General features: G+C 67.7%; 52 protein-coding genes (2 of these 52 only partly in view). 21 read left to right on the top strand and 31 right to left on the bottom strand.

The genetic code is table 11. The features are described from left to right. The 11 genes from ACSFA7_RS17450 to ACSFA7_RS17400 form a co-directional block, all read right to left on the bottom strand. A protein-coding gene (locus ACSFA7_RS17450; protein ID WP_093436872.1) for a type II secretion system F family protein crosses the window boundary here: on the bottom strand, positions 1-767 show its 5' portion. Its footprint begins 91 nt before the window's first position; only the first 767 of its 858 coding nucleotides appear in the window; the start codon lies at positions 765-767; the stop codon falls past the left edge of the window. Next, positions 764-2,407, bottom strand: coding sequence for a TadA family conjugal transfer-associated ATPase (locus ACSFA7_RS17445; RefSeq protein ID WP_435500542.1), 1,644 nt, complete (start codon positions 2,405-2,407; stop codon positions 764-766). The genes ACSFA7_RS17450 and ACSFA7_RS17445 overlap by 4 nt, the downstream gene beginning before the upstream one ends. Before the next feature lie 12 nt (positions 2,408-2,419). Next, on the bottom strand, positions 2,420-4,018 hold the full coding sequence (locus tag ACSFA7_RS17440) for a type II and III secretion system protein family protein (RefSeq protein WP_435500541.1): 1,599 nt from the start codon (positions 4,016-4,018) through the stop codon (positions 2,420-2,422). 54 nt (positions 4,019-4,072) lie between these two features. Beyond that, the gene (gene cpaB, locus ACSFA7_RS17435; protein WP_435500540.1) at positions 4,073-5,032 is read right to left on the bottom strand and encodes a Flp pilus assembly protein CpaB; all 960 of its coding nucleotides are present in this window, start codon (positions 5,030-5,032) and stop codon (positions 4,073-4,075) included. Between the two features lie 6 nt (positions 5,033-5,038). Further along, positions 5,039-5,242, bottom strand: coding sequence for a hypothetical protein (locus ACSFA7_RS17430; protein WP_435500539.1), 204 nt, complete (start codon positions 5,240-5,242; stop codon positions 5,039-5,041). An 11-nt stretch (positions 5,243-5,253) separates the two neighbouring features. After that, on the bottom strand, positions 5,254-5,976 hold the full coding sequence (locus ACSFA7_RS17425; protein WP_435500538.1) for a hypothetical protein: 723 nt from the start codon (positions 5,974-5,976) through the stop codon (positions 5,254-5,256). Next, positions 5,976-6,965, bottom strand: a complete 990-nt coding sequence (locus tag ACSFA7_RS17420; RefSeq protein WP_435500537.1) for a hypothetical protein — start codon at positions 6,963-6,965, stop codon at positions 5,976-5,978. Before ACSFA7_RS17420 ends, ACSFA7_RS17425 begins: the two co-directional genes overlap by 1 nt. Positions 6,966-6,981: 16 nt before the next feature. Next, on the bottom strand, positions 6,982-8,892 hold the full coding sequence (locus tag ACSFA7_RS17415) for a pilus assembly protein TadG-related protein (RefSeq protein WP_435500536.1): 1,911 nt from the start codon (positions 8,890-8,892) through the stop codon (positions 6,982-6,984). Positions 8,893-8,933: 41 nt separating this feature from the next. Continuing rightward, entirely contained in the window at positions 8,934-9,239 is a 306-nt protein-coding gene (locus ACSFA7_RS17410) for a Flp family type IVb pilin (protein WP_435500535.1), read from the bottom strand. A 134-nt stretch (positions 9,240-9,373) separates the two neighbouring features. After that, positions 9,374-10,312 (bottom strand): AraC family transcriptional regulator, encoded by a 939-nt coding sequence (locus ACSFA7_RS17405; RefSeq protein WP_435500534.1) that lies wholly within the window; start codon positions 10,310-10,312, stop codon positions 9,374-9,376. 340 nt (positions 10,313-10,652) lie between these two features. Further along, positions 10,653-11,084: a putative toxin-antitoxin system toxin component, PIN family gene (locus ACSFA7_RS17400; protein WP_435500533.1), complete on the bottom strand. Its 432-nt coding sequence runs from the start codon at positions 11,082-11,084 to the stop codon at positions 10,653-10,655. 127 nt (positions 11,085-11,211) lie between these two features. Here ACSFA7_RS17400 and ACSFA7_RS17395 point away from each other — a divergent pair, with 127 nt between their 5' ends. After that, a complete protein-coding gene (locus tag ACSFA7_RS17395; RefSeq protein ID WP_435500532.1) occupies positions 11,212-11,637 on the top strand; it encodes a surface-adhesin E family protein in 426 nt (141 codons plus the stop codon). Here ACSFA7_RS17395 and ACSFA7_RS17390 read toward each other — a convergent pair whose 3' ends face one another. Both ACSFA7_RS17390 and ACSFA7_RS17385 read right to left on the bottom strand, forming a co-directional pair. Then, positions 11,638-14,550, bottom strand: coding sequence for a C1 family peptidase (locus ACSFA7_RS17390; protein WP_435500531.1), 2,913 nt, complete (start codon positions 14,548-14,550; stop codon positions 11,638-11,640). A gap of 135 nt (positions 14,551-14,685) precedes the next feature. Continuing rightward, positions 14,686-15,915 carry a THUMP domain-containing class I SAM-dependent RNA methyltransferase gene (locus tag ACSFA7_RS17385; protein WP_435500530.1) on the bottom strand — a complete coding sequence of 410 codons (1,230 nt, stop codon included), beginning with the start codon at positions 15,913-15,915 and terminating at the stop codon, positions 14,686-14,688. An 82-nt stretch (positions 15,916-15,997) separates the two neighbouring features. On the opposite strand from ACSFA7_RS17385, the gene ACSFA7_RS17380 reads away from it, so the two are divergent. From ACSFA7_RS17380 to ACSFA7_RS17355, 6 genes are all read left to right on the top strand, one after another. Continuing rightward, positions 15,998-17,788 (top strand): sensor histidine kinase, encoded by a 1,791-nt coding sequence (locus tag ACSFA7_RS17380; protein WP_435500529.1) that lies wholly within the window; start codon positions 15,998-16,000, stop codon positions 17,786-17,788. A 93-nt stretch (positions 17,789-17,881) separates the two neighbouring features. Further along, positions 17,882-18,466 carry a cytochrome b gene (locus ACSFA7_RS17375; RefSeq protein WP_435500528.1) on the top strand — a complete coding sequence of 195 codons (585 nt, stop codon included), beginning with the start codon at positions 17,882-17,884 and terminating at the stop codon, positions 18,464-18,466. 13 nt (positions 18,467-18,479) lie between these two features. Then, a complete protein-coding gene (locus tag ACSFA7_RS17370; protein ID WP_435500527.1) occupies positions 18,480-19,049 on the top strand; it encodes a YceI family protein in 570 nt (189 codons plus the stop codon). Between the two features lie 50 nt (positions 19,050-19,099). Then, on the top strand, positions 19,100-19,735 hold the full coding sequence (locus ACSFA7_RS17365) for a YceI family protein (protein ID WP_435500526.1): 636 nt from the start codon (positions 19,100-19,102) through the stop codon (positions 19,733-19,735). Between the two features lie 31 nt (positions 19,736-19,766). Then, positions 19,767-20,324 (top strand): DNA-3-methyladenine glycosylase I, encoded by a 558-nt coding sequence (locus ACSFA7_RS17360; RefSeq protein ID WP_435500525.1) that lies wholly within the window; start codon positions 19,767-19,769, stop codon positions 20,322-20,324. A 35-nt stretch (positions 20,325-20,359) separates the two neighbouring features. Then, positions 20,360-21,004, top strand: coding sequence for a LysE family translocator (locus ACSFA7_RS17355; protein WP_435500524.1), 645 nt, complete (start codon positions 20,360-20,362; stop codon positions 21,002-21,004). Between the two features lie 10 nt (positions 21,005-21,014). Here ACSFA7_RS17355 and ACSFA7_RS17350 read toward each other — a convergent pair whose 3' ends face one another. The 7 genes from ACSFA7_RS17350 to argS all read right to left on the bottom strand — a co-directional run bounded on the left by ACSFA7_RS17350 (position 21,015) and on the right by argS (position 29,202). Continuing rightward, complete coding sequence (locus ACSFA7_RS17350; RefSeq protein WP_435500523.1) at positions 21,015-22,616, bottom strand: phospholipase D family protein; 1,602 nt, start codon at positions 22,614-22,616, stop codon at positions 21,015-21,017. A gap of 10 nt (positions 22,617-22,626) precedes the next feature. Next, a complete protein-coding gene (gene rpoN, locus ACSFA7_RS17345) occupies positions 22,627-24,216 on the bottom strand; it encodes an RNA polymerase factor sigma-54 (protein ID WP_435500522.1) in 1,590 nt (529 codons plus the stop codon). A gap of 18 nt (positions 24,217-24,234) precedes the next feature. Then, the gene (gene lptB, locus ACSFA7_RS17340; protein WP_093436822.1) at positions 24,235-25,029 is read right to left on the bottom strand and encodes an LPS export ABC transporter ATP-binding protein; all 795 of its coding nucleotides are present in this window, start codon (positions 25,027-25,029) and stop codon (positions 24,235-24,237) included. Then, positions 25,026-25,742: a lipopolysaccharide transport periplasmic protein LptA gene (lptA, locus tag ACSFA7_RS17335; protein WP_435500521.1), complete on the bottom strand. Its 717-nt coding sequence runs from the start codon at positions 25,740-25,742 to the stop codon at positions 25,026-25,028. Before lptA ends, lptB begins: the two co-directional genes overlap by 4 nt. 195 nt (positions 25,743-25,937) lie before the next feature. Then, positions 25,938-26,585, bottom strand: coding sequence for a thiol:disulfide interchange protein DsbA/DsbL (locus ACSFA7_RS17330; RefSeq protein WP_435500520.1), 648 nt, complete (start codon positions 26,583-26,585; stop codon positions 25,938-25,940). Between the two features lie 149 nt (positions 26,586-26,734). Beyond that, complete coding sequence (locus ACSFA7_RS17325; protein ID WP_435500519.1) at positions 26,735-27,505, bottom strand: SPOR domain-containing protein; 771 nt, start codon at positions 27,503-27,505, stop codon at positions 26,735-26,737. Between the two features lie 11 nt (positions 27,506-27,516). Further along, positions 27,517-29,202: an arginine--tRNA ligase gene (gene argS / locus ACSFA7_RS17320; RefSeq protein ID WP_435500518.1), complete on the bottom strand. Its 1,686-nt coding sequence runs from the start codon at positions 29,200-29,202 to the stop codon at positions 27,517-27,519. A gap of 131 nt (positions 29,203-29,333) precedes the next feature. Between argS and ACSFA7_RS17315 the strand changes: the two genes are divergently transcribed. After that, positions 29,334-29,675 carry a hypothetical protein gene (locus ACSFA7_RS17315; protein WP_435500517.1) on the top strand — a complete coding sequence of 114 codons (342 nt, stop codon included), beginning with the start codon at positions 29,334-29,336 and terminating at the stop codon, positions 29,673-29,675. A gap of 88 nt (positions 29,676-29,763) precedes the next feature. Here the strand turns inward: ACSFA7_RS17315 and ACSFA7_RS17310 are convergent, their stop codons facing one another. The 5 genes from ACSFA7_RS17310 to ACSFA7_RS17290 all read right to left on the bottom strand — a co-directional run bounded on the left by ACSFA7_RS17310 (position 29,764) and on the right by ACSFA7_RS17290 (position 35,404). Further along, the gene (locus ACSFA7_RS17310) at positions 29,764-31,800 is read right to left on the bottom strand and encodes a spermidine synthase (protein ID WP_435500516.1); all 2,037 of its coding nucleotides are present in this window, start codon (positions 31,798-31,800) and stop codon (positions 29,764-29,766) included. A gap of 6 nt (positions 31,801-31,806) precedes the next feature. Next, complete coding sequence (locus tag ACSFA7_RS17305; RefSeq protein ID WP_435500515.1) at positions 31,807-32,259, bottom strand: DUF2214 family protein; 453 nt, start codon at positions 32,257-32,259, stop codon at positions 31,807-31,809. A 62-nt stretch (positions 32,260-32,321) separates the two neighbouring features. Further along, entirely contained in the window at positions 32,322-33,248 is a 927-nt protein-coding gene (locus tag ACSFA7_RS17300; RefSeq protein WP_435500514.1) for a LysR family transcriptional regulator, read from the bottom strand. Between the two features lie 37 nt (positions 33,249-33,285). After that, positions 33,286-34,476: a CaiB/BaiF CoA transferase family protein gene (locus ACSFA7_RS17295; protein ID WP_435500513.1), complete on the bottom strand. Its 1,191-nt coding sequence runs from the start codon at positions 34,474-34,476 to the stop codon at positions 33,286-33,288. Beyond that, complete coding sequence (locus ACSFA7_RS17290) at positions 34,469-35,404, bottom strand: hydroxymethylglutaryl-CoA lyase (protein WP_435500512.1); 936 nt, start codon at positions 35,402-35,404, stop codon at positions 34,469-34,471. Before ACSFA7_RS17290 ends, ACSFA7_RS17295 begins: the two co-directional genes overlap by 8 nt. Positions 35,405-35,523: 119 nt before the next feature. On the opposite strand from ACSFA7_RS17290, the gene ACSFA7_RS17285 reads away from it, so the two are divergent. Then, the gene (locus ACSFA7_RS17285; RefSeq protein WP_435500511.1) at positions 35,524-36,264 is read left to right on the top strand and encodes an IclR family transcriptional regulator; all 741 of its coding nucleotides are present in this window, start codon (positions 35,524-35,526) and stop codon (positions 36,262-36,264) included. 3 nt (positions 36,265-36,267) lie between these two features. Here ACSFA7_RS17285 and ACSFA7_RS17280 read toward each other — a convergent pair whose 3' ends face one another. Then, positions 36,268-37,236: a Bug family tripartite tricarboxylate transporter substrate binding protein gene (locus ACSFA7_RS17280; protein ID WP_435500510.1), complete on the bottom strand. Its 969-nt coding sequence runs from the start codon at positions 37,234-37,236 to the stop codon at positions 36,268-36,270. A gap of 39 nt (positions 37,237-37,275) precedes the next feature. Then, a complete protein-coding gene (gene hisC / locus ACSFA7_RS17275) occupies positions 37,276-38,253 on the bottom strand; it encodes a histidinol-phosphate transaminase (RefSeq protein WP_435500509.1) in 978 nt (325 codons plus the stop codon). A 245-nt stretch (positions 38,254-38,498) separates the two neighbouring features. Between hisC and ACSFA7_RS17270 the strand changes: the two genes are divergently transcribed. Continuing rightward, a complete protein-coding gene (locus ACSFA7_RS17270) occupies positions 38,499-40,673 on the top strand; it encodes a malate synthase G (RefSeq protein WP_435500508.1) in 2,175 nt (724 codons plus the stop codon). A gap of 128 nt (positions 40,674-40,801) precedes the next feature. Beyond that, positions 40,802-42,067, top strand: coding sequence for an MFS transporter (locus ACSFA7_RS17265; protein WP_435500507.1), 1,266 nt, complete (start codon positions 40,802-40,804; stop codon positions 42,065-42,067). A 27-nt stretch (positions 42,068-42,094) separates the two neighbouring features. Here ACSFA7_RS17265 and ACSFA7_RS17260 read toward each other — a convergent pair whose 3' ends face one another. Together ACSFA7_RS17260 and ACSFA7_RS17255 are read right to left on the bottom strand one after the other, a co-directional pair. Beyond that, positions 42,095-42,874 (bottom strand): hypothetical protein, encoded by a 780-nt coding sequence (locus ACSFA7_RS17260; RefSeq protein WP_435500506.1) that lies wholly within the window; start codon positions 42,872-42,874, stop codon positions 42,095-42,097. A gap of 4 nt (positions 42,875-42,878) precedes the next feature. Beyond that, the gene (locus tag ACSFA7_RS17255) at positions 42,879-43,106 is read right to left on the bottom strand and encodes a hypothetical protein (protein ID WP_206176883.1); all 228 of its coding nucleotides are present in this window, start codon (positions 43,104-43,106) and stop codon (positions 42,879-42,881) included. 413 nt (positions 43,107-43,519) lie between these two features. Here ACSFA7_RS17255 and ACSFA7_RS17250 point away from each other — a divergent pair, with 413 nt between their 5' ends. Beyond that, entirely contained in the window at positions 43,520-44,086 is a 567-nt protein-coding gene (locus ACSFA7_RS17250) for a fasciclin domain-containing protein (protein WP_435500505.1), read from the top strand. 25 nt (positions 44,087-44,111) lie between these two features. Here ACSFA7_RS17250 and ACSFA7_RS17245 read toward each other — a convergent pair whose 3' ends face one another. Next, positions 44,112-45,047 carry a LysR substrate-binding domain-containing protein gene (locus ACSFA7_RS17245; RefSeq protein WP_435500504.1) on the bottom strand — a complete coding sequence of 312 codons (936 nt, stop codon included), beginning with the start codon at positions 45,045-45,047 and terminating at the stop codon, positions 44,112-44,114. Between the two features lie 82 nt (positions 45,048-45,129). Between ACSFA7_RS17245 and ACSFA7_RS17240 the strand changes: the two genes are divergently transcribed. From ACSFA7_RS17240 to ACSFA7_RS17225, 4 genes are read left to right on the top strand one after another with little or no spacing between them, the layout of a single operon-like run. Next, complete coding sequence (locus ACSFA7_RS17240; protein ID WP_435500503.1) at positions 45,130-45,453, top strand: DUF2917 domain-containing protein; 324 nt, start codon at positions 45,130-45,132, stop codon at positions 45,451-45,453. Between the two features lie 32 nt (positions 45,454-45,485). Continuing rightward, positions 45,486-46,289: an enoyl-CoA hydratase-related protein gene (locus ACSFA7_RS17235; RefSeq protein WP_435500502.1), complete on the top strand. Its 804-nt coding sequence runs from the start codon at positions 45,486-45,488 to the stop codon at positions 46,287-46,289. Between the two features lie 54 nt (positions 46,290-46,343). Further along, a complete protein-coding gene (locus ACSFA7_RS17230) occupies positions 46,344-47,600 on the top strand; it encodes a 6-phosphofructokinase (RefSeq protein WP_435500501.1) in 1,257 nt (418 codons plus the stop codon). After that, complete coding sequence (locus ACSFA7_RS17225; RefSeq protein WP_435500500.1) at positions 47,597-47,824, top strand: cysteine-rich CWC family protein; 228 nt, start codon at positions 47,597-47,599, stop codon at positions 47,822-47,824. Before ACSFA7_RS17230 ends, ACSFA7_RS17225 begins: the two co-directional genes overlap by 4 nt. Here ACSFA7_RS17225 and ACSFA7_RS17220 read toward each other — a convergent pair. Then, positions 47,815-49,149, bottom strand: a complete 1,335-nt coding sequence (locus ACSFA7_RS17220; protein ID WP_435500499.1) for a zinc-binding metallopeptidase family protein — start codon at positions 49,147-49,149, stop codon at positions 47,815-47,817. The two genes, ACSFA7_RS17225 and ACSFA7_RS17220, sit on opposite strands and share 10 nt — an antisense overlap. A gap of 128 nt (positions 49,150-49,277) precedes the next feature. Between ACSFA7_RS17220 and ACSFA7_RS17215 the strand changes: the two genes are divergently transcribed. The 5 genes from ACSFA7_RS17215 to ACSFA7_RS17195 form a co-directional block, all read left to right on the top strand. Beyond that, positions 49,278-50,789, top strand: coding sequence for a DHA2 family efflux MFS transporter permease subunit (locus ACSFA7_RS17215; protein ID WP_435500498.1), 1,512 nt, complete (start codon positions 49,278-49,280; stop codon positions 50,787-50,789). 69 nt (positions 50,790-50,858) lie between these two features. Next, positions 50,859-52,001: an ABC transporter substrate-binding protein gene (locus ACSFA7_RS17210; protein ID WP_435500497.1), complete on the top strand. Its 1,143-nt coding sequence runs from the start codon at positions 50,859-50,861 to the stop codon at positions 51,999-52,001. A 70-nt stretch (positions 52,002-52,071) separates the two neighbouring features. Next, entirely contained in the window at positions 52,072-52,839 is a 768-nt protein-coding gene (locus ACSFA7_RS17205) for a class II glutamine amidotransferase (protein ID WP_435500496.1), read from the top strand. A gap of 114 nt (positions 52,840-52,953) precedes the next feature. Then, positions 52,954-55,173, top strand: coding sequence for a TonB-dependent receptor (locus ACSFA7_RS17200; protein ID WP_435500495.1), 2,220 nt, complete (start codon positions 52,954-52,956; stop codon positions 55,171-55,173). Next, a protein-coding gene (locus tag ACSFA7_RS17195) for a PepSY-associated TM helix domain-containing protein (RefSeq protein ID WP_435500494.1) crosses the window boundary here: on the top strand, positions 55,173-55,458 show its 5' end (the start). 1,016 nt of this gene lie beyond the right edge of the window; 286 of the gene's 1,302 nt are visible here — the first part of the coding sequence; it begins with the start codon at positions 55,173-55,175; its stop codon lies off the right edge, out of view. Before ACSFA7_RS17200 ends, ACSFA7_RS17195 begins: the two co-directional genes overlap by 1 nt.

Genomic DNA, 55,458 nt, shown 5'->3' with positions numbered 1-55,458 from the left:
GTGGAGAACAAGAGGCCCATCGTCGGCTGCATCAGGTAGAGCACGCCCATCAAGAGCAGCGGAAAGAGCGTCATCACCAGCCCCTGGATGCGCCCCTGCGCGGTGAGCGCTTTGATGCGCCCTTCGAGAATCGCCTTCCGGCGCAGCGTCTCGGCCAGCACCTGCAGCGGCTCCGACAGATTGCCGCCCACTTCCTTGGAAACGCGCAGCGCCACCACCACCAGCACGAAGTCGGGAATGCCCAGGCGCTGCGACATCTTCTGGATGGCATCGTCGAAGCTCACGCCCAGGCGCTGCTCCTTGAGCACCAGGCCGAACTCCTGGCCCAACGGCCCCACCTGGTCGCGCACCAGCACCTGGATGGCGACCGAGAGCGCGCTGCCGGCGCGCAGCGCGCTGGCAATGAAGAGCAGCGCATCGGGCAGCTCCGATTCGATCTGCTGGCGGCGCTTCTTGCGCTGCCATGCGAACCAGCGCGCGGGCAAGAGGTACAGCACCACCGCCGCCACCACGCCGCCGATCAGGTTGCCCGAGATGAGCCAGCCGATCGCGCCGCACAGTGCCACCAGAAAGGCGTGGCCCGAGGCGAACGCCACCGCGTGCTGCGCCTGGAATTCGGAAAGATTCAGCGTGCGGCGGCCGCTTGCCTGCAGCTTGCTCATCATCTTGCCGACCAGCTCCGGCGAGCGCTGCAGCAGCAGATAGCCGCACAGCGTGATGAAGCCCATGCCGCAGAGCACGGAGGCCAGGAGGATCATTCCCTTCATGGCACGGTCTCCCCGAAGAGGTATTCGAGATCGAGCTTCAGGCCGTGCTCCTGCAGGCGCGTGAAGAACTCGGGCACGGTGCCCGCGGCGGCGAAGTGGCCGACGGTCTTGAACGTCTCGTCCACGCCGGTCTTTCGGAAGGCGTACACGTCCTGCATCTGGATCGTGCCGTCGGCAAAGCCCGTGATCTCGGTGATCTGCGTGACCTTGCGGCTGCCGCACGGAAAGCGCGTGAGCTGCACGATCAAGTCGACCGCCGAGGCGATCTGCTCGCGGATCGCCGCCACCGGAATGTTCATGCCCGCCATGGTCACCAGCACTTCGAGCCGCGACATCGCATCGCGCGGCGAGTTGCTGTGCAGCGTGGTGAGCGAACCGTCGTGGCCGGTGTTCATGGCCTGCAGCATGTCGAGCGCCTCGCCGCCGCGGCACTCGCCCACCACGATGCGGTCCGGCCGCATCCGCAGCGAGTTGCGCACCAGGTCGCGAATCGCGATGGCGCCCTTGCCTTCGATGTTGGCCGGCCGCGATTCGAGCGACACCAGGTTGGGCTGGCCCAGCGAGAGCTCGGCCGCATCCTCGATGGTCACGATGCGCTCGTTGGGCGGAATGAAGTTCGACACCATGTTCAAGAGCGTCGTCTTGCCGGTGCCCGTACCGCCCGAGACGATGATGTTGAGCTTCTCCTCCACCGCGATGCGCATGAAGTCCACCATCTGCGCGGTGATGGAGCCGGTGCGGATCATCCCCTCGTGGCCCATGCGGTTCTTCGGGAACTTCCGGATCGTGACGCTCGGCCCGCGCAGCGCGAGCGGCGGAATGATCGCGTTCACGCGCGAGCCGTCCTTCAGGCGCGCGTCCACCATCGGCGAGCTCTCGTCGATGCGCCGGCCCAGCGGCGTCACGATGCGCTCGATGGCGCCGAGCACCGCGATGTTGCTGGTGAAGGCGACGTTGGTGCGCTCCAGCCGCCCCGCGCGCTCGATCCAGATCTCGTCGAAGCGGTTGACCATCACTTCGGTCACGCTCTCGTCCTTGAGCAGCACCTCGAGCGGGCCGAGGCCGATGGCTTCGTCCAGCAGTTGCTGGCTCAGCAATGCGCGGTCGAGTTCGGGCGGCATGTCGCGCGTGTCGCGGATGATCTCGGCGATCAGCGCGCGAATGTTGGAGCGCAGCTCCTCGTCCTTCATCTGCGCGGTGTCGATGCGGCGGTTGTCCAGCTGCTGCAACAGCGTGCGGTGCAGCGAACGGCGCCATTGCAGGAGCGGGTCCTCGATGGCGAGTGCCGCCTCGGCGTACTGCGCCGCCTCGGCCGCCTCCTGCGGATCGACGCCCGCGGGCTGGAGCGCCGTGTCCAGCGACACCACCAGCGTGTGGCCGCCGATGATGATTTCCTCGCCGCCCTTCATCGGGCCGAAGCGCGTCACGCGGTTGCCGTCGACCCAGGTGCCGAAGAGGCTGCCCAGGTCCTGCACGAACACCTCCTCGTCGTGCAGCACGAACTGCGCGTGCAGCTTGGCGACGTTCCAGCCCGACAGCACGATGTGGTTTCCCGCATCCTTGCCGACCTGGAGTTCAGTGACGTCGATCGGGACCTCGCGCACGACCTGCTGCGGGGAATTGACGAAGACCTTGTGCATGGTGGCTGTGTCTCAGGGAGCGACGGGCTGGCCGGGCGTGCCAGCCGGAATGCCGCCGATGTCTGCGGCGGCGGCCGGCGGGCGCGTGCCGTCCGGGTCCGACTTGTCCTCGGTCAGCCGGCCGAAGTTGCTGCCCACGTCCTGCTCGAGCTGGCGCGAGCGCTCGATGCGCTGCCGGCTGTCCGCCGGGCCGACCACGCGCGGCGTGATGAACACCACCACTTCCTGTTCCTTGTCGGTGTCGTTGTCGGCACGGAAGGCGCGCCCGATGATCGGCGTCTTGCGCAGGCCCGGCACGCCATCGCTGGAGCGCGTGGATTCGCGGCTCAACAAGCCCGACAGCACGATGGTCTCGCCGGCCTTCACGTTGAACTCGGTGTCGGTGCGCCGGATCAAGAGGCCCGGGATGCCCTGCACCGCCACGCTGCGGTCGATGCTGCTCACCTCGGTGAGGATGCTGCCCGACACATTGCCCTCGCCATCGGCGATGGGCTTGATGTTGAGGCGCACGCCATAGGGCTTGAACTCCACCGAGCCCGCGCCCTGCGTGCTGAGCGCGGGCAGCGGGATCTCGCCGCCGGCCAGGAACTTGGCCTCGCCGCCGCTGCGCGTGGAGAGGTTGGGCGAGGCGAGCAGGAAGGCGTTGCCGCGCTGAACCAGGAGGTTGATGCGCGAGGTGAGGCTCAGGCCGATGCCGAAGTAGGCCTCGGGCATGCGCCGGTTCTGCGAGAGCAGCGCCGTGCCCTGCGCCGTGGAGGTGTTGAAGGCCGAGCCGTCGGGCAGGATGCGGTAGCTGCCGCTGGAGGCGATGTCCGAGAACAGGCCGAAGTTGAAGCCGTCGCCCGAGCTCTGCCAGCGCACGCCCAGGTCGTCGAGCGCGGTCTTGCTGAACTCGACGATGCGCACCTGGATGTCGACCATGCGGTCCACGCGGATGCGGTCGGCCGTGGCCAGCGACACCACCGCGGGTGCATAGAGCTGCGCCACGGTGTTCAGGCGCTCCACCGCGGCCGGGTCGAGGCTGTTGCCATCCATGATGATGCGTTCGCCGATGCGGCGGATGTTCACGCCCGAGATGCCGTGCGTGATCTCCCGCAGCTCGTCGGCGATGCGCTCCAGGTCCACCACGTTCACGCGCACCTTGAGCTTGCGCACGGTGCCGTTCTTGTCCCAGACATGCAGCGTGCTGTCGCCCGCGTCCTGCGCGGTGATGAGCATGTTGGCGCCGTCCAGTACGCGGGCCTCCATCACCTTGCCGTTGCCGATGGCCACGCGCGACACGCCCGGCATCTTGACCAGCGCCATCTGCCCGACATAGAGCGTGAGCAGATCGGGCAGCCGCTGCAGCACGGTGGCGCGCGCGGCAATGCGCTGCAGCTCGGCCTCGGTGATGGAGGCCTGCGTGGGCGGCGGCGCGGGCGGGCGGATGCCCGGCGAACTTTCGGCACGGGCCGCCGCCGGCGCGCCCGGCGCCGAGAACGACGGCGCAGGCGCCACCGTGCCCAGAGGCACGGGCGATGCCGTCGGCATGCCGGGGTACGGACCCTGCGCCTCGGCCTGGAAAACAAGACACAGCGCCGTCGCTGCCAGGGTGCATCGCTTGAGGTTCATCGAACTTTTCTGGAGATCAGTAAATCGGGCACGCCCGCGCGGGGCGGCGGGTCTTCAGCGCGGCAATGCGGCGCCGGTCGGCAGCGCGGCACCCAGGCCGGGCGGGGGAGGAGCACCACGGCCGCCGGTGCCGCCGACGATGTATTCGACGCTGGGGCCCGAGGGCCCGCTGGCCACGGCCATCGAATGCCCGCGCTGCGGCCGGAAGCCGGCCACGATGGCGTCCAGGTCGACCGCGTCGACGCCGCTGGTCATGGTGGCCCGGTCCTCGGGGTTGCGCAGCGTGGCGATGATCTTTCCGAGGCGCTGCGCCAGGATGAGCTTCTGCGCATCCTGCGGCTGGATAGCCACGGTCACGGTGGAGTAGCGCTGCTGCGCATAGGGGTCGGTGTCGGCCGACACGTCGGAGCGCTTCCTCATCGCGGCGAACTGCTCCGAGGTGATCTGGCCGGTGGCGCGCACCTCCACGTCCTGCAGGAGCGGGATCACCACCGAGGGATCGTTGGCCGCGGACTTCTCGACCATGTACATGAAGTCGATGCGGTCGCCGGCGCGCAGCATGCCCGAGATGGAGCTGATCTCGTCCACCGGAATGGTGATGGCGCGCACGCCCTGCTCGATCTCCTGCGCGAACACCTTGCGCGGCGCCGAGAAGAACGACGCGAGCAGCGGCTTGCCGGCGGCCACCGGCACCGAGAGCTGGCGGCCCGCGAACTGCGAGAAGGTCTCGGGCGTGATCGCGTCGTTGTGCACGTACTCGTTGGGCACCGAGCGCTTGGCCACCATGGTGGGCAGCACGGTGGTGCCGTCGCCCAGCGCGCGGTTGGCCACCACCACGTCACGGCGCTGGCTGTCGGCGTCCTTCTCGAGGCTGGCGGCGATTTCGCGCTCGCTGGCCCGAAGGTAGTACCAGCCCAGGCCCGCGGCCAGCAAGCCCAGCATCAGGGCACCGATCAGGGGGGACAGCCGTTTGACGCTTTGCTTGAACTTGAGGAGTCCCGGAGATGATTTCATGCCTGGCTACAAAGGATAGGAAAGGGTGTACGAGTAGGTCGACCAGGCATCGCGGAAGGCCTTGATGAGCAGCGCCACCACCGAGCGGTCGGCGCCCGGGAAGGTGGCGAACAGCATCACGGCCAGGATGCCAGCGACGATCACGTATTCGGTGATGACCTGGCCGCGCTGGGCGCGGCGGGAAGAAGAACGATGGCTGCGTGGGCGCATGGCGGTCGCTCTCATTCCGGAGAGGTCTGGCTGGCGACGATGAAGTAGCCGTCGTCGCGCCTGGAGATGGCTACGGTCATCTCCTCGCTGTTGCGGCGGAACACCAGCGACGAGCGCGTGCCGCCTTCCAGGGTGCGGTCCTGTATCAGCGTCCAGCCCAGGCGGATCATCTGTTCGCGCAGGTAGAGCGCGTTGGTCTCCACGCTCACGTTGTTGGTGACGACGATGGTGCGGTTGCGCTGGCCCTCGTCGAAGGAGAGCGTGTCCGAGACCACCTGCGAGCCGGCCGGGCGCGGAAAGCCCTTGCCGATGCGCTCGGCGCGCTCGCGCAGCGCCTGCTCGCTCTTGACCTCGTCGTAGACCACCGCCGCCACCAGCCGGCCCGCCGTGCCCGAGGGAACCGCGCGCAGCTGCACCGTGACTTGGTACAGGCCGAACCGCGCGCCGAGCACGCGCATGGGGCCGAGGGTGCTCACGCCGTAGCCGGTCTTGTCGGCCAGCCACTTTTCGTAGAAGCGCGAGACGACCTCCATCGAATCGGTGGACTCGATGCCGCGGATCTGCATGGGGATGGTGTTCTGCTCGATGTACTCGGCGATCCAGAAGGTCTTGGCGCCCTCGGGCGACGGGATCGCGGGCCAGTCGCGCTGCGGCGGCGCCGCGGCAGTCGCACCGCACAGGCAAAGCCATGCGGCGGCGAGCATCCATCGCAGGAACGGCGCGGGCAGGCTCATCAGGGCAGCGTGTTGACCACGGGGGTCGGCGGGAAGGCGCGGTAGTAGCGGAAATGGTCCTTGACGCTGCCGCCGTTCGCCTCGCCGTCGCCGCCGGTCTCGCCGGTCGCTCCGGGCGGGATGCGCTCGAAGCGGTCCAGCGGCGTCTTCTCGAGCGCATCGCCCGGCGTGAAACCCATGGTGAGGTTGTTCATGTCGAAGGCCGGAAAGACCTGCTTGATCTGGTAGGCCGTCTGGTGCATGCCGCCACGCAGCTGCTGGTAGAAGGCGCCGTCCAGCAGCTTCATCGGCACCAGGCCCTGGATCTTGGTTTCCTCACGGTTCGTGCCGCCGGCGTTCCAGGCTTCGGTGAGCATGGTGACCTGCTCGCTCATGTCCAGCGCGGGAACGTCCTTGAACTTGGTGTAGGTCTGGCTCACCTTCACCTCGTGGCGCAGGTACCCGCTGCTCACGATCTGGAACTTGCCCAGCGGCCCTGTGATCGCGTTGGCCCCGAGCGCCGCCTGTGCCACGCGGATGCCGTCGAACACCACGTCGCTCGCGTTGAGCAGCGACGGCAAGGGCGCGGCCGTGCTCGATGCGGTGACCGCCGTGGTGCGCTGGTCGATGGCCGGCAGCATCGGCTCGAACTCGGCGATGTCGGCGGCGTGGATGGAGATGCCGGGCGCCGAGCGGTTGCGAAAGATGTGGCGGCGCAGGTCGCGCGTGACCTCCGCATCGGTCTTCTTGATCGCACCCGACGCGCCCTTGGCTTCGGTGTCGGAGATGCCCTGGTTCTCCGGCATCCACACGGTGCGCTGCCAGGCCACCAGCTTGGCGGCGGCCACGGTCTGCATGCGCTTGGTGCCGTACTCGGCAATGGCCGGGATCGCAGCCAGCGTGAGGGCGGCGAAGCTCACGATGAGCAGCGTCTCGACCATCGCGTGGCCGGCGACGGCGGCGCTCGCGCGCGCCAGGTGTCCGGATGGGCGTCGATGCGAGCGGGTCATGCGCGGGCTTCCTTCATCAGTTGCCGTTGTCTTCGTCGGCCGAGCCGCCGACGGCCGCGCCGCCCATGGCGATGGCACGCGCCCACAGCGAGGGCTCCACGTTGTGCACGTGCCAGTAAGGGCTGAACAGGCTGCGGTGCTCGATGTAGCCGCCAGCGAAGCCCACGTTGTACTTGCCGATCGTCGAAGGATCGGCCACCGCGTTGTCGCGGCGCGCCCAGCGGTCCTGCGGCCGGCGGAAGTAGACCTGCGAGGTCGACAGCGCCTTGATCTCGCGGCCCTGGAAGTTGTCGCGCAGGCCCGCCTTGCCGTCGGCCGCGGAGTTGCCGAAGCCGGCGACCTCGCCCGTGCGCAGCTTGTCGCCGCCCTTTTGCACCACGAGCGTGAAGGCCGGGCCCTTGTCGGTGTTCTTGCCCCACTTGAGCGGGTTGGCGCCCTTGAAACCGTTTTCCGCGAGCCAGTTGTCCGACTCGTTGGCAATCATCGGCGGGTGGTCCTTGATCTCGGTGAAGCGCGGCATCGCCCAGCTCTTGGTGACGGTGCCGATGTCGGTGCGCGGGCTGTAGTGCAGCTTGGCGTTGAACACCAGCACCGCCATCGGGGCCAGCAGGAGCTCGCCGTTGCGGTCGCGGGCGGCCCTCTCGAAGGATTCGCGCTCCATGAACGCGGTGTCGCCGACCTCGCCGTTCAGGCCGCCGTAGGTGCGCCCTTCGCGGGCGTAGCTGCGCAGCGTGAGGCGCTGGCCTTCCCAGCTCTTCATGTAGTTGGGCCCGCCCGCAGCCGCCGCGCCGGCGCCAAGCCCGAAGCGGCCGCGCACGATGTCGTCCCAACCGCCGATGAGGTCGGTGTAGAGCACCCCGATGGGCAGCTTGATCTCGATCGAATCGGCCGACTGCCAGCGGATGCGCCCGGTCTCGTCGCCCACGATGCCTTCGGTCGCGACCAGTTCGGTGCCGCCCTTCCACTCGAGGAGTCCGCCCATCATGTCGCCGGTGATGCCGCCGAAGCCCGGTGGCGAGTTCGGGCTGCTGGAAATCATGCCCTGCAGGGCACCGGACATGCCCGAGGCGACCCAGCCGAGCACGTTGGGCAGGAAGCGGCGGTTCTTGGTCCAGTCGTCGCGCGTGGCCTGGGCGGCGTGCGCGAAGCGCAGCACCTCGTTGAACTCTTCGTCGTCGAACCCGAGGCTGCCCGACTGGTGGTAGCTCTTGAGATAGGTCCCCACGTCGGCCACGAACTTGATGACGAAGATCGCGGTCTCGGCCGGCGGGACCGAGGCGTCGGGGTCGTTCGAGTTGACGACATCCTTCACCAGCTGCGGCAACTGCGCCGTCGTGCCCAACAGCATCACGGCCTGGCTGGCCGAGATGCCCTGGTTGAACGCGCGAAGGATGTCGGCCCCGATCTGCAGCGGCTTGGCCGAAGGCTCGACGAAGCCGGCAATGCGGTCGGCCGTGCGCTGCAGGCGGTGTGCGCGAGGCACGTTGATGAGCGCCCATTGCAGCAAGAAGAGCGGGCCCACGACCGGGATGCGGCTGCGCTCCAGGTTGCGTATGCCCTTCATGGCCTCCGCGACCACCAGGCCCTCCTGGATGTTGGCCGCGCTCGTGATGAGCATGGCCATCGAGGTCTGCACGCTCGCCAGCGTCGCGACACTCGCCTCGTTGGCGGCCATCGCGCGGTTGGTGTAGGCCAGGTAGTTGAGGGTGCGTGCCGTGAGCACGTTGGCGCTGTAGGTGGCCGCGTCGGCCGTGTTCTGCAGCTTCATCTTCTCGCGCGCCGTGATGGCGGTGTTGTAGACCACCAGCACGCTCAGGAAGATGATCGGCAGCATCGCCACCAGGTACACGATCGCCTGGCCCGACTGGCGCCGGCGCGCAGGTGCGCCGGCACTGGCCAGTGGGAGCGAGGCGGCGGCTGGAGGCATCGCGCGATGTCGGTCAGGCCGTCAAGACGTCGGAAGGCGACTTACTTCGTGGCTTCCGCACCGCCCTTGGTGTAGGTGCTCATGTTCATGTTGACCTGGGCGTTGGTGGACGCCTTGCCGGCGGCGGTCTGCGCGTTCGTGACTTCGGTGGCGCCCGACTGGCCGCCGACTTCCTTGGCCATGCCGGCCACCTGGTTGCGCATGGTCTGGCCGAAGAAGCTGAATACGGCGATCGCGGCGATGGCGATCAGGCCCAGGATCACGAGGTACTCGGTCATGCCTTGCCCGCGGATCTTGATCTTCGAGGCAATTTGACGGCTCAGTTGGGTCAGGCGATGGATTTGCATGAGAGAAGTTCCTGAAAGGTGGCTGAAAGAACAGGCGGATCGTAGGGACGCATCCGTCGCGTGTTCGATACAGTTTTTGCGAATCCCGATACAAATTAACATTCGTAAAAAGATCGCAAAACAGTCGGAGTTCTTTAGTTCTCCAAACTGCCCGCACCTTCGAAACGCAGCTGGCTTTGCCTGCGAAATTCGGTCGGCGTCACACCCTTGATCTCGAGAAACCGGCGGTTGAAATTCGAGACGTTATTGAAACCAACTTCGTAACAGATCGAGGTGACGTAGCGCTCGCTCTGCATCAGCAGGAGGCACGCCTTGTTGATCCGCACTTCGTTCACATAGCCCAGGAAACTGTGGCCGGTGGCGCGCCGGAAAAGCCGGCTGAAGCGCCCCGCGTTCATGCCGAGCTCGGCCGCGATGTCGGCCGCGCTGATGTCCTTGGCGGGTTCGTTGGTGATGCGTGTCACCACGTCGTTGATGGCCTCGATGCCGTGATCGCCATCGGTCTGCATGCCTGACAAGAGGCGGTAGTCGGTACAGAGCGCCAGGTCGGCCAGGAAATCGCAGAACAGGCTGAAGCGCTTCAAGCCCCGCGCGTCCTTCACGCGATGCCAGTGCGCCTCGGCACTGGCCGCCATGCCGAAGAACTCGATGCCGTAGCGCGCGCGCTCCAGCATTCGCACCGCCTCCTGCAGCTCGGGAATGCGCTCGGCCGCCTCGAAGATCGGGTCGTGCAGGAACTGGATCACCAAGTCGCGCTGCGGTACGCCTTGGGGCGGCATGTCGAGCGATATCCAGTTGTGCGGCAGCTTCGGGCCGCACAGCACGAGATGCCCCGGCTCGAAGGCGCCGATCCAGTCGCCCACGAAGGCCTGGCCCGAAGTGGCGACGATCAGGTGCAGCTCGTACTCCTCATGGCAATGCCAACGCGCGAGCGGCGTGGGAAAGCCGTGCTCGAGGCAGCGCACCAGCCCCACCTCGGTCGATGGCTCGTAGCCGAGCTCGGTCGAGCGGCTGCGCTCGACCTCCAGTTCGGGGAGCAATTGGCGCGGTGATCGTTGGCTGGAACTCGTCATGGCTTTTTGTTGGGCTGACAGGAGACAACACGCCTGCGATCCTGGGGTTCGCGGGCGACGCGGCGATGAAGTGGCATCTTCGGGGGCAAACAGGTCTGCGGCGCGCTGGCACGGAAGGCGAGCGCAGGGACCGGGTTCGCGGGGCGCGAAGATATTGGTTGGGCCTTGCAATTGCCAGACCCTATGCGGACTACGAAGATTCGTATGCGCGCACGGCAAGCGCCGGATTCGCACCGCCAGCGTTGTCTAGACAAGCGCTTGCCGCACGGGCGCGCCAGTGCGGCCATCCCCCCGGGCGGTTGAGGGGGATGCTTGTCTAGGCAGACGGCCTGCAGGCCCCTCAGGCCGCGGCCAGCACCGTCGCCACGACCACGCCTTGCGCGGCCAAACGTTTGCGCATCGTCAGCACCGCCTGGTCCTTGCTGAAGAGGCGCGCCCGCTGCGCCACCGCGAGGTCGATGAAGACCTGGTCGTCGGGGTCCTTGCACACGCAGGGCGCGCGCGGCGGCTTGTCAGTCAAAAGGCTCACGCGTGCGTCGAAGGCCTCGAGCACGCTGGCCGCTTCCATCTCCCGCTGGGCCAGCCGCCGCGCGATCAGCGGGTAGCCGAGCACCCGCGCGAGTTCGGTGCGCATCGGCGCGGTGGCGATCCAGCGCAGTTCGCCGGACGCGAGCGCGGCGGCCAGCGGCAGGCAGTCGGGGTTGTCGAACACGAGCAGGTCGAGTGCGATGTTGGTGTCGATGACGACGAGGCCGGATTCTGGAAGGGTCATGGCGGCGAAGAAATGAGCGCCGATGTTGCACCATAGGCGACCCTGGTCAGCCGCGGGACGGGCGCGACGCCCCACAATGCTGCGGCGCGCACCGCGCCCGCTTCCAGACACCCTGCCCTCCTCCCTCATGAAACGACTCCCGCTGCTCTGCCTCGCCCTGCTCGCCTGCGCGGTCGCGCGCGCCGAATGGCTGACCCTGAGCGGCACGCCCGGCGATGCGGCCGGCAGCTACGTGCAGGTCGACCCGACCCGCATCGAGATCGACGGCGCGCGCCGCGGCGTGACCCTGCGCATGAGCCTGGCGCAAGACGTCGTCGGCAAGGATGGATTCAAGCTGCGCTCGTTCGAGGCCCGGGCCACCGTCGACTGCGAAGCGCGCACCGCGCGCTATGTGAGCGCCACTTATTTCGGCCTGCCGAACTTCGTCGGCGAGCCGGTGGCGGTGAAGCAGTTCGAGGACGACGACATCCGCCCCGTGACGCTGCCCGGCGCCCCGCCCGAGCTGGCCGCGCGCACCGTCAACGCGGCCTGCAGCGTCGGCAGCAGGAAATAGTCAGAAGCCGCGCAGGTCGTCCACCGGCAGCGCGAGGCTCGTGCCCGTGATGCGTTCCAGCGTGCGGCCGACGACGCCGATGTCGTTGTCGAAACCGCCGTGCCCCGCCACGTCCATGACCGGCTTGCCGCTGGCGTCGAGCGCGACCTGGATGCGGTCGTCCTTGATCCGCTGGGTGCGCCTGTCGAGCTTCGAGGCCTTGGCCGAATTGCGCCAGACGGAGAGCGCCTCGCCGGTGTCCGACGAACCATCCCACCCCGAATAGGCCTCGTCGTTCACCCGGTCCAGGCCGAGGATCGGCGTGTGCAGGTCGGCCTCCAGCGCGTTCGACACGAGGTACAGCAGCGACTTGCGATAGACCTTGCCGACGTTGTCGTCGGATTCGATCTTTTCCGAGAGCACGTCCAGGTGCAGCCGCTCCATCACCGCCGCGTTGCTCGCGTAGTGGCGGTTCGCGAAGGCGACGGTGCAGGCGGGCGCGTACAGGTTGACCGAAGCGAGCCGTTCGCTCAACCCGCCGTCACGGCCGGCACGCTTGCGCGCACTCAATGCGCTCAGCAGATGGCCGATGGCGATCGAGCCCGCCGAATGGCCGACCAGGTGCAGCTCGAACTGGTCCTTCCAGTTGGAGGCCAGCGCCTGGACCGCATCGAGCAGCAGGTCGCCGCCGCGGCGGTCGGCGAACGCGAGCTCGGCGTTCTCCTTCATCTCGCTCCAGATCGGGCGCGCGAGCGGGCGGCCGATGCCTTTCTCGATCAGGAGGTCGGTCTTGTCGGTGATGCGCTCTCCGATGCCGCCGCCGGCGGGGAGCGACGGCAGCTTGCCCTCGATGATCCCGCCGATCGATTCGAAGAGCCCCGTCTTCCACACCAGGAACAGCGGGTAGCAGCCATTGCCGACGAAGTAGCGCCCCATGGCGCAGGCGCGCTCGATGGCCTTGTCTTCGCTGTTGAGGCCGCCATGCACATAGAGCACGAGGCGCTTGCGCTGCGATGAAGGCTGGCGCCGGAACCAATCGTCGGGCAGCACGCAGGCCTGCTGCTGGAGCTTGCGCGGCTGCTCGTCCTCGGTGAGGTAGCGGCTCACCCGGCCGTCGTTGCCGAGCACCACGCTGTGCTGGTAGGCCAGGCCCGTGTCCCACCACTTGTTGCGGTCCGCGGCCGATGCGCTGCCGCGCGCCTCGGTGGCGGCGGTGCCGCTCACCGCCAGCCGGCCGGCCACCACGCCGGGCACGCCGAGCGAGACCACCCAGGCGTCCATCGCATGCGCGAGCCAGTCGAGGTAGCCGATCACCGCGAAGCCGCCCGCGCCCCAGCGGTTGCCCCAGGAGTTCTGCAGGATGAAGCCCTGTGCATTGAAGCCGATCAGCGCGAACGCATGGCCGCCTTCTTCCGAGCGCCGGCCGTCGAACGGAATGAGCGGAAGGTCGGCGTGCGTCTTGGGCGTTTTCGAGAGCTTCACCGCGCTCCAGCCCGCATGCGTGAAGGCCGAGACGAACACCGCGCGGTGCTGCGCGATCGCCGCCTGCATGTCGGTGATCGAGGAGGTCTCGATGCGGTAGTACACGCCGAGGGTGACGTTCGCCGCACGCGCGGCGAAGCCGTAGGTCGCGGCGCTCGACTTCTCGCTCGAATAGGGCCAGTCGGCCTCGAGGCACACGCCGTTGTTGAACCAGCCCTTGAGCGCGCCGCGGCAGCTCGAGCCTTCGTAGTTCTCGCCCTCGTACTCGTCGTGCCGGCGCGCCAGCGTGTAGAGCATGCGCGGGCTCACCGAGTCCATCTTCGCGGGCAGGCCCGACTTCACCCAGCGCAGGTAGTTGACGACGCAGCTGAGGCCAAAGCCGGTGCACGCGCCTTCCTGGCCCTGGTCGAGGATGAGCCCGGCCTTGTCGTAGGCCGGCAGGTACTTGCGCATCTCCTCCACCGGCGGGTATTCGTCGGGCAGGCTGGTCGCGGCGGGCAGGTAAAGGCGGTCGCGCAGGTCGGCGGCATCCTTGCGGGTGCGCAGGTCGGACGTACGGCGCGCGGGGGTTTTCGGTTTGGCTGCCGCTGCAGCGCTGCCTGCGCGCGCAACCGTGGGGGCATCGCTCCACACCGTCTTCGCGCGCTCGAAGACGTCGCGGAACCGGTCGAGGCCGTGCGCGCCGCCATTGACCAGCCGGCGTGCTTCGCGCAGGCCATCGCGCCCGCCGACACCGTCGTTGCGGATCGCATCGCGGAACTTGACCGCCTTGTCGGCGAGGAACAGCGCGAGCAGCACCGCCGCGATTTCGGGCGCATTCGCGCGGTCGGGCGTCGCCTCGAGCGGCAGGCCGACGCGCTGGCCGTAGCGCCGGTAGTTGTCCTTGCCGGTCAGCTGCACGAAGCCCCGGCCGCGGTAGCGCTCGCCGTCACCGGGCTGGCCGTTGCCCAGGTCGGTGCGCGTGTCGTAGAGGCTGAAGGGCGCGCCGCCGGGTGGCGTGTTGAATTTGGAGATGCCTTCGGCAATCGGCACGAAGCCCTCGGTCTCGGACCGGATGGTGCCGAGCGCCCCGAGAATCATCGGCCGGTCGGTGAGCTTGGCGACGCCGAGCGCGGCCTCGATGTACGGCAGGTAGCGCGCGATGTTCGCGGCCTTGGTGGCGGGGAACAGCTTGCTCACGTGGGCCACATCGAGCGCCAGTTCGAACTCGCGCTTGTCCAGTGCGATGAGGTTGAGCAGCACCTGGCAGCGCGGCCCGATGACGCCATCGCCGATGAGGCCGACGCCGGCCTGCCATCGGCGAATGGCGGCATCGAAATCGTCGTCGATCGGTGTGCCGGATCGGGCGAGCGATGCGAACAGCTCCGCGTCGCTGCCCAAGGCTTTTGCGAGGGCCTTGCGCAGGCGTTCGACGTCTTCGCCGACGCTGCCTTTGCTCATCAGGATGTCCATGCCTTCCCCTTCATGCGGGCCGTGACGGGCCGCGGGAACGCATGGTGAAACTCGCGCGGGGGCGCGTCTATCCGTCGGATTGGCTAGGCCAAGCGTTGCGCTCCGTTCGGGGCGTGAGCACCGCCCTGAATGGGCCTACTTACGTGCGGAGCCGGCCACCATGTCGAAGCGGAACAAGCGGCATTCGATAGGACCGTTCCACATCGGCACGCGGCGCGACTCCTTCAGGCGCATCTGTTTCGGCAGCTTCAGGTCAGGGGTCAGGACCCAGGCCGTCCACCCGGCATAGTTCTTCTTCCAGTGGGTGGCCAATTGAGGGAAGAACTCGCTGCCATCTCCCTCTTCGGTCTGCGCGGATTCGCGCGCGCCGGAACGTCCCGTGCCCGCCACGCCGCCGACTTCGATCCGTTCGCCATAGGGCGGATTGAGCATGATCACCCCGCCTTCGGCCGGCGGCATGCGCTGCAGCGCATCACCGCCGCGGAACTCGATGGCATCGGCCACGGCGGCGCGCTCCGCGTTGCGCTCGGCAAAGTCGACCATGCGGTGCGACACGTCCGAGCCGAAGATCGCGACGCTGCCCGGCTTCACGGCCGATTGCGCTTCTTTCTTGATCGCGTCCCACACGTGCGCCTGGAACGGCAGCAGCTTCTCGAAGCCAAAGCGCCTGAGCGACCCGGCCGCGATGCCGCGCGCGATCTGCGCCGCCTCGATGGGAATGGTGCCGCTGCCACAGCAGGGGTCGTACAGCGGCTGCCCCGACACGGTGCCCGTCTCGGGGTTCCACCAGCCGCTGGCGGCCAGCATGGCGGCGGCCAGGGTTTCCTTCAGCGGGGCATCGCCCTTGTCCTGGCGCCAGCCGCGCTTGAAGAGCGGCTCGCCCGAGGTGTCGATGTAGAGCGTGCAGCTGTCGGTGGTCAGGTGGGCGAACACGCGGGTGTCGGGCCACTGGGTCTCGATGCTGGGGCGCACGCCGTTGGCCTTGGCGCGGAAGCGGTCGGCAATCGCGTCCTTGATACGCAGGGTGGCGAAATTCAGGCTCTGCAGCGGGCTGTGCTGGGCGGTGGTCTCGATCTTGAAGGTCTGCTTGGGCGTGAACCAGATCTCCCAGGCCACGCCGCTCGCGATGGCGTACAGGTCGTTCTCGTTGCGGTAAGGCGCATGGGCCAGCTCGACCAGCACCCGCTGCGCGAGCCGGCTGTGCAGATTGAGCTTCAGGGCGTCGCGCCAGTCGGCGCGCACCCGCACGCCGCCGCGCAGCGTGAGCAGGTCTTGCCCGACGCGACCCGTGAGGGCGTGCACCTCTTGGGCGAGGAATTCCTCGACGCCGGCGGCGCAAGGCAGGAAAAAGGAGAGATCGTTCACGGGAAATTGGCCATCGGGAAGCCCGACTAGGGGACTCCATTGTCGCCGCGTCACAGTCCTTCTCTATATAGTCGATTTGCCGATGAATCCCACCCCCGCACCTTCGGTCGCTCCGGCCGCCGCCAGCAGCGACCGCTTCGCGATCCAGTGCGAGGTGCTGCGGCTCTCGATCCGGCCCATCGGACCAGTGCTGCTGGTGCAATACCTGCTCAATTGCGGCGTGGCGGCGCTCTTCGCCTGGCAGTACTCGCTCACGCGCGCGCTGGTGTGGATCGCGCTCATCACCGGGGTGACGGTGATGCGCGGCTTCTTCCCCCAGCGCCTGCCCGATCCCTTCACGCCCGAAAGCCTGCGCCATGCCCAGCGGGTGCACACGCTGCGCACCGCCGTCTGGGAACTGGCGCACGGCCTGGCCGGCGTTCTGCTCTTCAACCCCGAGCGGCCCGACCAGCAACTGCTGCTCGGCCTGATGCTGATGGGCATGACGCTGTCGTCGGCGTTCTCGGTGTCGTTCTACACGCCGGCCACGCAGTTGGCGATCACGCTACTGCTGGCGCCGGTGATCGTGACCGGCCTCACGCTGGGCGCGCCGACGATGATGGCCGTCTCGGTGATCGGCATCGGCCTCACCGCCATGATGTGGAAGCTGGTGGCCGAGCGCTCGCGCCAGCTTGAGGAGAACATCGGCCTGCGCCTGAACGAGCGCACGCTGCGCGAACAGGCGCTCGCGGGCCTGCGCGCCTCGGAGCATGCGCAGGCCGAGCGGCTGCGCTTCTTCTCGGCCGCCAACCACGACCTGCGCCAGCCGGTGATGGCCATCGGCCTGCAGGCCGAGGTGCTGCGCCAGCAGCTGGACACGGGTGCGGACACCGCTGCGGTCCAGCACACCGTGGTCTCGCTCGCGCGGGCGCAGCAGGCGCTCGAAGGGCTCACCAACCAGTTGCTCGAAATCGGCCGCATCGAGGCCGCCGTCGACCCGCTGCGGCCCGTGGCGGTGGCGCTGGCGCCTCTGCTGCAGGACCTGGCGCGCCAGGCTGGCGATGGCCGCGTGGCGGTGCGCTGCCCGGCCGGGGCCGTGGCGTGGACCGATGCGGTGTCGCTGCGCCGGGTGCTGGCCAACCTGGTCGACAACGCCGTCAAGTTCACGCCGCGCGGCCGCGTGCTCCTGGCGGTGCGGGCGCGGCACCGGGGCGCCGAGCGGGCCTGGCGTGTCGAGGTGCGCGACAGCGGCATCGGCATCGCGCTGGACGCGCAGGCGCGCGTGTTCAACGACTTCGAGCAGATCGGCAATGTCGAGCGCAACCTGCAGCACGGGCACGGCCTGGGCCTCGCGATCGTGCGGCGGCTGGCCGCGCAGCTGGGCATCGAGGTCTGGCTGCGCTCGGCGCCGGGCCGGGGCTCGGTGTTCAGCTTCGAGCTGCCCGCGGCGCTGGGCTATGGGGCAGCGGCCACGCAGGTTGCTCCCGCGCCTCAGGCCAGCCCTGAAGCCGCACCCACGCTGCTGCGCCCCGGCCTCGCCGTGCTGGTGGTGGAAGACAACGCCGTGGTGGCCGACAGCCTGTATGCGCTGCTGCGGCAGTGGGCGGTGGAGCCGCGCGTCTACGCCAGCGCCGCCGAAGCGCTGGCGCTGGCCGACCTGCGCGCGCTCAGCGTGGCGCTGTGCGACATCCGCCTGCCGGGCGCGCTCGACGGCATCGCATTGGCGGAACGGCTGCAGGCGCAGAACCCGGCGCTCACCATCGCGCTGATCTCGGCCGACATCAACGAGGCCACCCAGCGGCTGGCCACCGAGCGCGGCTGGCATGCGCTGCGCAAGCCCGTGCAGCCGGACGAGCTGCGCGGCGTGCTGCTGCGGGCCCAGCAGCGTTCCTGAGCGACGAAGCCGGCCGCCTGGCACGACCGTGCACCACCGGAGGCCACGCCTTCCGGGATATGCTCCGCGCACAGGCCGCCCGCCCTGCCCCCGATGTCCGCCGACACCCCTCTTCACCCCCCAGCCGCCGGCCAGCGCTATGGCGGCGTGGCCATCGTGCTGCACTGGCTGCTCGCGGCCATGATCGTCGGCTCGCTCGGTGTGGGGCTCTACATGACGGGGCTGCCCTTCTCGCCGCAGCGCATCAAGCTCTACAACTGGCACAAGTGGGCTGGCGTCACGATCCTGCTGCTGTCGGCGGTGCGGCTCCTGTGGCGGCTCGCGCACCGCCCGCCAGCGGTGCCGGCGCAGGTGCTGGCCGCCATGCCGCGCTGGCAGATTGCGGGCATGCGGGCGAGCCACGCGGCGATGTACCTGCTGTTCTTCGCGGTGCCGCTGTTCGGCTGGGCCTACACCTCAGCGCTGGGCATTCCGGTCGTGTGGTTCGGGGTGCTGCCGCTGCCCGACTTCGTGCCGTTCGACAAGGACCTTGCCGAGGCCATACTCAAGCCGCTGCACAAGGCGAGCGCCTTCACGCTGGCCGCAGTGGCGCTGCTGCACACCGCGGCGGCGCTCAAGCACCACTGGATCGACCGCGATGGTCTTCTGAAACGCATGTGGCCCGGACCGCGCCACTGAAGGAACCTGCTGGATGACGCGCCTCTTTCTCCCGATCCTGCTGACCCTGGCGGCGGCCATGCCCGCCGCCGCCGAACCGGGCGCGAAGCTGATTGCCGACAAGAGCCATATCGCCTTCGTCAGCAAGCAGATGGGCGTGCCGATGGAAGGCGCCTTCAAGAAGTTCGACGCGCAAATCGCCTTCGATCCGAAGAAGCCCGAGGGCGGCAGCGTCGCGCTGCAGATCGATACCGCCAGCGCCGGCTTCGGCGTGCCGATGAGCGATGCCGAGCTCCCCAAGGCGCCGTGGTTCGACGCCGCCAAATTCCCGCAGGCGAGCTTCCAGTCGAGCGCCATCAAGGCCCTGGGCGACGGCAAGTTCGAGATGGCGGGCAAGCTCACCATCAAGGGCACGTCGAAGCATGTGACGGTGCCCTTCACGATCGCACCGGCCGGCGGCAACTACGCGGTGGCCACCGGCTACTTCACCATCCAGCGGCTCGACTACAAGGTGGGCGACGGCGAATGGACCGACACCTCGGTGGTCGGCAACGACGTGCAGGTGCGCTTCAAGCTCACGCTCGCGGGCCTCGGGCCGCTCTGAGCATCGATCTTTCTTCCGATTTCATTCCCATGTCCCACACCCCCACCGCCATGAAGAAACTCCTCCTCGCCTCGGTGCTGTCGGCCACGGCCCTCCCGTTCACCGCCATCGCGCAGGAATACACGGCTCCCGCCGTGGCCGCCAAGCCCGCGGGCGGCCCCGTGAAGAACGGCAACTACGTGATCGACCCCACCCACACCTTCGTGATGTACGAGATGGGCCACTACGGCACCACCACCAACCGCGGCCGCTTCAGCACCAAGGACGGCTCGGTGCAGATCGACGGCACGGGCACAAGCGGCAAGGTCGACATCACGATGGACATCGGCACCATCAACACCGGCGTCGACCTGCTCAACCGCCATGTGCAGAGCAAGGACTTCTTCAACGTCGCCGAATTCCCGACCGGCCGCTTCGTGGCCGACCGCATCGACTTCAGCGGCGACAAGGTCGTCGACGTGCCGGGCACCCTCACGCTCATGGGCCAGACCAGGCCGGTGACGCTGAAGGCCGTGCGCTTCAACTGCTACCTGAACCCGCTGATCAACCGCCAGGTGTGCGGCGGCGACTTCGAGACCACCGTGCAGCGCAGCGACTGGGGCATCAACTGGGGGCTGAACTTCGGCTTCGAGAACAAGGTGAAGCTGCTGGTGCAGGTCGAGGCGGTGAACGTGTCGGCGCAGTGATCTCCCCCACCGACACCAAAGAAATCCATCCATGACAGAACACGCACGCTGCCGCTGGGCCCAGGGCGATCCGTTGATGCAGGCCTATCACGACGAGGAATGGGGCGTGCCGCAGCACGATTCGCGCATGCTGTGGGAGATGCTGATGCTCGAGGGCTTCCAGGCCGGGCTCGCGTGGATCACCGTGCTGCGCAAGCGCGAGGCCTTCCGCGAGGCCTTCGCGAACTTCGATCCGAAGAAGGTCGCGCGCTTCGGCGAGGACGACATCGCGCGCCTGATGGCCAATGCCGGCATCATCCGCGCGCGCGCCAAGATCGTGGCGACCATCGAAGGCGCACGCATCTACAACGAGATGGCGGCGCGCGGCGAGAGCTTCGACGACTTCTGCTGGTCGTTCACCGACGGGAAGGTCGTGAAGGGCGACGGCAAGAGCTTCCCGACCCAGACGCCGCTGTCGGAGCAGGTCTCCAAGGAAATGAAGCGCCGGGGCTTCAAGTTCGTCGGGCCGACGATCGTCTATGCGTGGCTGCAGGCGGTGGGCATCGTCAACGATCATTCGCTGGGCTGCTTCCGGCGCACGGCGCGTTGAACGAGTATTGAACGGATCTCTGTCAGGTCACCACCATGAGCAACATCACCATTCCATTGCTGGGCATCGCGGGCGCGATGACCGTCGGGGCCATGAGCCCGGGTCCGAGTTTCGTCATGGTCGCGCGCACGGCCGTGACTTCGCGCAGCGACGGGCTCGCGGCAGCGCTCGGCATGGGCGCGGGCGGACTCGTGTTCTCGATTGCCGCGCTGGCCGGGCTGCAGGCGGCGTTTCTCGCGGTGCCGGGGCTCTACCTTGCGATCAAGGGCCTCGGCGGCGCGTACCTGATCTACCTGGGCTTTCGCATCTGGCGCGGCGCGCGGCAGCCGCTCGCGATGACGCAGGACACGGACGCTTCGCCTCGGCAACAGGGCCGCGGCGGACGCACCTTCCTGCTCGGGCTCGCCACGCAGGTCAGCAACCCGAAGACGGCGGTGGTCTACGCGAGCATCTTCGCGGCCTTCCTGCCACGCGAGGTGCCGCTGGTGCTGGCGCTCGCGGTGCCGGCGGTCATCTTCTGCATCGAGACGGGGTGGTACGCGATCGTTGCGCTCGCCCTCTCTTCGGCGGCGCCGCGCTCGGCCTACCTGCGCTACAAGACCTGGATCGACCGCGCGGCCGGCGGCGTGATGGGGTTGCTGGGCCTGCGACTCGTGTGGTCGGCCGTGCGCGGCAACTGATCCAGCGAAGCTAGAGCAAGCTCTCCGGCGTCAGCGGCGCCAGCAGCTCGAGCATCGTGCGGTCCCAGAAGCCGGAGTCGGGCTCCTCGTTCAGCACGGTGGTCTTGCCCGCGTCCTCGCTGACCCACTCGATGTGCGACTCGCCGCTGCCTTCGACGAAGCGCAGCCGGTAGGCGCCCTGCTGCTTGAGCACATCGATGAGCTTGAGCGCCTGCTGCGCCATCTCGGCGCTGCGGATGAAAAGGCCGATCTCGGTGTTGTAGGTCTCCGAGCGCGGATCGAAATTCATCGAGCCGACGAAGAGGATGCTGCGGTCGATCACCGCCGACTTGGCATGCAACCGGCCCACCGAGGTGCCGAACAATCCCAACCGCACGCTGCGCCGCGTGCGGTTGGTGCTCAGCTCATAGAGGTCGGCGCCGAGCTTGAGCATCTCGGGCCGGTAGCGGCGGTAGGCGGTGTGCACCAGTGGCTCGTCGGTGGCGGCCAGCGAGTTGGTGACCACGCTGATCTTCACGTTGCGCCGACGGATCTCCTTCATCACCTCGAGCCCCGCGGCGCCCGGGATCAGGTAGGGCGAGACGATGGTCACCTCGCTGCGCGCGCGGCGCATCTGCTCGACCACGTTGTAGCGCACGCTGTCGACATCGAGCAGCGGCACGCCGCCGTACGACGCTGTCTTGCCGATCACGCGATCGGGTGAATCGGCGTACGCCTCGGCCAGGGTCCAGATCAGGCCGAGCTTGCCGGCGTTCAGGTCGTCGGCCATCGGGCTGTAGCCGAGCAGGTCGTTGGGCGCGGGCTTCGGCGGCGGGGGCGTGGTGTCGGGGCCGGTGGCGATGTCGAAGCGCTTCTGCAGCTCCTCGCGCGAAAGATCGCTTGTGATGAGCGACTGGACCGGCCGCACGTAGACGCTGTTCCAGTACTGGTCGAACAGCACGCCCAGGCGCGGGATCAGCGCACCGGTCACGAAGGTGTCGAGGTCGATGAAGTTCTCGCCCGAGGTCCGCGTGAAGTACTGGTTGCCGATGTTGCGCCCGCCCGCCACCGCCATCGCGCCATCAGCGATGAAGAGCTTGTTGTGCATGCGGCGGTTGACGCGGCTGAAGTCGAAGAGCGACGCGGCAAAGCGCTTGAGCAGGCTGCCGCGCCCGGCCGGGAACGGATTGAAGAGGCGCACCTCGACGTTCGGCGTGGCGGCCAGGCCGAGCAGCAGCTCGTCTTCGCCAGAGGTGTACAGGTCGTCCATCAAGAGGCGCACGCGCACGCCGCGCTGGGCGGCATCGCGCAGGGTGCGCAGCAGGTAGCGGCCGGTCTCGTCGTTCTCGATCTGGTAGTACTGCACGTCGAGCGTGCGCTGGGCACGGCGTGCGAGCTGGATGCGGGTGTCGAAGGCGAAGTCGCCGCCGGGCATCAGGCGAAAGCCGCTGAGGTCCGGATCGGGCTGCGAGGCCAGCGCGATGCGGCCGAGCGCGGTGTCGGTCGAGACGGCGATGGTCTTGGTGGGCGGGCGCGGTGCCTCGTCGGGCAGGGTGGCGCAACCCGCGAACAGCGATGCAGCCACGATGGCGAAGACCCAATGCCCACAGCGCGACAGCAGGCGACGGGTCATCGGTGGCTTTCTACAGGGCCTTGCGCAGATTCGCGGGCGCGATGCGCAGCGCCTCGCGGTACTTGGCCACGGTGCGGCGCGCGCACTCGATGCCCTGCTCCTTCAGCATCTCGGAAATCTGGCTGTCCGACAGCGGCTTCTTGATGCTCTCGGAACTCACGAACTGCTTGATGAGCGCGCGTACCGCGGTGCTCGACGCATTGCCGCCGGTCTCGGTGCCCAGCGCCGAACCGAAGAAGTACTTGAGCTCGACCGTGCCGAACGGCGTGGACATGTACTTGGCGGTGGTCACGCGCGAGATGGTCGACTCGTGCAGGCCCAGCTCGTCGGCGATCTCGCGCAGCACCAGCGGGCGCATCGCGAGTTCGCCGTGCACGAAGTAGCTCTTCTGCCGCTCCACGATGGCGTTGCTCACACGCAGGATGGTGTCGAAACGCTGCTGGATGTTCTTGATGAACCAGCGCGCCTCCTGCAGCCGCTGCGACAGCGCCTGGCTGCCCTCGCCCTTGTGCGACTTGAGCGCGCCCGCGTAGATGTCGTGCACGCGCAGGCGCGGCATCACCTCGGGGTTGAGCATGACGCGGAACTTGATGTTGGTGCCGCGGCCGGTCTTGGTGACGATCACGTCGGGAATGACGATGTTGCGCTCGACGTCGACAAAACGGCGACCCGGCTTGGGCTCCAGGCGCGCAATGATCTGCAGCGCCGAGCGCACCAGCTCTTCGTTGGTGCGGGTGAGCGTGGCCAGGCGCTTGAAGTCGCGCCGTGCGAGCAGTTCCATCGGCTGCTTGCAGATCGCGATGGCGGTCTTGCGGATGAGTTCTTCGTCCTCGGTCTCGTCTTCGCTGGCGAGCGCACGCAGCTGGATGCCCAGGCACTCGCCCAGGTCGCGCGCGCCGACGCCGGCGGGCTCCAGGCTCTGCAGCAGGCCGAGCGCCACCTGGAAGTGGTGCACGAGTTCGTCGAACTGGTCGTTGTCGTCGCCCGCCAGGCCCGAGGCCAGCGCGGGCAGCGAGTCTTCGAGGTAGCCGTCGTCGTTGAGCGATTCGATCAAAAAGCGCAGCGCGGCACAGTCGTTTTCATTGAGGCGCAGGCTCAGCGCCTGGCGGTGCAGGAACGACTGCAGCGATTCCTGGCTGCGCGCGAGCTCGGTGGCATCGGCGCGTTCGTCGTCGCCCAGGTTGTTCTGGCGCGCGGGCGCGTCGCTGCCCCACTCGCTGTCGTCGGGCGCCATGTCGACGGTACCGTCGCCTTCCCAGTCGGGCTCGCGCTCGGTGATCTCGGCGGCGGGGCCGTCGGTGTCGGGTGTCGAGGTGGTTTCGGTCGCGGTCGTCGCGCTGCTGGTCGGGACCGGGGCGAAATCGCCTTCACCGGTTTCGCCACCGTCGTCGCGGGGCACCGGCGTGTCGACGGCATCGAGCCCGAATTCCTCGCGCGCCGCTTCTTCCGCGGTGCGCTCGAGGAACGGGTTCTCGTCCAGCATCTGCTCGACCTCCTGGCTCAACTCGAGCGTGGAGAGCTGCAGCAGCCGGATCGACTGCTGCAGCTGTGGCGTGAGCGCCAGATGCTGCGAGACGCGAAGGGACAGCCCTTGCTTCATGAAGAACCCGACCTTCCCTTACATGCGGAAGTGTTCGCCCAAGTACACCCTGCGTACTTCGGCGTTGTCGACGATCTCCGAGGGTGTGCCTTGTGCCAGCACGTGCCCGTCGCTGATGATGAAAGCGTGATCGCAGATGCCCAGCGTTTCGCGCACGTTGTGGTCGGTGATGAGCACGCCGATGCCACGTTCCTTCAGGAAACTGATGATCCGCTGGATCTCGATCACCGCGATCGGGTCGATGCCGGCAAAGGGCTCGTCCAGCAGGATGAAGCGCGGCTGCGTCGCCAGCGCGCGTGCGATCTCGACGCGGCGGCGCTCGCCGCCCGAAAGCGCGAGCGCGGGCGAATCGCGCAGGTGATCGACGCGCAGGTCGGTCAGCAGCTCGGACAGGCGCTCCTCGATGTGCTTCTTGGAGAGCGCCACCACCTTGCCGCTCTCGTCGGGCTCGCGCTGCAACTCGAGCACGGCACGCACGTTTTCCTCGACGGTGAGCTTGCGGAAGATCGACGCTTCCTGCGGCAGGTAGCTCAGGCCCATGCGCGCACGGCGGTGGATCGGCATGTGGGCGATCGGCTCGCCGTCGATGGTGATCTCGCCTGCGTCGGCACGCACCAGCCCGACGATCATGTAGAACGACGTGGTCTTGCCGGCGCCGTTGGGGCCGAGCAGGCCGACGACTTCGCCCTTCTGCACGTCGAGCGAGACGTCCTTCACGACGGTGCGGCTGCCATAGCTTTTCTGCAGGCCGCGCGCGACCAGGCGGCTGCCCGGGACGTTGTTGGCTTCCTGGATTCCGGCGGTTTCGATCACTTGCGCCCTTCTCCCTCTCCACTCAGCGTGGTGGTCGAGCGCAAGCCGGTGCCTGGCGCGGGGGTGGGAGCCGGTGCCGCGGGCTTCGCGCCGGCCGGGGTCGAGGCGCCGGGCTTCGGCGCGGTGGCGGCCTTGGGCGTGAGGATGGTCTTGACGCGGCCGGTAGGGGTCGATGCGTTCACTGCCGTGTTCGGCGGCACGGTCGAGCCGTTGACGGTGTAGGTGTCGTTGCTCTGGTCGTAGACGATCAGCGCGCCCTGGCTTTCGTCGTTCGGCGTGGCGCCGAGCAGGCGGCGCATGGTGGCGTTGCGGATGAACTTGACGTTGTCGGCGCGGCTGTCGTACTCGATGACTTCGGATTCGCCTTCGATCCACTCGTCGGGCGCATTGCGCTTCTGCTTGTAGTAGGCCCGCTTGCCGGGTGCCGCAGTGACCACGCCGTACTGGTAGCCCTCGGCATCCTGGCGCACATCGAGGCGCGCGCCGCGGATGATGATCGTGCCCTTCGTGACGAGCACGTTGCCGGTGAACACGCTGGTCTGTTTCAGGTCGTCGTAACGCATGGCGTCCGACTCGATGTTCATCGGCTTGCTGCGATCGGCGGTCTCGGCCAGGACGCCCGAGACGAGGCCGGCCAGCAACAGCACGCCGATGGCCAGGCGGCCGATGCGACGGATGAGGGGGGTGTTGTGTGGGTAGGAGGGCAATGTCATAGAGGCACGAAACTTGCTCTGAACCATTGTATGCGGCGGAGTAACACTAGTTCACAGCGCCGATGAAAAAGGCCCGCCAAAGCGGGCCAGTTGTCCCTCTCGGGAAACACCGCGGAACCGGCTCCGCCGGGCCGCAGGTGTCGCCCCTGCAAGGGGGTGGGCGCAGCGGACATGAAGTGCCGCGCACCCTGGGGGTCAGCCCTTCTTTGCTTCGCCGACCAGGAAGTTGACGACCTGCAGCACGTTGGTCATGTTGCCGGCGGTCTCGCCATCCACATACCAGCGGCCGGCCACGGCCATTGCCGGCACGCCGGCCACCTTGTAGGCGTCGGTCATCTGCGAGGCGCGCTTGGCCTTGCTGGCCACGCCGAACGAGGTGAAGACTTCCTTGAACTTGGTGCCGTCGATGCCGTTGGCCGCGACCCAGGCAATGATGTTGGCGTCGCCATTCACGTTCTGGCGCTGCTTGTGGATCGCGTTGAAGACCTTCGGCTGGAATTCATCGACCTTGCCCAGCGCCTCGAGTGCGTAGTACAGGCGCTGCTTGGCTTCGACGTCGTTGCCCACGAAGGGCACCGGGATGCGGCGCAGGACCACGTCCTTCGGCGCCGTCTTGGCCCAGGCTTCGAGCGACGGCTCGAAGTCGTTGCAATGGGGGCAGTTGTACGAGAAGAACTCGACCACTTCGACCTTGCCGGCCGGGGCATCGACCGGCACGCGCTTGTCGAGCACGAGGTACTGGGAGCCGGCCTTGGGCACCTTGGCCTGGGCGTGGGCCGGGTTGGCGGCCAGCGAAAGCAGCCCGAGCGAAGTGGCGGCCAGCGAAAAGTCACGACGTTTCATTGAAAGGGTTCTCCTGTTGGTACGGCAGACTGAGCCGGGGCGCGGCGAGGAGTTCCTCGCAAGCGGTCACACGGCGCACCCGGGGCGCTGAATGGTGGCGGCAAATGCCGCGCGGCGAAGCTTAAGGGCTATTCGTGGCAGCCGCTTGATCAGCGCTGCACGCGGACCAGGGCCGATTCGAGGCCGCCGCCGTCGAGCCTCTCCTTGAGGCGGTCGGCGTCGTCCTTCTTGTTGAACGGACCCGCGCGCACGCGGTAGACCGTGCGGCCGGCCTGCTCGCGCTCGGTGACACGGGCCTCGACGCCCATCAGCGAGAGCTTCGCGCGCTGGGCCTCGGCGTCGTCGGTGGTGCGGAAGGCGCCGGCCTGCACGAAATACATGAACGGGTCGGCGCCCGAGGACGATGCCGCGGCACCGTTGTTGGCGTTGCTGCTCGGCGCGGCGGACGCCACGGTCGTGCTGCCCGACCCGGTGCCCGCGCGCGCGCGGGCGAGGTCGCCCAGCGGATCGTTGGACGCCGGCAGCGCGTTGGCCTCGGCCGGCACCGGCGCGGCACGCGTCGGCTTGGGCGCGACCACCACCGGCACCGGTGCGGCGGCCGGGGGCGGCGTGCCGGGCGCGACGGCGGTGGTGCTGGTGGCCGGTTCGCCGGTGACCGGGTTGACCGGACCGGTGGCGGCCGGCGGCGTCGGCCTGGCGGCACCGGCCTTGCCGGCCAGCGGTGCATTGGGGTCCCAATCGCGGTTCTTGCGGGCTTCGGCTTCGTCCTGCTCGGCGCCGCCCTTCTGCGTCTTGGTCACGAACGGGATCGGCACTTTGGTCACATAGACCGCGATGCCCAGCGCCACGCCCAGGCCGATCACCAGCCCGATGATCAGGCCGATGACGATGTTGCCGCGTTGTCTGGTTGTCTTCTTCATGGGAGTGAGGTTCACATCTTGTTCGGCGCACTGACGCCGAGAATCGCGAGGCCATTGTGCAGCACCTGCGCGGTGGCGGCGACAAGCGCCAGGCGGGCCAGCTTGACCTGTTCGTCGTCCACCAGGATGCGCTCGGTGTCGTAGTAGCTGTGGTAGCTGGCGGCCAGTTCGCGCAGGTAGAAAGTGACGTCGTGCGGGGCGAAATCCTTCGACGCCGCGGTGAGCATGGCCGGGTACTTGGCCAGCAGCAGCATCAGCGCCTGCGCTGGAGGGCTCTCGAGCGGCGACAGGTCCACATCCTTCAGCGTGGCGGCATCGCCACCCCAGCCGGCCAGCACCGAGCAGATGCGCGCATGCGCGTACTGCACGTAATAAACCGGGTTGTCGTTGTTTTTCGTCACCGCGAGGTCGACGTCGAAGGTGTACTCGGTGTCCGGCTTGCGGCTCAGGAGGAAGAAGCGCACGGCATCGGTGCTGGTCCACTCGATCAGGTCGCGCAGCGTGACGTAGCTGCCGGCGCGCTTGCTGATCTTGACCTCTTCGCCGCCCTTCATCACGCGCACCATCGTGTGCAGCACGTAGTCAGGATAGCCCTCGGGAATGCCTTCGCCCGCGGCCTGCAGCCCGGCGCGCACCCGCGCGATCGTGCCGTGGTGGTCGGTGCCCTGGATGTTCACGACCTTGTGGAAGCCGCGCTCCCACTTGGCGATGTGATACGCGACGTCGGGCACGAAATAGGTGTACGTGCCGTCCTTCTTCTTCATCACCCGGTCTTTGTCGTCGCCGTAGTCGGTCGACTTGAGCCAGAGCGCGCCGTCTTCCTCGTAGGTCTTGCCGGCGGCCACGAGCTTGCCCACCGCGGCCTCGACGCGGCCGCTCGTATAGAGACTGGACTCGAGGTAATAGTTGTCGAAGCGCACGCGGAAGGCCTGCAGGTCCAGGTCCTGCTCGCGGCGCAGGTACGCCACGGCGAATTCGCGGATGGAATCGATGTCGTCGATGTCGCCGCTCGCGGTGTATTCGCGGTCGTCCGACTTGACGGTCTTCTTCGCCTTGAAGTCCTCGGCGATGTCGGCGATGTAGTCGCCGTTGTAGGCCGGTGCCTTTTCGCCGCTCGGCCATTCCGCGTCGCCGGGCTTGAAGCCGCGGGCGCGCAACTGGGTGCTGTTGGCCAGCGTCTGGATCTGCACGCCGGCGTCGTTGTAATAGAACTCGCGCCAGACGCTGTCGCCCTGCGAGACGCGCAGGTTGCAGATGGCGTCGCCCAGTGCCGCCTGGCGGCCGTGGCCCACATGCAGCGGGCCGGTCGGGTTGGCCGAGACGAACTCGACCAGCACCTTTTCGCCAGTGGCAGGCTGCTGGCCGAAAGTGTTACCTGCGGACAGCACCTCGCGCACGATCTGCTGCTTGGCGGTGGTCTTCAGGCGGATGTTGAGGAAGCCGGGCCCGGCGATCTCGATGGCCTCGACCCATTGGCCGAAAGCGGGGGTGGCGAGCAGCGCAGCGCTCAGTTGCTCGGCCAGTTCGCGGGGCTTCTTCGCGAGCGGTTTGGCCAGCTGCATGGCGGCGGTGCTGGCGAAATCGCCGTGCGCCGCCACCTTGGGCGATTCGAACGCGGCTTTGGCGCCAGCGCCGGGGGAGAGGGATTCGAGCGTGTTCGCGAGCGCCGCGAGCAGCTCCTGTTTGACCAATAGCATCTGTGAATTTTACCGGGGGCAAACCCGGGCGCTGTTGACGATCGTCATCCGATCGTTGCCTTGGGCCGTTAGGATGGGCGGCCCCGGGGCGGGGCACCTGTCACAACTCAACCTTGCAAGGACATATCACCATGAAGAAGTTCCTTTCCCTGGTCGCCCTGGGCGCCTGCCTTTCCTTCGGCGCCGCACAGGCACAAGACAAGGCCCCCGCGCCCGCTGTCGCCCCGGCCGCCGCTCCCGCTGCAGCAGCACCCGCCGCCGGCGCCACCTGCGACGCCAAGGCGATCGACAAGAACGGCAAGCCCCTGGCCGGCGCCGCCAAGGCCAGCTCCATCAAGAAGTGCGAGAAAGAAGCCAAGGCCGCCGCTGCGCCCGCTTGCGCCGCCAAGGCCATCGACAAGAACGGCAAGCCGCTGGCCGGCGCCGCCAAGAACAGCTTCATCAAGAAGTGCGAGAAGGACGCCAAGGCCTGATGAGCCCGGCGTCACGCTGATAAAGAACAGCGCAAGAAAAACAAGAGCCCGCCCCGTGCGGGCTTTTTTCATGGCGAGGCCGCCACGGTTACTTCAGTATGCCCAGCAGGTTGTTGAAGTCGTCGGTCCAGGGCCGGGCGCCGGCCACCGGCGCAATGGCGGAGGCGGCAGCGCCTACCGGTTCGCGCGCCAGGGCATCCGCCTCGCGCGCGACCAGCACCCAGTCGGTGTCCAGGAGCCACGCGGTGTCGGCCGTGTCGTCGTGCACCAGCACCGCGTGCAGTCCCCTGGATTCGGCGATCTTCGCGACCACCGGGGCCAGCGCCAGGAAGCGGTTGGTCACGTGGAAGGCGACGATGCCGCCGGGGCGCAGATGGCGCAGATAGACCTCCATCGCCTCGACGGTGACCAGGTGGATCGGCACCGAGTCGCCCGAGAACGCGTCGACCGCCAGCACGTCGAAGCCCTGCGCGGGCTCGCGCTCCAGTGCGAGGCGCGCGTCGCCCAGCACGCGCTCGATGCGGGCCGGGCTGTCGCGCAGGAAGCTGAATTCGGTGTCGGCCAGATCGAACACCTGCGGATTGATCTCGTAGACCCGGTAGACGTCGCCGGCCCGCCCGTAACCTGCCAGCGTTCCCGCGCCCAGCCCGATCAGCCCGACGCGGCGCGGCCCCGCGGGCGCGGCGGCGATCGCGCGGCCGATGCCCGAGGTGCGGCCGTAGTACGACGTGGGCTCGCTGCGGCGCGCCGGCAAGAGGAACTGCTCGCCGTGCTTCACCGAGCCGTGGAACATGCGCCGCACGCTGTCGGCCGGGTCGTCTTTCTGCCTGTCGAGCGTGACCAGGGTGCCGTAGAAGTTGCGCTGCAGGGTCCGCGCATCGACCGTGTCGTCGCGCACCTGCAGCAGCAGGAACCACGCGCAGCAACCCGCGACCGCCACGCTGGCCACCGACAGCCAGCGCCGCCCGCGCAGCACGACCGCGGCCACCAGCGCCGTCAGCACCAGGCCGATGCCCAGCTCGTAGTAGGCGGGCAGCACATGCGGCGCGACCAGCCCCACCGCGACGCCGCCCAGCGCGCCGCCCAACGACAGCATCAGGTAGAAGCGCGTGAGGTAGCGCGGCCCGGGCCTCAGCCGGGCCATCTCGCCGTGCAGGAACATGCACAGGGCGAAGAGCCCAATCACATAGATCGGCAACGCGGTCTTGACGTAGACGCCGATGCGGTCCTGCAGCCCGAAGGCGCACAGCAGCAGCATCGCGGCCGCGAGCGGCAGGAACACGCCGCGGCGGTACCAGCGGTCGCTCTCGAAGCACAGCACGAAGGTCAGCAGGTAGAGCGTGAGCGGCAGCACCCAGAGAAAGGGAACGGCCGCCACGTTCTGGGTGATGTGGTTGGTCACCGCCAGCAGGAGCCAGGAGCCCAGCGCGGGCAGCGCGAGCCACAGCAGGTAGTCGGCGGTGCGCGGTGGTTTCTCAGGGGTCGTGGCCGTATCGCCGGAAGCTTGAGGCAGCGGCACGTCGGCCCAGCGGCGCGTCACATACAGCGTGGTGCCGGTGCACAGCGCCACGAACGCCCCGTAACCCCACGACCATCCGTGCGCCTGCTGCAGCAGCGAGCTGCGCGGCTCGATCAGCACCGGATAGCTCAACAGCGACAGCAGCGACGCCAGGTTCGACAGCGAGAAATACCGGTACACCTGCGCGCCCCACGGCGTGCGCGCCACCCACGACTGCACCAGCGGTCCCGTGGTCGAGAGCAAAAAATAAGGCAGGCCGATGGTGCCGAGCAGGAGGCCCAGGATCCACAGCGTCGGGTCTTCGGCGCCGGTCGGCTTCCAGCGCACGCTGGTCACGATCGGCAGGAAAGCCAGGCTCGCGAGCAAGAGTGCGATGTGCAGCACCGCCTGGGCGCGCACCCGCAGATGGCGCGTGATCCAGTCCGAATACGCGTAGCCCGCGAGCAGCACGACCTGGAAGAACACCATGCAGATCGACCACACGGCCGCCGAGCCGCCGAACCACGGCAGGATCTGCTTGGCGATGAGCGGCTGGACCAGGAACAGCAGGAACGCGCTGCTGAAGATCGTGCCGGCAAACAGGAGCTGGATGCCGGCGGGTCCCATGCCGGCTTACTTGCCGAAGCCGCGCGCGAGGAACACGGCCACCAGCGGAATCAGCGCGATCAGGTGGGCCTGCACCATCACCAGCTTGCGCGTCTTCTTGATGTCGTCTTCCACCGGCAGCTTGCCAGTGGAACGCAGCGTCTTGCGCCAGCGGAAGTAGGTGAGCGTCGGAAAGATCGACAGCACGCCGACGATGATGAAGAGCCCCAGCTTCACGTGCAGCAGCGGGTTGGTCCAGTACCAGGCCGTGCCTTTCACGCCCCACCAGGTGCGCGCGATGCCGGTGACAAGCACCGCGATGGCGGCGATGCCGTAGACCATGTCGACCTTGGCGAGCCGCTCGACCACGGCGGCGTTAAGCCACTGCACCCGGCACAGCGCGGCTTCGCTGGAAATGAACACGACCATCGTGAGGATGGCCAGCAAGTGCAGGTAGGCGAGGATGGCTTCGAGGGTCATCGATGGCTTTCTTCCGGAACGGGTTGCAAATGCAAACTGATTGTGACGCCGCTCCCGCCTCTTCAGGCCGTTCGTCCCCAGAATTCCGGTTGTCCGTACTGGTCCTTGAGGAAATCAAGCCACAGTCGAACCCTGAGCGGCAGGTGCTTGGCGCCCGCGAACACCGCGTAGATGCCGTTGGGCGGCGCGGCGAATTCATCGAGCACGGGCACCAGCAGGCCGGCATCGATCTCGGCCTCGACCTCCCAGGTGCTGCGCCAGGCGATGCCGTGGCCAGCCAGGCACCAGTCGTGCAGCACCTGGCCGTCGGAGCAATCGAGCGGGCCGCTCGGGCGCAGGTGGATGAGTTCTTCCACGCCGGCCTCGGTGGTGATGCGAAAGGCCCAGCCGCGCGTCTGCGAGGCATCGCTCGACAGCGTGAGGCAGGCGAAGCGCGACAGGTCGCCGGGGTGCTTCGGCGTGCCGTGGCGGCGCAGGAAATCGGGTGTCGCCACGCAGCGGCGGCGGTTGTCGGCCAGGCGCACGCTCACGAGCGATGAATCGGGCAGATCGCCCACGCGCACCGCGCAATCGAAGCTCTCGCCGGTCACGTCGACCACGCGGTCGCTGAGGTTCAGCGAGATGGTCACCTCCGGATGCATCGCATGAAAGCGCGGCACCAGCGGCGCGACGTGGCGGCGGCCGAAGCCGGCCGGCGCCGTGACCCGCAGGTGCCCGCTGGCCTTGACGCCGCCAGCGCTCACGCTGGCCTCGGCATTCGCGAATTCGGTGAGCAGCCGCTGGCAGTCTTCGAGGAACGCGCTGCCTTCGTGCGTGAGCGTGATGCGCCGCGTGGTGCGGACCAGGAGCTTGACGCCCAGCCGCTCCTCGAGCGCGTCAAGCCGCCGCCCCATGATCGCGGGCGCCACGCCCTCGGCCTTGGCCGCAGCGGTGAGGCTGCCGCGGGCTGCGACCGAGACGAAGGATTCGAGTTGCTTCAGGCGGTCCATGGGGCGGGAACTATATAGATAGAGTCCGCCCCCGGGGTCAGTCGCCCGCAGTGACGCCACCGGCCCTGAGCGCCGCGATCTCCGCGTCGCCGTAGCCCACTTCTTTCAGCAGCTCGTTGCTGTGCTCGCCGATGTGCGGCGGCTGCAGCCGGATGCCCGGGCGCTGGCCGCCCAGCGTGAACGGCGCGAGCGGCACCTTGGCCATGTGCCCGTCGTTCATGCGCACAGGCGCGAGGCCGCCCGTGGCATTCAGGTGCGGATCGTCGAACAGTTCCTGCGGCTTGGTGATGGGCGCGAAGGGCAGCTCGTTCTGCTCGAACACCGCGGCGAGCTCGGCCGCGCTGCGGTCCGCGAGGTGCGAGCGCAGGATCGGCATCATCCAATCGCGCGCGCGTACGCGGTCGTTGTTGGTCTTCAGGCGCGGGTCGGCCAGCATGTCCTCCAGGCCGAAGGCCTTGCAGAAAATGGCCCACTGCTTGTCGCTGACGGCTGCAAGGAAGATCTGCTCGCCGTCTTTCACCGTGAACACGTCGTACACGGCCCAGGCCGAGATGCGGCTGGGCATCGGGTCGGCCGCCTTGCCGGTGGCGGCGAACTGCATCATGTGCTGCGCGACGAGGAACACGTTGTTCTCGAACAGCGCGGCCTGCACCTCGCAGCCCTTGCCCGTGGCGTCGCGCTGGCGCAGCGCGGCCATCGCGCCGATGGCGCCGAACATGCCGCCCATGATGTCGTTCACGCTGGTGCCCGCGCGCAGCGGGTCGCCCGAGCGGCCAGTCATGTAGGCGAGGCCGCCCATCATCTGCACCACCTCGTCGAGGGCAGTGCGATGGTCGTACGGGCCGGGCAGGAAACCCTTGTGGCTCACGTAGATAAGGCGCGGGTTGAGCTTGCTGAGCGTCTCGTAGTCGAGCCCCAGCTTCTTCATCGTGCCGGGCTTGAAGTTCTCGCTCACGATGTCGGCGGTGGCGATCAGGCGCAGCGCGGCCTCCACGCCTTCGGGCTGCTTCAGGTCGAGCGCGATGCTCTTCTTGTTGCGGTTGAAGGTCGGAAAGAACCCCGAGCCCGAGCCGAGCAGGCGGCGCGTGTTGTCGCCCTCGATGGGCTCGACCTTGATGACCTCGGCGCCGAGGTCGGCCAAAAGCAGGCCGCAGGTCGGGCCCATGACCATGTGGGTGAACTCGACGACGCGAACGCCTGCGTAAGGGAGTGGATTGGCTTCAGACATGTGCGTTGTATTCCTGGACAAAACCCTTGGGCAAACCGGCCTCGGGCGTCATGCCGTAGACCGGTTCGCCGGGCAGGCCGGCCATGAGCGGCGCGCGCGCCGCGATGAGTTTCTGGATGTCGATGCCGGTGCGAACGCCCATGGCTTCGAACATGAAGACAAGGTCTTCGGTCACGGCATTGCCCGAGGCGCCGGGCGCGTACGGGCAACCGCCGAGGCCGCCGAGCGAGGCGTCGAAGGTGCGCACGCCCTCGTCCCACGCGGCCAAGCAGTTCGCGATGCCCAGGCCGCGCGTGTTGTGCATGTGGGCCGCGCCGGCGTGCCGGCCGATTTCGGCGCGCAGCCGCTTGAAGAGACGACGCACTTGCGCCGGATTGGCGTAGCCCACGGTGTCGGAAAGACCCGCTTCCTCGGCGCCGGCTTCGATGCACTGCGCGGCGAGGCGGATCACGTCGTCCTCCGGCACCAACCCCTGCAGCGTGCAGCCGAACGCGGTGGAGATGCCGGCTTCGAGCTTCACCTGCGGCGCGATCGCGCGGCGCAGGTCGGAGATGGCGCGCACCTCCTCGACCATCTCGGTGGGGGTCTTGCGCACGTTGGCCAGCGAATGCGCCACGCTCGCCGACACCGGCATCGTGAGCTTGTGCACGCCCGCTTCCAGCGCGGCCTCGGCGCCCTTGCGGTTGGGCACCAGCGCCATCACGGTGAGGCCGGGCAGCGTGATGGCATGGCGCACGACCTCGGCGGCGTCGGCCATCTGCGGCAACAGCTTCACCGGCACGAACGAGGCGACCTCGATCTCGCGCACGCCGGCGGCGTAGAGCGCGTCGATCCAGCGCAGCTTGTCTGCCGTGGGCATGGTGGCCTTGACCGATTGCAGGCCGTCGCGCGGGCCGACCTCGCTGATGAGGACATCGGGGGGTGTCATCGACTTCGTCTCCTTGGAGCGATCGTGAAGATGGATCGCTTGACAGTTCTATCTTGCAGAACTAAATTCCGTTAAACAGAATTAGACCGTCGATCGACTTTCCCTGTCAAGTCACGCCCATGCCGCGCAAAGCCCAGACCGAATCGGTTTCCGACCTCAATGCCGCCCCCGGCGGCGCTGCCGCGGTCGATCGCGCGCTGAGCCTTCTGTCGGCGTTTCGGGCGGGCGACGAGGCGCTGTCACTCGCGCAGTTCGCCGAGCGCACGCAGCTCTACAAGAGCACGGTGCTGCGGCTCCTGGCATCGCTCGAACATGCGCGGCTGATCCGCCGGCAGGACGACGGCCGCTACGCGCTCGGCATGGAGATCGCGCGGCTGCACGGCCTGTACGCCGCATCGCAGTCGCTCGACCGCATCGTGCTGCCGGTGCTGCGCGCGCTGGTCGCCGCCACCGGCGAAAGCGCGGCATACCACGTACGGCAGGAACAGGGCGAGAGCTGGGTGCGCCTGTGCCAGTTCCGCATCGATTCATCGCATGTGGTGCGCGACCACGTGCGCGCGGGCGACTTGTTGCCCAACGACCGCGGCGCCGGTGCGCGCGTGCTGATCGCCTTCGGGCCCGAGGCCGAGCGGCCGCGCGGCGCGAAGGAGCGCAAGCTCTACGACGCGATCCGCGCGCAGGGCTACTGCGCGCTGGTGGGCGACCGCACGGCGGAACTTGCGGGCATCTCGGCGCCGGTGTTCCATGCAGACGGCAGCCTTGCCGCGGCAGTCACGCTGACGATGCCCACGCACCGCTACGACGAGGGCTACATCGAGCCCGTGCGCGCGGCGGCGAGGGAGCTCAGCGGACAGGTCTGAAGTTCAGGACTCGGCCTTGAACCCCGAGTTCTTGATCGGCATTTCCCAGCGCTTCAAATGCGCCGCCTGGATCGCGGCAAGTTCAGCCGGCCCCGCATGCGCAGGCACGAGCCCCAGCGCATAGATCCGGTCCTGCACGTCGGGCATGCGCAGCGCATCGGCCACGGCCTTGTCGATGCGCGCGACCACTTCGGGCGACATGCCCGGCGGGCCGTAGAGCCCGAAGAACGCATCGGCCGTCACGTTGATGCCCGCCTCCTTCAGCGTCGGCACATCGGGCAGCGCGCGGCTGCGCTGCTCGCCCGTCACCGCGAGGATGCGCACCTTGCCGGCGCGGTGATGCTCGATGGTCTCGGAGGCCGTGTCGACCATCAGCGGCACCTGCCCGCCGATCAGGTCCTGCGCGGCCGGTGCACCGCCGCGGTAGGCGACATGCGTCATCGGCACGCCCGCCGCCTGCGCCAGCAACTGGCCCGCGAAGTGCGGCACCGTGCCCGCGCCCGAGGTCGCGTAGTTGGCCTTGGCGGGGTTGGCCTTCATCCAGGTCAGCACCGTCTTCAGGTCGCCGGGCGGCGCGCCCGGGCCGGCAGTCACTGCGAAGTCGAAGGTGCTGCCGAGCGCGATCGGCGTGAAGTCCTTCGCCGGGTCGTAGCCGAGGTTCGCATAGAGCCACGGATGAATCACCATCGCGCCGCTCGGCGAGAAGATCAGCACGCTGCCGTCGGGCGGCGAGCGCTTGAGCTCGGCCAGCGCGAGACGCCCCGCCGCGCCGGGCTTGTTGTCGATGATGACGTTCTGCCCGAGCGAGACGCGCATCTTGTCGGCCAGGAGCCGCGCCACCACGTCCGCCGAGCCTCCCGGCGGAAATCCGATCAGGATGCGCGTCGTGCGCTCCTGCGCGAAGGCCATCGGCGCGGTGGCCGCGGCGGCAATGACGGCAGCGGCCTGCGCTGCGAACTGGCGGCGTTTCATGCTTCTGTCTCCTCGGGGGTTGTCTTGAGAGGCGGCTGATCAGCGCAGCGTGGCGAGCACGGCCCTGTTCTGTTCGGGAAGACCGACGCTCACGCGCAGCCACTGCGGCAGACCGTACGGCCCGAGCAGCGAAACCTCGATGCCGGCGGCCAGAAGCCGCGCATGCACGGCCTGGGCATCGCCCACCTGCACCATCAGGAAGTTGCCCGATGAAGGGATGTACGTGAGGCCCAGTTCGGTGAAGCCCGCAGCGAGCTGGTCGCGTCCGGCGGTGTTCAGTTCGTAAGTGCGCGCGAGGAATTCCGTGTCGCCGAGCGCGGCCACCGCCGCGGCCTGGGCCGGCGTCGTCACGTTGAAACGCGGGCGCTGCGCATTCATGCGCGACGTCAGCGGCGGCTGCGACACGCCGTAGCCGATGCGCAAGCCCGCCAGGCCGAAGGCCTTGGAGAAGGTGCGCGCCACGATCAGGTTCGGCAGCCGCCGCACCCATTCGATGCTGTCGTAGCGCTGCGCAGGCGAGAGGTACTCGGTGTAGGCCTCGTCGAGCAACACCGTCACATGCGCAGGCACCGATTGCAGGAAGTCGCGCAGCGGCGCAGCATCGATGAAGGTGCCCGTGGGGTTGTTCGGGTTGGCGACGAAGACCAGCTTCGTGTCGTCGGCGATGGCGGCGCGCATCGCGTCGAGGTCGTGGCCGAAATCTTGCGAGGGCACGACGGTGGCGCGCGCATGGGCGTCTTTCGTGGCCGCCGCATAGACGACGAAGCCGTACTGCGAATAGACGACGTTCTCGCCCGGCTTCAGAGTCACCTGCGCCGCGAGGGTGAGTATCTCGCTCGATCCGCTGCCCAGCGTGAGCCACTCGGGCGACACGTCGAGCCGGGCGGCCAGCGCATTCTTGAGCGCGGTGCCGTTGCTGTCGGGGTAATTGCCCGCGCCTTCGAGGGCGGCAGCGGCGGCGCGGCGGGCCGACTCGGGCATGCCGAGCGGGTTTTCGTTGGAAGCCAGGAGGATCATTTCGGCAGGGTCGGGATTATTTAAGAAGTTAAATATATCCCGCGACCGCGGCGCCTCTATCAGTGCCTACCCTTTGAGTGAAAAGCGGCACCGCAGAGTCATTACCCTCATTTTTGTCATTGATAAATCTCAGTTTCGGCTCTTACTCCCTCGTAAAGTATCGAATAAAGTTGACCTACGTCATTGCGACACCCACGTCTTTCGATTCCGTATTCCGCCGTATTTCGATTTCCAGGAGAGAAAACATGACCGCCCGCACCACCGCCCACGGACTCCAGGTTGCGACCGAGCTCCACCGCTTCATCGAAGAAAAGGTCCTGCCCGCCACCGGCGTGGCCAGCGATGTCTTCTGGAAGGGCTTCGACGCCATCGTGAGCGACCTCGCGCCCAAGAACATCGCACTGCTCGCCGAGCGCGACCGCCTGCAGAGCGAGCTCGACGCCTGGCACAAGAAGAACCCCGGCCCGATCGCCGACATGCCGGCCTACCGCGCCTTCCTCGAGAAGATCGGCTACCTGCTGCCGCAGCCCAAGGGCGCGAAGGCCACGACCGCCAACGTCGACTCCGAGCTCGCGCTGCAGGCCGGCCCGCAGTTGGTGGTGCCGATCCTGAACGCGCGCTACGCGCTCAATGCCGCCAACGCGCGCTGGGGCTCGCTGTACGACGCGCTCTATGGCACCGATGCCATCCCTGAAACCGGCGGTGCCGAGAAGGGCAAGGGCTACAACCCCGTGCGCGGCACCAAGGTCATCGAATTCGCGCGCAACGTGCTCGACCAGGCTGCACCGCTGGCCAACGGCTCGCACAAGATGGCGACCGGCTACAGCGTGAAGGACGGCAAGCTCGTCGTCGCGCTGCAGAGCAGCAGCACCGGCCTGGCTGACCCCGCGCAATTCATCGGCTACCAGGGCGATGCGTCGGCCCCGTCGTCCGTGCTGCTCAAGCACAACGGCATCCACCTCGACATCCGCATCGACCGCAGCACTGCTATCGGCAAGAGCGATGCGGCCGGCGTGAGCGACCTCGTGCTCGAAGCCGCGCTCTCGACCATCCTGGACCTGGAAGACTCGGTGGCCGTGGTCGACGCGGCCGACAAGGTGGTCGCGTATTCGAACTGGCTGGGCATCGTCGAGGGCACGCTGACGGAAGAAGTCGCCAAAGGCGGCAAGACCTTCACGCGCGGCCTGAACGCCGACCGCGAATACACCGGCGCCGATGGCAAGCCCGTGAAGCTGCACGGCCGCTCGCTCATGTTCCTGCGCAATGTAGGCCACCTGATGACCAACCCGGCCATCCTGTACGCCGGCGGCAAGGAGATTCCGGAAGGCATCCTCGATGCCGTGGTGACCACCACCATCGCCACCATCGACCTCAAGCGCAAGGGCAACTCGCGCACCGGCAGCATCTACATCGTGAAGCCCAAGATGCACGGCCCCGCTGAAGTGGCCTTCGCGAGCGAACTGTTCGGCCGCGTCGAGCAACTGCTCGGCCTGCCCGCCAACACGGTGAAGCTCGGCATCATGGATGAGGAGCGCCGCACCAGCGTGAACCTGAAGGCCTGCATCGCCGAAGCAGCCGCGCGCGTGGCCTTCATCAACACCGGTTTCCTCGACCGCACCGGCGACGAGATGCACACCGCCATGCAGGGCGGCCCGATGATCCGCAAGGGCGACATGAAGTCCAGCGCGTGGATCGGCGCCTATGAAAAGAACAACGTGCTGGTCGGCCTCTCGTGCGGCCTGCGTGGCAAGGCGCAGATCGGCAAGGGCATGTGGGCCATGCCTGATCTCATGGCCGCGATGCTCGAGCAGAAGATCGGCCATCCCAAGGCCGGCGCCAACACCGCCTGGGTGCCATCGCCCACCGCCGCCACGCTGCACGCGCTGCACTACCACCAGGTGAGCGTGACCGCGGTGCAGCAGGAGCTGGAAAAGATCGACGCGGACGCCGAACGCGACAACATCCTGAATGCGCTGCTGCAGGTGCCGATCGCGGCCGAAGCCAAGTGGACCGCCGAAGAGCGCCAGCAGGAAATCGACAACAACGTGCAGGGCATCCTCGGCTACGTGGTGCGCTGGATCGACCAGGGCGTGGGCTGCTCCAAGGTGCCCGACATCCACAACGTGGGCCTCATGGAAGACCGCGCGACGCTGCGCATCTCGAGCCAGCACATCGCCAACTGGCTGCTGCACGGCGTGGTGACCAAGGCGCAGGTCGACGAGACCTTCCAGCGCATGGCCAAGGTGGTCGACGAGCAGAACGCGGGCGACGCGCTCTACCAGCCGATGGCCGGCAACTTCACGACTTCGGCCGCGTACAAGGCGGCGCAGGACCTGGTGTTCAAGGGCATCGAGCAGCCGAGCGGCTACACCGAACCGCTGCTGCATGCATGGCGTTTGAAGGTCAAGGGCGAGGCCTGATCGGCGTACACCCGGCACTGCGCTGGGCTTGAGCGAACGAACGGCGCCTTCGGGCGCCGTTCTGCATGGAGGGCGGCATGCCATTAGCATTCATGCCGCTCTCTTCTTCTTTCAGCCTTCCCCTCCCGATGAACACGAACGCGGCCTCGCCGCTCCCGCCGCGCTGGTCGACCTCCGCGGCCGCCATGCTCGTGGCACTCGCCAGTGCATTCGCTCTAAGCCAGGCCTTCCGCACCGTCGGCGCCATGATGGCCACGCCGTTGAGCAGCCACTTCGGCCTCTCGCCCCAGCAACTGGGCACATGGGCGGGCACCTTTCATTTCATGTTCGGGATCATGCAACTCGCGATGGGCGTGTCGATCGACATGTTCGGCGTGCGACGCACGGTGCTCACCGCGTTTCCGCTGGCCATCGCGGGCGCTGCGTTGTGCGCGGTGGCGTCGAGCTTTCACATGCTGCTGGTCGGGCAGGCGTTGATCGGCGTCGGCTGCGCGCCAGCGTTCCTCGCGTGCACGGTGTTCATCGCGCGGCATTTCGATGCCTCGCGCTTCACCGCGATGTCGGGGCTCGTGATGAGCCTCGCGGGCATGGGCATTCTCTTCACCGGCACGCCGCTGGCGCTGCTGATCGAGGCCGCGTCATGGCGCGCCGGCTACACGGTGCTGGCCGCGTTCGCGGTGCTGTCGTGGATCGTCATCTTCTGGCGCGTGCGCGAACCGGCGCGTGCGGTGGACCCTGCACCGCAGTCCGCACCGGCAGAGCGGCAATCGCTGCGGAAGGCCGTGCGCGAATTGCTGCCGCTGTTCGCGATGCCGCACACGCTGGGCCTGCTCTGCTTCGCCTGCGTGTCGTATGCGGCCTTCATCACACTGCGCGGCCTGTGGCTCGGGCCGGTGCTGCACGAGCGGCATGGCTTCTCGCTCGTCGCCAGCGGGAACGTGGCGCTGGTGATGACCGTCACCGGCATGATCAGCCCCGCGCTGTTCGGCCGCCTGGACCCGGGGCCCGCGCGACGCACGCGCTGGATGATGGGCTGCGCCTCCGCAGGCGCGTTGATGTTCGGCGCGATGGCATTCACGCATTCGCGCGTGATCGACATCGGTTTGCCGATCGTCTACGGACTCATCTCGGGCTACAGCGTGCTGCAGTACGCGTACACCAAGAACGGCTACCCCGCGGCCATGACGGGGCGCGCGATGGCGCTGATGAACATGGCGATGTTCCTCGGGGTCTCGCTGATGCAATGGACAACGGGCGTGGCCGCATCATGGGGCGTGGCGCATGGCGTCGAGCCGTTCCGCGCGGTGTTTCTTACCGTGGCGGGGATGCTGGCCGCGGGCACGATCGCGTTTGCCTTCCTGCCACGCGCGCCAGTGCCTGCACGCGCGCCCTGAGCGCGCGGAAGGCCGCGGACACATCGCTCAGGCGTCGTCGCCAAGACGCGCCCGCACTTCGCGGCGACCCAGTTGCCGCTTGCCGATCGCGTAGACGTCGCTGCGGCCGTACATCGCACGGTGGGTGGGCAGGTCGGGCGCAGGACGCTGGGCGGCGCCACTGCGGGTAACGAGGCAACGACGCAGCACGTCGTAGCGCTTCTCTTCCGCCTGCGTTGCGCACGCTCTCTCAGGAAACTTCGCGAGCGTGACCTCGAACCAGCAGCCATCGACGCGATGCCATTGCGTGGTCTCGTCGATCACGTGATAGGCCGCGCAGGGCTCGTCGCCACGTTGAGCAGCCCACGTCTTGCGGGCAGCCCGTCGCGCCGCCTTTGCCTCGGCCAGTCGCCGGTTGGGCAGCAGGATGCCGGTGACCGGATGCACGAACAGCTCGACGTTCGGTGCCTCGCGCAGCGGCACGCTGCGGTGCGTGCCCCAACGATGCGGCGGAACACACACCTCGCCGTCGCGCAGCTCGGCACGGCGCTCCACGAAATCGTCGATGTGCAGGAAGATGTGCGCCTGCACGGTGCTGCGGCGGTCGATGCCGCTGTTGAGTTCGGCATATACCTTGTCCCAAGGTCGGTGCACCTGCTTGTGCAGCCAGCGCTTGAGCGGCGCGAGGTTTTCGTTGAACCCCTTCGGGTGGCTGTAACCGCGCTTCATGCCCAGGTGCGAGCCGCGATCGCGGCTGTTGCGAAAACCGCGCCCATCGCCTTGCACGCGCCAGCCGCGGCGCGGCCGCTCGACGATGACCTTGTCCATGTCGTCACGCATCGTCGCCCCCGCGTCCCACGCTGCGCGCAGCCTTCTGCAACGCGACCTTCTGCGCACGCCTCTCCGCGCGGTGCGTGCGCAGGTGGCGCCCGGCGCCCTGGCTGGATTCGCGGCGCGCCATTGCGGCCACCACGGGATTGCGAGGTGCCGAGGACGGCACCGAAAAGTAGAACCGGCCCAGACGTTTCTCGTCGTCGCGGGCCTTTCGTTGAGCACTCATGTGCGCACACTCCAAAAACAAAAAGGCCCCGGCGAATGGCTGCGCGGGGCCTTTGTCGATGGGCCTCGGGCGGATGCATGGATGCACATCCGGCCGGGGCGGTCGGTGTGCGGGTCAGGTGTTCAGGAAACGGTTCATTGGGTTGGTTGGTCGCCCGGGAGGTAGCAAGTCGCCAGGCGCGGTGAAAAGAAACTGTTGCTGAAAAATGAAGGGCGGATTCTGTCGAGCCCATGCGCGATGCGCAAGCGCCACTTGCAACGCTGTGGCGCAAAGCCGACGCAAGGCCAACGCGATATCGCACGCTGAATCCAGTTGCATCGACGCGCCGTATTGATCTCAAGCGCATCGCGCCTCCGAGCTGTTGGCGGTTTCCACAGAGAACCTCGACAACCATTTCTTTCCAGGAGACTTCCATGAAAAAACTCGTGATCGCACTCGGCGTTTCGGTCCTGCTCGGCGCTTGCGCGGGCGGCATGGGCATGAGCGGCAGTGGCACGTCGAATCCGATGGTGGGCGGTGCCGCGATGTACCCGACCAAGGACATCGTCGACAACGCCGTGAATTCCAAGGACCACACGACGCTGGTCGCCGCCGTCAAGGCCGCGGACCTGGTCGGCACGCTCAAGAGCCCGGGCCCGTTCACCGTGTTCGCACCGACCAACGCCGCCTTCGCCGCGCTTCCGGCCGGCACGGTCGACACGCTGCTCAAGCCCGAGAACAAGCCCACGCTGACCAAGGTCCTGACCTACCACGTGGTGCCCGGCAGGATGGACGTCCCGGCGCTCATGAACGCGATCAACGCAGGCGGCGGCAAGGCCGTGCTGAAGACCGCGAGCGGCGGCGCGCTCACGGCCACGATGAGCGGCAGCAACGTGCTGGTGACCGATGCCAAGGGCGGCACGGCGACCGTGACGATCGCCAACGTGTACCAGTCGAACGGCGTGATCCACGTCGTGAACAAGGTGCTGCTGCCGGGCTGATCGCCTTCGAAGCAGCGAGCCTTCCTCAGGCGCGCTGCGCAGCCTCGGCTTCGTCGCGCAGCCACTGCGCGAAGTCCTGCGCGTCGCGGTTGCCCGCGGCGCGCTTCGACATCTCGATGAAGTAGCCACGGTGCGATGCCGCGCCCTCGCCGAGCGGTGCCACGAGCCGGCCGTCGCGCACCAGCTCGCCCAGCAACGGCAAGCGCCCGATCACCACGCCCTGCCCCGCCACCGCGGCGGCCACCGCATCGGCGTACTGCGTGAAGCGCAGCGTGCTCTTCACGCGCAGGTCTTCCAGCCCCATCACCTTGAGCCACGGCTCCCAGTCGGCGGTCGGGGCTTCGCTGTGGTCCGGGTATTCGATGGTGAGCAGCGTGAGCCCGGAAAAGTCCGACAGCTCCCGCAGCGAAGCGGCGACCTGCGGCGCGCACAGCGGGATCACCGACTCCTCGAACAGCGCCGGCCCGACACCGCGGGCGATGGGCGCGAAGCGCACCGCGAGATCGAGGCGGCTCACGTCCAGATCGAGCACGTCGAGCGTGGCCGACAGGCGCACGTCGACCTGCGGATGCGTGCCGGTGAAGCGCGCCAGTTTCGGAATGAGCCAGAGCGATGCGAAGCCCGGCGTGCAGGTGATCGCCACCTGCCGCGGCGCGGCGCTGGCGCGCACGCGGGCCGTGGCGTCGCGCAGCCGCTCCAGGCTGTCGGTGACAGCGCGTTGCAGCACGCCGCCGGCCTCGGTGAGCGCCAGGGCGCGATGGCGGCGCTCGAACAGCAGCACGCCCAGGCTGGCTTCGAGCTGCTGGATCTGCCGGCTCACTGCCGACTGCGTGAGGTGCAGTTCACCGGCGGCCAGCGTGAAGCTGAGCTGGCGCGCGGCGGCCTCGAAACTGCGCAGCAAATCCAGCGGCGGGAGTTCGCCGCTCTGGGTTCTGGGGGCTTTCGCATTCTCTACAGGCATGCAACGAGTTCCGAATGACCGCGTGTAAGGAGGGGATCGACTCACTATATTCATTCGTATCCTGAATGCAATGGAGCTTGCCATGAGCACCCAACCGAATACGTCTTCCCGCTTCCACGTCAGCCTGCCGACGCGCGCCGTCTTTTCCGTACCCGATGGCGCGGGCGTGGGCATCGAATGCCGCAGCGGCACCGTCTGGGTCACGCTGGACCGCGATCCGCGCGACATCGTGCTCGAGGCCGGCGACCGTTTCGACGGCACCGAGCACCGGCGCATCCTGGTGTCGGCGCTGACCGCGTCGTGCATCACCGTGTCGGACGCGCAGCCCGCTGCGATGCCCCTTGCGCGGCCGGCACGCGGGTGGTCGCCTTGGCGACTTCGGCCCCACGGGTTGTCCCCGGCTTGACCCCGGTGCCATCGGCATCGAACCTCGATGCCATGGACTCCCAAGCACTGATCCTCTATGAACTGGCCGACGGCATCGCGACGCTCACGCTGAACCTGCCGGCCAAGCTGAATCCCATCGCGCACGGACTGCAGGTCGAATTGCGCGACACGCTGGAGCGCATCCGCAACGACCGTGCGGTGCGCGCCGTGATCCTCACGGGCGCGGGCAAGGCCTTCTGCGTCGGCGCCGACCTGAGCGCGATGGCGCCCGGCGAAGAAGGCAAGTCGCTCGGCACGCAGACGGCCGAATGGATGCAGTCGCTGAGCAATCCGCTGATCGAGACGCTGCGCACGCTGCCTGTTCCTGTGGTCGCCGCAGTGAACGGGCCGGCGGCCGGTGCGGGCGTTGGGCTGGCGCTCGCGGCCGACGTGACAATCGCCGCACGCAGCGCGTACTTCTATCTGCCCTTTCTCCCGAAGCTCGGCATCGTGCCGGACCTGGGCTGCACCTGGGCCATTCCGCGGCGTGCCGGCAAGGCGCGCGCGATGGGCATGGCATTGCTCGACGAACGCCTGAGCGCCGGCCGCGCGGTGCAGTGGGGCCTGATCTGGGCATGCGCCGACGACGAGCAGCTGATGGACGATGCACGCGCCATCGCGCAGCGCCTCGCACGCCTGCCCGCGCATGCGGTGATCGAGGCGCGCGAAGCCTTCGAGGCCTCCGAGCGCCACACGCTGAAGGAACAGCTGCACTACGAAAGCGAACGCCAGCGCGAGCTGATCGATCGCCCGACCTTCCGCGAAGGCGTGAGCGCGTTCCTGCAGAAGCGGTCGCCCGATTTCGAGAGCCGCTGACATCCCGACACGCCGGCACTGGCGCCTGTCATGGGGCTGCGGGAGAATGCCCGCATGCCCATCCTCAACGCCTTCTACGCCCAGTCGGGCGGCGTCACCTCGGTCATCAATGCGTCGGCCTGCGGCGTGATCGAGACGGCACGAAAACACCCGGACCGCATCGGCAAGCTCTATGCCGGACGCAACGGCATCATCGGCGCGCTGACGGAAGAGTTGATCGACACGGGCGCCGAATCCGCCGAAGCCATCGCGGCGCTGCGCTCCACGCCTTCGGGCGCATTCGGCTCGTGCCGCTACAAGCTCAAGTCGCTGGAAAAAAACCGGCGCGAATACGAGCGGCTGATCGAAGTGTTCAAGGCGCACGGCATCGGCTATTTCTTCTACAACGGCGGCGGCGATTCGGCCGACACCTGCTTCAAGGTGAGCCAGCTGTCGCAATCGCTCGGCTATCCGCTGCAGGCGATCCATGTGCCCAAGACCATCGACAACGACCTGCCGCTGACCGACTGCTGCCCGGGCTTCGGCTCGGTCGCGAAGTACGTGGCGGTGTCCACGCTCGAAGCCTCGTTCGACGTGCGCTCGATGGCGGCCACCTCGACCAAGGTGTTCGTGCTCGAGGTGATGGGCCGGCATGCGGGATGGATCGCTGCGGCCGGTGGGCTTGCTGCGGACCATGGCATTCCGGTGGTAGTGCTGTTTCCCGAGATCGAGTTCGACAAGCCGCGCTTTCTTGCGCGCGTCGATGAACTGGTGAAGCAGCATGGCTACTGCTCGGTCGTAGTGTCCGAGGGCTGCCATTACCCCGACGGCACCTTCCTCGCGGAGCAAGGCACGCGCGATGCGTTCGGTCACGCGCAGCTCGGCGGCGCAGCGCCGGTGGTGGCGCAGATGATCAAGGACGCACACGGCCACAAGTTCCACTGGGCCGTGGCCGACTATCTGCAGCGCGCCGCGCGGCACATCGCCTCGGCCACCGACGTGAAGCAGGCCTATGAACTGGGCCAGCGCGCTGTGGAGCTCGCGCTCGAGGGCCACAACGCGGTGATGCCGACGATCGAACGCACCTCCGACGTGCCCTATGCGTACACCCTCGGCAGCGCGCCGCTCGAATCGGTGGCCAATGTCGAGAAGCCGATGCCGCGCGATTTCATCTCGGACGACGGCTACGGCATCACCGAGAAATGCCGGCGCTACCTGCTGCCGCTGATCGAAGGCGAGGACTATCCCGCCTACCGCGACGGCTTGCCGGTGTATGTGACGCTGCAGAACGTCGCGGTGGCGAAGAAGCTGCCGGCCTTCGAACTCGCATGACGACCACTGCCGCCGCGGTCATCGACGTCTCGCGCTGCCCGCTGTGCGGTGAATCGAACCGTTGCGCAATGGAGATCGAACGCGAGACGGGCCAGGCGCAGCCGCCTTGCTGGTGCATGCAGGTCGACTTCAGCAAGGCACCGCTCACCAAACTGCCGGAGTCGATGCGCGGCCTGGCCTGCATCTGCGCGCGCTGCGCCGCGGGAACGCCGCCTCAGGACTGAACGCCGCCCTGGGTTTGCGATTGGGATTGGGACTGCACCTGTTCGGGTGCAGGTTCGACGATCTCAGGCGCCGCCACATCGCTGGCCACCACCATCGTCGGCGCCGACCCGGCCCGCTGCTCGGTGATCACGCGATGGATGAACTGCAGCTTGCCCACCGCCGCGCGCGGCAGCACGAAGGGGTAGTAGTCGGGCTGCCCCATGCTGCGCGACAACTCGTTGAGCACGTTCGTCAGCAGCACCCAGCCGTTGATGAAGTCGAGGAAGGTCGCGGCATCGGGATGGTCGGGCTGCCAGAGGTCATCGACGGTGAAAAGGTCGCTCGTCAGCTCGACGTTGGTCGCATCGACGCCGAAGCTCATCGCGGTGTCCGCGGTGTCGGCCATGTGCAGGTAGTGGGCCCAGGTCTCGGCCCAGTCTTCCCACGGATGCGTGCTCGCATAGCTGCTCACGAAGCGGTCGGCCCAGTCGGGCGGCGGGCCCTGCTCGTAGTGCGTCTGCAGCGCGGCGGCGTAGTCGGCGCGGTCGTCGCCGAAGAGCGCGCGAAAGTCGTCGATCCACGGGGTCGGCAGCACCAGCAGGTCCCAGTAGTAGTGGCCGATCTCGTGGCGGAAGTGGCCCAGCAGCGTGCGGTAGGGCTCGCGCATCTCGGCGCGGATGCGTTCGCGCACCGCGTCTTCGGCCTCCTCGGCGTTGAGCGTGATCACGCCGTGCTCGTGGCCGGTCATGACGTGTGGGCCTCCCGGCATGTTGCTCAGGAAATCGAAGGCCAGGCCGTGCACCGGATCGGCATGCCGGCTCACCACCGGCAGGCCGAGCGCGAGCAACTGCGATATGAGCCGGCGCTTGGCGGTCTCGAGCTTGCGCCAGAGTTCGCCGTTGCTCTCCACCGAGAGATCGGGAATGGTGCGGGTCACGCTGCACGCGAGGCAGTAGCCGGGCGCGAGGCCCTGGGTGTCGGCGGGAATGGTCTCGCCTTCGCGCGGCACCGCCACCATCCAGCTGCAGGCGGCCGGCGTCATGAGGTTCGCGCAGCGGTGGTAGGTCTTGCCGTGCGGATCGCCGAACACGGTGAAGGTGTCGGGCAGCGCGCCCCCGCCTTCGGCCGGCGCGAGCGGCATGACGCCGAGGCGGTCGATCACGTAGCCGAGTGGCGTGTGGCAGGCCAGGCACTCGCTGTTGCGCAGGAACACGGGGCGGCCGCATTGGCAGCGGTAGGCGCGGCTCACGGTCGGAGCGGCGAGTTCGGTCGCGAGCGTAGGCGCGGCTCCGGCCTCGCCGTTCGCTGCTTGTTCGTTGGCGGGATCGTTGATCGGGGAATCCATGTTGTTGTCTTCTTGAGCTTGACGCGGAGGGGACAGCCGCTGCATTGTGCGACCGCCTGCCACGACCTTCGCCGCGCAAACACCGATATGCTTGTAGGACGACGGACCCCGAGACATTCCGCCGCCCCATGACCTCCCCACACACGCCCGAAGCCGCGCCCACGCCGGCTCCGCCCTCCATGGGCACCCTGCGCGAACGCTATGGCGAGCGCTACCGCTGGTATCTGCTGCTGTCGGTGATGGTGGGGACGATGGCGTCGATCATGTCCTCGACCATCGTGAACGTGGCCATCCCCGGCATGAGCCATCACTTCTCGCTGGGCCAGGAGCGCGCGCAGTGGGTGAGTTCGGGCTTCATGGTGGCAATGACGGTCTCGATGCTCACCACACCGTGGCTGCTGTCGCGCTACGGCTATCGACGCACCTATGTCGGCACGATGCTGCTGCTGCTCGTGGGCGGCATCGCGGGCGGGCTGGCCAACAACTTCTCGCTGGTGCTGTTCGCGCGCGTGGCCGAAGGGCTCGCGGCGGGCGTGGTGCAGCCCATTCCGGCCATCATCATCCTGCGCGCCTTCGAGCCGCACGAGCAGGGGCGCGCGAGCGGCATCTTCGGCATGGGCGTTGTGCTGGCGCCGGCCATCGGGCCGAGCATCGGCGGGGTGCTGGTCGACCTGTTCGGCTGGCGCTCGATCTTCTTCATGGTGGTGCCGTTCTGCCTGGCCTCGATCTGGCTGGCCTACAAGTTCGTGCCGAAGACGGCGCCGGGCGGCGTGGCCGCGGTGCGAGGCGGCGGGCTCGATGCGCGCGGCCTCGCGCTGGGCACGGTCGGCACGCTGTGCCTCTTGAATGGACTGGTCGAGCTGCGCGGCGATTCGCCGTTGCAGGCCGCGCTGCTGCTGGCCGGTGCGCTCGCGTCCTTCGTCGCGTTCGTGTGGTGGCAGCGCCGGCTCGCGGCCTCGGGCGGCACGCCGCTGATGAACCTCGCGCTCTTCCAGTACCGGCAGTTCGCAATGGGCAGCGTGGTCGCCTTCATCTACGGTACGGCGCTGTTCGGCTCGACCTACCTGCTGCCGGTGTACATGCAGGTGGGGCTGAGCCTGTCGGCATCGCACGTGGGCACCATTCTTCTGCCGGCCGGCATCGTGCTCGCCGTGACCATCGCGGGCGTGGGCCGGCTGGCCGACCGGCATCCGACCTGGGTGCTGGTGACCGTGGGCCTCGCGCTGCTGGCGGCTTCGTTCGCGCTGATGATGGTGCTCAGGCTCGACAGCGCGCTGTGGCTGCTGGTGGCCTTCGCGATCATCGGGCGCATCGGGCTGGGGTTCATCCTGCCGTCGCTCAACCTCGGCTCGATGCGGCCGCTGGCCAAGCCGCTGATTCCGCAGGGCGCGAGCGCGATCAACTTCGTGCGCATGCTGGGCGGCGCAGCCGGCGTGAGCCTGTGCGCGATCGTGCTCGAGTGGCGGCTTGCCGCGCACGGCGATTCGCTGGCCAATCCGGTGAGCAGCCCGGCGCGGCTGGCTGCGTTCGACGAGGTGTTCGCGATGCTGGCGGGGCTGTGCGCGCTGGCGATCTGCGCGGCATGGCAGCTGCGCGAAGGGCCGAAGCAGCGGGACGGGACAGCACGCAACACGGGGTAAACACCGGCGGACCCGGAAGGCGCTTTCGCTTTCAATTGTTATCAGTTGTATCTGATAACGAAACGGTCCATGCATCGCAGAAATTTCATTGCCGCCTCGGCTGCGGCAGCGGCCGGACTCGGCCCTCTTTCCTTTCCGGCCCATGCCGCCGAGAGCGGCGTCACTGAAAGCGAGATCGTGCTCGGTCACACCGGCATCCTGAGCGGCCCGCTCGGCGTGCCGGTCAAGGTGGTGATGGCCGGGGCCGGGCTGGCCTTCGATGCGGTCAATGCACAGGGCGGCTTGTCGGGCCGAAAGATCCGGGTGGTGTCGCTCGACGACGAGCTCAAGCCCGAGAAGGCGCTCGCCAACTACGAAAAGCTGCTGGCGGAGCACCGCGTCTTCGCGTTCTTCGGCTGCGTGGGCTCGGGCACCACTGCCGCGGGTGCCAAGGTCGTGAACCAGAGCGGCGCGCCGACGGTGGGCGGCTATGCGGTGTCGGATTCGGCCCGCGAGAAGATGGGCGGCGCCGGCTACTTCGTGCGCGCCACCTTCGCGCGCGAGGCCCAGGCGCTGGTGCAGCACCTGACGACCATCGGCGTCTCGCGGATCGCGGTGGCCTATCTGGACAACCCCGGCGGCGCGGAAGTCGCCAAGCTGGTCGAAGCCGCGCTGGACACGCTCAAGCTGAAGCCGGAAGCCGCGGTGGCGGTCAAGGGCGATGGCACGACCAACGAGGCATCGGGCAAGGCGCTGGCCGAGAGCAAGGCGCAGGCCGTGGTCATGTACCTGGGCGGCGGCATCGGCGGCGAGGTGATGAAGGCGGCCTGGGCTGCGGGCGGACGCCAGATGTACTACGGCATGTCGATCGTGCCGGGCGACGTCACCGCCAAGCTCGTGGGCGACAAGACCAGCGGGCTGGCGATCTCGCAGATCGTGCCGTACCCGTGGAGCGAGGTCGATGCCACCGCGCGCGAGTTCCGCCAGCTCGCCGAGCGCGCCAAGGTGGACCTGGGCTATCTGAGCTACGAGGGGTATGTGAACGCGCTCGTGATGATCGAGGGCCTGCGCCGCACCGGCCGCGACCTGACGCGCGCGAAGCTTCACGCAGCGCTGAAGGCGATGAAGCTGCGCATCGGCGGCATGGAAATCGACTTCACCGGCGCCAGCAACACGGGTTCGCGCTTCATCGAGATGGTGCGCGTAACCAAGGAAGGCAAGTTCATCCGCTAGCTGCAGCCCGATGGTCGGGTAAGCGGCACGGCAGGCGGGGGCCGGTGGGAATCGCGGTCTAATCGCCTGCATGTGTCAATTGCTAGGGATGAACTGCAACACGCCGACCGACGTGACCTTCAGCTTCACGGGATTCGCGCAGCGCGGCGGCCGCACCGACCACCACGCGGACGGCTGGGGCATCGCGTTCTTTGAGGACCGCGGGCTGCGCCACTTCGTCGATCACCAGCCGGCCTGCGAATCGCCGGTGGCGGAACTGATCCGGCGCTACCCGATCCAGAGCCGCAACGTCATCGCGCACATCCGCAAGGCCACGCAGGGCGAGGTCAACCTGCAGAACTGCCATCCGTTCGTGCGCGAACTGTGGGGACGCTACTGGGTGTTTGCGCACAACGGCGACCTGAAAGACTTTCGGCCGCGCCTGCATGGCAACTTCCATCCCGTGGGCAACACCGACAGCGAGCACGCCTTCTGCTGGCTGATGCAGGAACTGGCGAAGTCGCATGCCGGCGTGCCGAGCATCGAGGAACTGACGCTCACGCTGCGCGAACTGGCGCCGCAGCTCGCAAGCCACGGCACCTTCAACTTCATGCTGTCGAACGGGCAGGCGCTGTGGGCGCATGCGTCGACGAACCTCTGGTACGTGGAGCGGCGGCATCCGTTCGTGACGGCGCAGCTGTCCGATGAAGACCTGGAAATCGACTTCGCCCAGCACACCACGCCGACGGACCGCGTGGCGGTGGTGGTGACCACGCCGCTCACCACGAATGAAACATGGACGCAGTTCGCACCGGGCGAACTGCATGTGTTCGTGGACGGCCAGAGATCGACCGGCTGAGGTTTAACGAAACCTTTTGACTGACACTTTTTTGCAACAGTGCAAGAAAGTATCGATGGTGGTGATTCGCGGATGAATAATAACGGTTCTCATTTGCACCGTACCGGACCGTTCATGCCTGCAGCTTCCTCCCTTCGCCTTCGCCCGACCGTGGCGGCCTCGCTCCTTGCCCTCCACGCTCTCGGCGCCATGGCGCAGACCCCGGCTGCCGAGCCGGCAGCATCGAGCGGCACCCTGGCCACCGTCAACGTCGAAGCCAGCGCCGACGCCTCGGCCGAAGGCCTGACCAAGCCCTATGCCGGCGGCCAGGTGGCACGCGGCGGGCGGGTCGGCATCCTGGGCAACCAGGACATGATGAGCACGCCGTTCTCGAGCACCAGTTACACCGCCGATCTGATCCAGGATCAGCAGGCCAAGAGCGTGGCCGACGTGCTGCTCAACAACCCCTCGATCCGGCAGGCGCGGGGCTTCGGCAACTTCCAGGAGCTCTACATGGTGCGCGGATTCCAGCTGGGCTCCGACGACATCTCCTACAACGGCCTGTACGGCATGTTGCCGCGCCAGTACGTGGCTTCCGAGCTGTTCGAACGCGTCGAGGTCTTCCTCGGTGCCAGCACTTTCCTCAACGGCGCGGCACCGGCCGGTAGCGGCATCGGCGGCGCGATCAACCTGCTGCCCAAGCGCGCGTCGAGCGAGCCCATCACCCGCATCAACACCGGCATCCAGAGCGGCGGCCAGGCCTTCGTCAGCGCCGACATCGCGCGCCGCTTCGGTCCTGACCAGAGCACGGGCATCCGCCTGAACGCCGTACGCCGCGATGGCGGAACCGGCGTGGAGGGCGAGAAGCGCGAACTCAGTGCGCTCGGTCTGGGATTCGACTGGCGCAGCCGTAACGTGCGCCTGTCGGCCGACCTGGGCTTCCAGGACCACGAGATCCGCGGCGGCCGTCCGAACGTGACGCCTGCGGCGAACCTCCCGATCCCCGCCGCGCCCGACGCCCGCAACAACTACGCGCAACCCTGGAGCTCTTCGAAGGAGCGCGACACCTTCGCCACGGCCCGCGGCGAAGTGGACATCACAGAGAACGTCATGGCCTGGGCCGCCGTCGGCGTGCGCCGCGGCACCGAGTCGAACGTGCTGGCCAACCCGACGCTCAAGGACGCATTCGGCAACCTGTCGAACTACCGCTTCGACAACGTGCGCAAGGACGAAGTCAGCACCGGCGAGGTCGGTGTGCGCGGCAAGTTCCAGACCGGCCCGGTCGGCCACAGCGTGACCGTATCCGCGGCCATGTACGACAACAAGCGGCGCAACGCCTATGCGACCTCGCCCACAGGCGTGATCCAGGACAACCTCTACGCGCACTACGACTCCTTTATGCCGCTGACCACCACCAGCCCCACGGTCGGCGGCAACCTGTCCAATCCGTTGCTCCAGTCACGCTATCGCTCGAAGAGCATCGCGATCGCCGACACCATGTCCTTCCTCGACGATCGCCTGCTGGTCACGATCGGCGCGCGGCGCCAGAACATCGACCAGGACAACTACAGCTACGGCAGCGGCCTGCCGCAGAGCGGCTATGAATCGGCCCGCACCACGCCGGTGGCCGGCGTGGTGTTCAAGGCCACCAAGGAGATCTCGGTCTACGCCAACTACATCGAGGCCCTGCTGCCGGGCGAAACCGCGCCGGTCCGGACCTCGTCGGGCCAGGCTGTGTTCAACGCGGGCACGGTGTTCGCGCCCTACCGCTCGAAGCAGAAGGAAATCGGCGTGAAGTACGACAGCGGCAGCATCGGCGGCAGCATTTCCGCCTTCTCGACAGACCAGCCGCAGTACTTCGTGCAGAACGGCAGCTTCGGCGCCAACGGCGAACAGCGCAACCAGGGCGTCGAGTTCAACGTGTTCGGTGAACCCGTCAAGGGCCTGCGCCTACTTGGCGGCCTGACCTGGCTCGACGCGGAGCAACGCCGCACGGCCAATGGCGCCACCGACGGCAAGACTGCGATCGGCGTGCCCAAGGCCCAGCTCAACCTTGGCGCCGAATGGGATGTGCCCGGCGTGCGCGGCCTCGCGCTCAACGCGCGCGTGCTCCGCACTACGAAGCAGTACGCCAACGCTACCAACACGCAGGAACTGCCCGCATGGACGCGCGTGGACGCCGGTGCGCGCTACATCGTCAACATCGGCAACGGCCGCGCACTGACGCTGCGGGCGCGCATCGACAACCTGTTCAACAAGTCGTACTGGTCGTCCGCCGGCGGCTACCCGGGCTCGAACTACCTGGTCCTCGGCAACCCGCGCACCTTCTCCGTGAGCGGCACCATCGACTTCTGATGCGCGCCTTCGCGACCGCCATTCACCGCTGGGCCGGCCTGGCGGTCGCCCTCTTCCTCATCGTCTCGGGCCTGACCGGCGCCGTCATCTCGTGGGACCACGAGATCGACGGCTGGCTCAACCGCAAGCTCTACGACACGCAGAGCCGCGGCCCCTTCAAGGACCCGTTCGAACTGGCCGCCGCGGTCGAGGCGCACGATCCGCGCGCGCGGGTCGCCTACATGCCGCTCGGTTTCGAGGAAGGCCACGCCGCCGGCTACTTCGTGCAGCCGCGCGTCGATCCGG

This window comes from Variovorax trehalosi, assembly GCF_051216415.1.
In the GTDB taxonomy this organism is placed as follows: Bacteria; Pseudomonadota; Gammaproteobacteria; order Burkholderiales; family Burkholderiaceae_C; genus Variovorax.
This window is presented reverse-complemented; position numbering and strand designations above follow the sequence as displayed.

What these genes read in the sequence shown, in the direction of transcription:
- ACSFA7_RS17220 (WP_435500499.1), bottom strand. Translation starts at nt 49,149, where the DNA reads ATGGATTCCCCGATCAACGATCCCGCCAACGAACAAGCAGCGAACGGC.
- ACSFA7_RS17245 (WP_435500504.1), bottom strand. Translation starts at nt 45,047, where the DNA reads ATGCCTGTAGAGAATGCGAAAGCCCCCAGAACCCAGAGCGGCGAACTC.
- ACSFA7_RS17365 (WP_435500526.1), top strand. Translation starts at nt 19,100, where the DNA reads ATGAAGAAACTCCTCCTCGCCTCGGTGCTGTCGGCCACGGCCCTCCCG.
- ACSFA7_RS17375 (WP_435500528.1), top strand. Translation starts at nt 17,882, where the DNA reads ATGTCCGCCGACACCCCTCTTCACCCCCCAGCCGCCGGCCAGCGCTAT.
- ACSFA7_RS17295 (WP_435500513.1), bottom strand. Translation starts at nt 34,476, where the DNA reads ATGTCTGAAGCCAATCCACTCCCTTACGCAGGCGTTCGCGTCGTCGAG.
- ACSFA7_RS17440 (WP_435500541.1), bottom strand. Translation starts at nt 4,018, where the DNA reads ATGAACCTCAAGCGATGCACCCTGGCAGCGACGGCGCTGTGTCTTGTT.
- ACSFA7_RS17225 (WP_435500500.1), top strand. Translation starts at nt 47,597, where the DNA reads ATGACGACCACTGCCGCCGCGGTCATCGACGTCTCGCGCTGCCCGCTG.
- ACSFA7_RS17415 (WP_435500536.1), bottom strand. Translation starts at nt 8,892, where the DNA reads ATGCCTCCAGCCGCCGCCTCGCTCCCACTGGCCAGTGCCGGCGCACCT.
- ACSFA7_RS17405 (WP_435500534.1), bottom strand. Translation starts at nt 10,312, where the DNA reads ATGACGAGTTCCAGCCAACGATCACCGCGCCAATTGCTCCCCGAACTG.
- ACSFA7_RS17325 (WP_435500519.1), bottom strand. Translation starts at nt 27,505, where the DNA reads ATGAAGAAGACAACCAGACAACGCGGCAACATCGTCATCGGCCTGATC.
- ACSFA7_RS17395 (WP_435500532.1), top strand. Translation starts at nt 11,212, where the DNA reads ATGAAACGACTCCCGCTGCTCTGCCTCGCCCTGCTCGCCTGCGCGGTC.
- ACSFA7_RS17380 (WP_435500529.1), top strand. Translation starts at nt 15,998, where the DNA reads ATGAATCCCACCCCCGCACCTTCGGTCGCTCCGGCCGCCGCCAGCAGC.
- ACSFA7_RS17420 (WP_435500537.1), bottom strand. Translation starts at nt 6,965, where the DNA reads ATGACCCGCTCGCATCGACGCCCATCCGGACACCTGGCGCGCGCGAGC.
- ACSFA7_RS17210 (WP_435500497.1), top strand. Translation starts at nt 50,859, where the DNA reads ATGCATCGCAGAAATTTCATTGCCGCCTCGGCTGCGGCAGCGGCCGGA.
- hisC (WP_435500509.1), bottom strand. Translation starts at nt 38,253, where the DNA reads ATGATCCTCCTGGCTTCCAACGAAAACCCGCTCGGCATGCCCGAGTCG.
- ACSFA7_RS17265 (WP_435500507.1), top strand. Translation starts at nt 40,802, where the DNA reads ATGAACACGAACGCGGCCTCGCCGCTCCCGCCGCGCTGGTCGACCTCC.
- rpoN (WP_435500522.1), bottom strand. Translation starts at nt 24,216, where the DNA reads ATGAAGCAAGGGCTGTCCCTTCGCGTCTCGCAGCATCTGGCGCTCACG.
- lptA (WP_435500521.1), bottom strand. Translation starts at nt 25,742, where the DNA reads ATGACATTGCCCTCCTACCCACACAACACCCCCCTCATCCGTCGCATC.
- ACSFA7_RS17230 (WP_435500501.1), top strand. Translation starts at nt 46,344, where the DNA reads ATGCCCATCCTCAACGCCTTCTACGCCCAGTCGGGCGGCGTCACCTCG.
- ACSFA7_RS17240 (WP_435500503.1), top strand. Translation starts at nt 45,130, where the DNA reads ATGAGCACCCAACCGAATACGTCTTCCCGCTTCCACGTCAGCCTGCCG.
- ACSFA7_RS17445 (WP_435500542.1), bottom strand. Translation starts at nt 2,407, where the DNA reads ATGCACAAGGTCTTCGTCAATTCCCCGCAGCAGGTCGTGCGCGAGGTC.
- ACSFA7_RS17260 (WP_435500506.1), bottom strand. Translation starts at nt 42,874, where the DNA reads ATGGACAAGGTCATCGTCGAGCGGCCGCGCCGCGGCTGGCGCGTGCAA.
- cpaB (WP_435500540.1), bottom strand. Translation starts at nt 5,032, where the DNA reads ATGAAATCATCTCCGGGACTCCTCAAGTTCAAGCAAAGCGTCAAACGG.
- ACSFA7_RS17300 (WP_435500514.1), bottom strand. Translation starts at nt 33,248, where the DNA reads ATGGACCGCCTGAAGCAACTCGAATCCTTCGTCTCGGTCGCAGCCCGC.
- ACSFA7_RS17410 (WP_435500535.1), bottom strand. Translation starts at nt 9,239, where the DNA reads ATGCAAATCCATCGCCTGACCCAACTGAGCCGTCAAATTGCCTCGAAG.
- ACSFA7_RS17200 (WP_435500495.1), top strand. Translation starts at nt 52,954, where the DNA reads ATGCCTGCAGCTTCCTCCCTTCGCCTTCGCCCGACCGTGGCGGCCTCG.
- ACSFA7_RS17235 (WP_435500502.1), top strand. Translation starts at nt 45,486, where the DNA reads ATGGACTCCCAAGCACTGATCCTCTATGAACTGGCCGACGGCATCGCG.
- ACSFA7_RS17355 (WP_435500524.1), top strand. Translation starts at nt 20,360, where the DNA reads ATGAGCAACATCACCATTCCATTGCTGGGCATCGCGGGCGCGATGACC.
- ACSFA7_RS17330 (WP_435500520.1), bottom strand. Translation starts at nt 26,585, where the DNA reads ATGAAACGTCGTGACTTTTCGCTGGCCGCCACTTCGCTCGGGCTGCTT.
- ACSFA7_RS17400 (WP_435500533.1), bottom strand. Translation starts at nt 11,084, where the DNA reads ATGACCCTTCCAGAATCCGGCCTCGTCGTCATCGACACCAACATCGCA.
- ACSFA7_RS17315 (WP_435500517.1), top strand. Translation starts at nt 29,334, where the DNA reads ATGAAGAAGTTCCTTTCCCTGGTCGCCCTGGGCGCCTGCCTTTCCTTC.
- ACSFA7_RS17425 (WP_435500538.1), bottom strand. Translation starts at nt 5,976, where the DNA reads ATGAGCCTGCCCGCGCCGTTCCTGCGATGGATGCTCGCCGCCGCATGG.
- ACSFA7_RS17360 (WP_435500525.1), top strand. Translation starts at nt 19,767, where the DNA reads ATGACAGAACACGCACGCTGCCGCTGGGCCCAGGGCGATCCGTTGATG.
- ACSFA7_RS17430 (WP_435500539.1), bottom strand. Translation starts at nt 5,242, where the DNA reads ATGCGCCCACGCAGCCATCGTTCTTCTTCCCGCCGCGCCCAGCGCGGC.
- ACSFA7_RS17350 (WP_435500523.1), bottom strand. Translation starts at nt 22,616, where the DNA reads ATGACCCGTCGCCTGCTGTCGCGCTGTGGGCATTGGGTCTTCGCCATC.
- ACSFA7_RS17310 (WP_435500516.1), bottom strand. Translation starts at nt 31,800, where the DNA reads ATGGGACCCGCCGGCATCCAGCTCCTGTTTGCCGGCACGATCTTCAGC.
- ACSFA7_RS17285 (WP_435500511.1), top strand. Translation starts at nt 35,524, where the DNA reads ATGCCGCGCAAAGCCCAGACCGAATCGGTTTCCGACCTCAATGCCGCC.
- ACSFA7_RS17250 (WP_435500505.1), top strand. Translation starts at nt 43,520, where the DNA reads ATGAAAAAACTCGTGATCGCACTCGGCGTTTCGGTCCTGCTCGGCGCT.
- ACSFA7_RS17370 (WP_435500527.1), top strand. Translation starts at nt 18,480, where the DNA reads ATGACGCGCCTCTTTCTCCCGATCCTGCTGACCCTGGCGGCGGCCATG.
- ACSFA7_RS17205 (WP_435500496.1), top strand. Translation starts at nt 52,072, where the DNA reads ATGTGTCAATTGCTAGGGATGAACTGCAACACGCCGACCGACGTGACC.
- ACSFA7_RS17305 (WP_435500515.1), bottom strand. Translation starts at nt 32,259, where the DNA reads ATGACCCTCGAAGCCATCCTCGCCTACCTGCACTTGCTGGCCATCCTC.
- argS (WP_435500518.1), bottom strand. Translation starts at nt 29,202, where the DNA reads ATGCTATTGGTCAAACAGGAGCTGCTCGCGGCGCTCGCGAACACGCTC.
- ACSFA7_RS17255 (WP_206176883.1), bottom strand. Translation starts at nt 43,106, where the DNA reads ATGAGTGCTCAACGAAAGGCCCGCGACGACGAGAAACGTCTGGGCCGG.
- ACSFA7_RS17280 (WP_435500510.1), bottom strand. Translation starts at nt 37,236, where the DNA reads ATGAAACGCCGCCAGTTCGCAGCGCAGGCCGCTGCCGTCATTGCCGCC.
- ACSFA7_RS17390 (WP_435500531.1), bottom strand. Translation starts at nt 14,550, where the DNA reads ATGGACATCCTGATGAGCAAAGGCAGCGTCGGCGAAGACGTCGAACGC.
- ACSFA7_RS17215 (WP_435500498.1), top strand. Translation starts at nt 49,278, where the DNA reads ATGACCTCCCCACACACGCCCGAAGCCGCGCCCACGCCGGCTCCGCCC.
- ACSFA7_RS17290 (WP_435500512.1), bottom strand. Translation starts at nt 35,404, where the DNA reads ATGACACCCCCCGATGTCCTCATCAGCGAGGTCGGCCCGCGCGACGGC.
- ACSFA7_RS17270 (WP_435500508.1), top strand. Translation starts at nt 38,499, where the DNA reads ATGACCGCCCGCACCACCGCCCACGGACTCCAGGTTGCGACCGAGCTC.